A 57,671-nucleotide genomic window follows, 5' to 3' on the forward strand; every position below is an offset into this window, starting at 1 on the left:
GGCTAGTGTTACGGCTGGTGAAGGCGTGAAATGCTGGGGCTGGTGCTATTAGGGCGCCAGTCCCACTTTTGCCCTTTCATGTGGCAGAATATCTATCGGTGAACGGCTCCTTCGGCGGGCCGAAAATTTTTTGAGAACTAAAGAAAGTCCAGTCGTGAACGTGTCGTTTTCCTATTCTCGTGATCGCTCCTCGCGCGGCAGTCGCTCCGGTGCAAACGCTATCGCCAAGGCCACATCTGCGGCGTTGTTAGCTCTCGCAATGGGAGCTACTGTCCCGCAGGCCAGTGCGGATCCACAGAACGCTCCGGGGCGAGGTGACCAGGGGCAGGGAAGCGACAAGAAGGATGACCGCAACGCGGATCAAAAGCGTGCGGAAGAAATCCGTCGCCTACTGGACACACCGATCCCAGCGGATGTTGACGGTCTGCTGAACCACGTAGACAAGGTATCCGGCTACGCCTCCGAGACTTCGGATGAGGTTGAGCAGCTGAAGATCGATATCGACCAGGCCAAGGGGAACCTGGCAAAGGCCAACAAGGCTGCCGATGACTCGCGCAAGAAGGCTGAGAAGCTCAACACGGATGTCAAGGCGTCACGTGCAAATGTCACCGGCGTATCTCGCGCGATGTACCGTGGCGCCACGGTGGATCCGGTCTCTGCTTTTGTTGGCTCCCAAGGCCCGCAGGCTGCAGTCGAGCGTTCTTCTTACCTGACGTCGATTGGTGATCAGCGTGCCGATACCGTGAACACCCTGAGCCAGAAGCTGAAGGATGCTGCTAAGGAGAAGAACAAGGCGAGCCGTTCTAAGGCCACCGCAGATTTCCAGCTGCGTACCCTCAACGATCGCAAGAAGGACCTTGACGATCGCAACAAGGAGCTCGGCGAGCTGAAGGACAAAATCATGAAGGCCGTCGACGGGCTTAGCCCGGAGGATCGTCGACGCTGGATTGATCGCAATGGTCCCATCGACATGAATGTTGAGCAGTTCCTCGGCAAGATGAAGAAGGCCGGTGACTCCGGTGCACCGGTCAATGCAACTGGTGTGGTCGCAGCGGCCTTGTCGAAGTTGGGATCCCCGTACTCCTGGGGTGCCGCCGGCCCGAGCGCTTTCGACTGCTCCGGCCTGATGTTCTGGTCCTACCAGCAGCAGGGTAAGTCCATCCCGCGCACCTCGTCCGCACAGATCGCAGGTGGGCAGCCGGTCTCCATTGACGACCTACAGCCGGGCGACATCGTTGGTTTTTACCCGGGGGTGACCCACGTGGGCATGTACATTGGTGATGGCAAGATCGTCCACGCCTCCGATTACGGCATCCCCGTACAGGTAGTTCCGCTGAACTCCATGCCGATCTCGGGCGCCGCCCGCTACTAAACATCCCACAGCGTGCGGTAGCATCCGTTCGTATGTCCAGCGCAGATCAGCATAGTCATCCCCGCGTCCTCGTCGTCACCAATGACTTCCCGCCTACCCTCGGCGGGATTCAGACGTATGTGCGCGACTACCTCTCCACGCTGGATCCGGCCAAGGTTGTGGTTTTCGCCTCTACCCAACACCGCGAGGATGCAATGGCCTTCGACGGTGAACAGGACTACCACGTCGTCCGATGGCCTCGCAGCATCATGCTGCCCACCCCAGCCACTGCGCGGAAGATGCAGCAGCTGATCCGTGAACATGACATCCACACCGTCTGGTTCGGGGCGGCCGCACCGCTGGCATTGATGGCGAATAGTGCCCGGGCAGCGGGCGCTCGCCGGATTGTTGCCTCCACCCATGGCCACGAGGTCGGATGGTCCATGTTCCCCGGTTCGCGCCACGTCCTTGCCCGCATCGGCCGTACCGTGGATTGCTTGACATATGTTTCGCACTATGCCCGCAATCGAATGGCCGCTGCCTTTGGTCCCTCCGTTGCGTGGGAACCTATGCCAGGTGGCGTCAACACGGATCTCTTCCAACCGGATCTGGCGATGCGAGATGCGCTTCGGGCGCGCTATGGCGTGACGGACAAGAAGGTCATTGTCGCCGTCTCCCGACTGGTTCCACGCAAAGGCCAAGACACTTTGGTAAAGGCCATGCCCGCCATCCTTCGTGAGCACCCGGATGCACATTTGCTTGTCGTCGGACCCGGCGCTTACCGCATGAAGTTGGAGAAGCTGGCGCGTCGGCTGGGCGTCACAAAGAACATAACCTTTACCGGTGCGGTCGACGTAGAGGAACTACCAGGCCACTTCGTGGTCGGTGATGTTTTCGCACTCCCGGTGCGAACGCAACTGGGCGGACTGTCCGTAGAAGGGCTCGGGATCGTATTTCTCGAGGCACAAGCCGCGGGAGTCGCTACGGTTTCCGGCAATGGTGGCGGCGCGCCCGAGACAGTGATCGATGGGGAAACAGGGCTGGTCGTGGACTCGCGGGATCTGGACGACGTGGTGGCGCAGATCTCTTCGCTGCTTAGTGACGCCCCCACGCGCCAGCGCCTAGCGACCGCAGCTCGGAAAAACGTGATGGAGAAATGGACGTGGCACGTCCTCGGTTACCAGTGCCGAGCGGTCATGCGAGGCGGGGGAGAGATTCCACCGCGGCATAGCTTCGCCTAGACGTAAATCTTGGGGTAGAACCACAGAGTTTTTATGCAGCCCACGGCTGGCTAGAATGATGAGGTTACATACGGACTACAGAGGGAAGAGGGATCGCTTCGTGACTGGGAGCCTTACCGTGGGCGTGGACATCGGTGGCACGAACCTACGTGCTGCCGTGGTGGACGCGGACGGCCAGATCCTGGACATTGAAAAGCTTCCGACCCCCTCCAATGTTTATGCCCTGGAAACCGCGCTGGTGCATGCTATCGGCTGCCTGCAGCGCCGCAATGAAGGCATCGTCGCAGTGGGATTGGCCGTGGCTGGGTTTATTAATGCGCAGCGCGACACAGTGCGCTTTGCCCCGCACCTGCCATGGCGGAACGCGCAGGTCACCGACAGGCTCAGCGCCAAGTTAGGGCTTCCGGTGGAATTGGAGCACGACGCCAACTCCGCGGCGCTAGGGGAGTACCGATTGGGAGCTGCCCAAGGAGTCGGCACGTGGGTGCTTTTTGCTTTGGGGACCGGAATCGGTGGTGCCGTCATGGTGGATGGCGAGATCTACCGAGGAGCTTTTGGTACAGCCCCGGAGTTTGGGCATCTGACTGTCATGCCAGGTGGTCGTGCCTGCCCCTGCGGTAAACAAGGTTGCCTGGAGCGCTATTGCTCGGGTTCGGCCCTGGCACTGACCGCCCAAGACCTGATTGCTACGGGACGCTACCCGGATTCCGCCATTACACGGGAATTCGCCCAGCACCCAGAAGAAATCTCCGGACGAGCCGTAGTTCGCCTGGCGCGTGAGGGAGATCCGTTGGCACGCGCCGCAGTGGAGGACATGGGCTTGTGGCTAGGGCGCGGACTGTCGCTGGTGCAAGATGTGTTGGATCCGGAATTGATCGTGATCGGCGGGGGCGTAAGTGCCGATGCAGATCTGTTTCTGGACCAGGCGGAATCCATGCTGAATTACAGCATCGTCGGAGCCGGTCACCGGCCTGTCGCACGGGTAAAGACCGCGCAATTGGGAGGAGATGCCGGTATGATCGGCGTGGCGTTATTGGCGCGCGATCGCCTTCAGACGGGCGCCTAAAGGCTAGCGTTGTGCGCGCCGAATACTGCGCCAATTACTGCGCTGCTTTTTGTGGCGCTCACGAGGGAAGTACACAAGGGACGGTAGGTTTTTAAATATGCAAAATAAGGCGTATTGGTTTTTCAAATACATCCTCATCGGCCCATGGCTGCGCGTGTACAACCGTCCTTTTACCAAGGGGCTCGAAAAGCTACCTAAGGAGGGCTCGGGAATCCTGGCTTCCAATCACCTTGCAGTGATGGACTCCTTCTACCTTCCGCTGGTATCCAAGCGCCAGCTGACGTTCCTGGCGAAGAAGGAATACTTCACGACGCCCGGCCTGGTTGGTGGCATTCAGAAGTTCTTCTTCACCTCCGTTGGCCAGGTGCCAATCGACCGCCAGGATAAGGAATCCCAGAACGCCGCTTTGGGCACTGCGCTCAAGGTACTTGAGCGTGGGGATCTGCTGGGCATGTACCCGGAGGGCACGCGTTCTCCGGATGGCCGCCTGTACCGAGGCAAAACCGGCCTGGCGCGCATCGCTCTCGAATCTGGGGAGAAGGTCTACCCGGTGGCAATGATCAACACGAACAAGGCCAACCCCATCGGTACGTGGATCCCACGGCCGGCCCGCTGTGGCGTGTACGTCGGAGACCCAATCGACCCGAACGATTTCCGTGATGCCGGCGACGAATACGCCCAGGCTCGGGCGCTGACCGATGCGATCATGGAGGCGCTGCATAAGCTTTCTGGTCAGGAGTATGTCAAGGACTTTTATGCTGCCGATGTGAAGAAGTCCCTGGAGGCAGGTAAGGGCTACCCCGCGGGCTCGGAACCGCGGCAGTAGTGAATGTGCCCCCTCAGCGCTGCTGTGCCAACGACCATACGCACTCCGTTTCCCCGTGGTGAACGGGGCTTTTATGCCGTGCGGGCCGTCGTTGACGGTTTGACTTCAGCAGCGCAAACCTGATCTTGTAATAAGAATCATGTCGAAGGTAGATCAGGGTGCGAGTCGGCCTCAAGCGCGGCCGGTGAAGCAGAGAGTCGAGTGGGCGGACGCCGCCAAAGGGTTTTCCATTGTCGGTGTGTGCATTATGCACGTCGTTACCGGGGTTCCCGGTGGAACGGAAACCCCGCTGGGGCATTTCTCCAGCTTCCTCGATCCTCTCCGAATGCCGCTGTTCTTCCTCGTGTCAGGACTGTTCGCCCATCGCATCCTGGAGCGTTCGTTCGCCGACCTGTGGTATCGACGACTGTGGTTCCTGTTGGTGCCTTACTTGGTCTTTAACCCCTTCCACATTCTGACGCGCATGAGCATCGACGACAACTACTCGCTGATGAACCTGTTTAAGGCGATGCTTCTGGGTAACGTGGGTCTGTGGTTCCTTTATGCGTTGATTCTTTACAACATCTTCGCCTGGGTACTTCGCAAACAGCCGCCATGGCTGGCCATCTTAACCTCCGCTATCCCGCTGGTCATCGGAGCTTTCCTCGGTGGTGGGGAGAACATCTTCTTCCGGCATGTCCTCACTTTTGCCCCCATGTTCTTCATCGGTCTGCACTGCAGAGACTTCTTCTTCCGGCTGGCCAAGCGTGCCTTCAACCCCCTTGTGATACTCGGAAGCGCCGTGTTGTTTTTCAGCTCTGAGTATGTGATGCGGACTCTGGCCAAGACACTCTTTAGCGATTGGACGCCTACGGTTGCGGCTCTGACCTTGGGAACTGACCTATTGCGCTCCGTCCTCGCACTGCCATTTGCCATCGTGGTTGCCGCTTGGCTGTGCGTGATCCCTGTCGTGCGTGAGATCTTCCTTTTCGTGGGCCGGAACACCTTGCAGGTCTACGTGTTCCACCCGTTGGGTCTGTACCTGCTCGGCGAATACGCTGTTACGTTGGCCGAAGCGCATCCGGCGTCGCTCGCTTTCCTGGGCACGATGGCAGGCCAATTGTGGTGGGGTATCGGCGCCTGCGTAGTCGCTTCCATTGTGGGCTATGTAGTGGGCAAGACGCCCCTTATTGGTTGGACGCTGTTCCCACCGGCACTGCGGCGTCCCCAAGAAAAACAGCAACAACCGCGCCAGCAGGTACGGTTCGGCGGTGACCGCACCCTGTCGGCCTAGCCTCAAGCCCAGGCTCTAGACTGGACAACCGTGCGCTACTTCTACGACACAGAGTTCATTGAGGACGGCTCCACCATTGATCTGATCTCAATCGGTGTGGTGGCCGAAGATGGGCGCGAGTTTTACGCAGTCTCCACCGAATTTAACGAGCATCGGGCGGGGCAATGGGTAAAGAAAAACGTTCTGCCGCAATTGCCGCCGCGCTCCGACAAAGCCTGGATGGATCGCGCGACGATGCGTGCCAAGCTGCACGAATTCCTAGTTCCCGAGCGGGCTACGAAGTCCCGGGGACGTCCCAGCGAGCGGCCCGAACTATGGGCCTGGGTGGGGGCTTATGATCACGTGGCGCTTGCTCAGCTATGGGGCGACATGACCGGGCTTCCCGCTGACCTGCCGCGTTTCACCCACGAACTGAAGCAGCTGTGGGAGATGGCCGGTCGACCACGGTTGCCCGAAAGCCCTAGCAATGCTCACGATGCTCTTGCCGACGCCCGTTTCAATGTCGTGAAATACCGCCTGTCCATGGAAGCATTGAAGGGGTTACCCGGACGTCCATAAAAGCATCTGAAAATAGCCTGATTGCCAAAAGCCGTGGCTAGGTAACGTATGCTCTGTCTATGGCTTGGACTATTGATGCACCGTTAGACGAACTTCCGGATCTACCGCCGCTGCCAGCGGACATGGCGGAAAAATTAGAAGATGCGCTGTCTCGCGACGCGAAGCAGCAGCCTAGCTGGGATCCAGAGCACGCAGGGCGCGTGCGGAAGATCCTGGAATCCGTGCCACCGATTGTGGTGGCTCCCGAAGTTAAGAAGCTGAAGAAGCAACTGGCTGATGTCGCCCTGGGCAAGGCCTTCCTCCTGCAGGGCGGTGACTGTGCGGAGACCTTTGAAACCAATACGGAGCCGCACCTGCGTGGCAACGTGAAGACCCTGCTGCAGATGGCTGTTGTCTTGACCTACGGTGCTTCCACGCCCGTGGTGAAGATGGGACGTATCGCTGGCCAGTACGCCAAGCCACGCTCTGCGGACCGAGATTCCAATGGTCTGTTGAACTACCGTGGCGACTTGGTAAATGGCGTAGAGGCCACCGAGGAAGCTCGCGCCCACGACCCATCCCGCATGGTGCGCGCTTACGCTAACTCTTCCGCAGCAATGAACCTGGTTCGTGCATTGACGAACTCTGGTACCGCTGACCTGTACAAGCTGCATGAGTGGAACCGCGAGTTCGTGGCAACCTCCCCGGCGGGCGCCCGCTACGAGGCGTTGGCGACAGAGATCGACCGTGGCCTGGAGTTCATGTCCGCTTGTGGCGTGACGTCGGAGACGCTGCGGTCCGCAGACATCTTCGCCTCCCATGAGGCGCTAGTTCTGGACTACGAGCGTGCAATGCTGCGCCTGGCTCACGACGAAGAGGGCAATGACGCCCTGTATAACCTGTCCGCGCACCAGGTGTGGATCGGCGAGCGCACCCGTGGCATTGACGATGCGCATATTCGCTTCGCCTCTTTGATCTCCAACCCCGTGGGCGTGAAGATCGGTCCGACTACCACCCCGGAAGAGGCCGTGGGCTACGTCCGTCAGCTGGATCCGAAGAACACCCCGGGTCGATTGACGCTGATTACCCGCATGGGCTACGACAAGATCCGCACGGCGCTGCCTCCGATTGTCGAGGCCGTGGAGGCCACGGGTCACAAGGTCATTTGGCAATGCGACCCTATGCACGGCAACACCTACACCTCTAACAATGGCTACAAGACGCGCGATTTCGACCGCATCATCGACGAAGTTCAGGGATTCTTCGAGGTGCACCGGAAGCTCGGCTCGCACCCTGGCGGTATCCACGTAGAACTGACGGGCGAGGACGTCACCGAGGTTGTCGGCGGTGGTCAGTCCATCACGGATCTGGATCTGCCGGAGCGTTACGCCACTACCGTGGATCCGCGACTGAACACCCAGCAGTCGCTGGAGCTGGCGTTCCTAGTGGCGGAGATGCTGCGCAACTAGGTGGCCGCGACTAGCTGCCTTCGGGACGGCAGCTACACCGTGGTCAACGTGACCACGGCACCCCGGTGGCTGCGGGAGCCGGGGCCGGGGGATTGGCCCAGAACCAAGCCGTTGAGGTCACCCTTGATCTTCACCTCAAAGCCCGCATCCTCTAGCTTTTGGCGAGCCTTTTCCGCGCTGAGACCGATCGTCCACGGCACGCGCTGGGACGTGGACTCGCGGATTTCCACATTTGTGTTCTTCGCAGGATCTACCAGCTCGCCCGCCTGGGGTGACTGCTGCGCAACGTTGCCGGAATCCTCGGAAGAGTCCTCCACGGGTTTGCCCTCAACCGGATTGAGACCTGCCTCGCGCAAAGCCTTACGGGCGTCATCCATAGATAGCCCCGCTACATCCGGTACTTCGATCGCATTCGACAGCACCAGCGTGACCTCCGAACCGGATTCGACTTCCGATCCCTCCTTTGGATCGGTGCGAATCGCCTGACCTGCGGGTATATCCTTGTCGAACTCCTCGGTCTCTTCGGCAACTGTTAGGCCGGCGGACTCCAAGGTCTGCTTTGCGCGGTCGTGTTCTTGCCCCTTGACGCCCGGCACTTTCACTGGGCGCTTGCCCTTGCTCATGTGGACAACGACGGTCGAGTCTGTATTGACTTCGGTTCCCGCTGCAGGCTGGACCTCCGCGACATGCCCTTTTGCTATGTCATCGGAGTAGACTTCCTCGCCCTTCTTCAACTTCAAAGTGCGGTCGGTCAGCTTCTTCTCGTAATACTGCAAGCTGGAGTTCGTTCCGGGATCTGGGATAGTCGGCTTGCCTAGGGAAAGCAGTACGGCGACTTCGGAGCCTCGCAGGGCGCGGTGCCCCTTGGCAGGGTCGGTTCCCATGACCGTGTTCTTCTCCGCCTGATTGTCGTAGCGCTCGTCTAGTTTGGAGCTGAACCCGGCTTCCTCGACGGTGGCTTGTGCCGTGGCTTTATCCATGCCGACCACAGTGGGGATCTCGCCATAGCGACCCGTGGCGAACCACCATCCGCCAAGCGCCACGCCAATAACCAGCGCCAGGAGTACGAGAACCCACACAGTGGTGGCCGCCGGTGACTTGTTGCTAAGTTTGTGCACCGGGCGTGCAGGTGCGGGCCGGTGCTGGGGCGACCGATGCGGGGCCGGTCGGTGTGGCACTGGCTGATGCGATGGCCCCACATTGGTATCGGGAGACGGCGCCAATGAGTCAGGATGCTTCGCATAACCTGGTCGGTTCGCCGGATGGTACTGAGTGACGGCAGTATGGTGCGTCTCCGGGCGGGCACGATCCTCCTGGGGGAGGGTGACAGCGCGGGTAGCCATCGACTCGTCATTCCACGGGGTACGTTCGCCGAAGTCGGTACCGGCCAGAGCAGTGCGTACGGCGGACTCAATAGGGGCAGGGACTTCGAAGTCCGGAATATCTAGCTGCTCCGCAGTGTCCTCCACGGCCTGCAGGAACTCGCTGCCATCCTGGAAACGTTGGGCGGGGTCGCGGTGGCACGCACGCAGAACGAGCTCGTCGATCTCCGGTGGAATGTCGGGCATCAACGTGCTGGGAGCGGGCACCGGACGGCTGATACGCGCCATGGCGGTTTCTAGCGGAGAGGCACCCTTGAAAGGAGTGCGGCCAGTCAGCAGTTCGAACAGCAGGATGCCTGCTGAGTACACGTCACTGGCTTGGGTGAGGTTTTCGCCGCGCACTTGCTCGGGGGAAAGATAACCGACGGTGCCGATGACCTGCCCGTTGACGGAGGTCGTTGCGTTCGTGGCATCACCCATCGCGTTATCGATGGCGCGCACGAGGCCGAAGTCCGCGAGCTTTACCTGGTGCTGATCGCTGATCAGCACATTATCCGGTTTGATGTCGCGGTGAATCATCCCTTTGGCGTGTGCGATGGCTAGGGCGTTGAGCATGGGTTGCATCACGGCGATGGCGGCATGCGGGGGCATAGGGCCGCGTTCCTTCAACAATTCGCGCAGGGAGCCGCCTTCGACCAGCTCCATGACGAGGAAAACATAGTCCTCGTCCACACCTTGGTCGAAGACGTTTACGAGCGTTGGGTGGTTGAGCTTCGCTACTGCGCGAGCCTCACGTTCGAAGCGAGTACGGAAGGCGGGTTCGCGGGCGAGCGCTGGATCCATTACCTTGACCGCGACTTCTCGGTCCAGGCGGGTATCGACCGCCGCATAGACTGTGGACATGCCACCGCGGGCGATCTGGGCGCCGATGCGGTAGCGCCACTCCAGCAGGTCTCCCGGATGTAGCTCGCTCACGTCTAGTTTCAGCCTCGTTTTCTCAGCAGTCGTATCTCTTGAGAAGAGATGATTATAAGGGGGTTTTGTTCCCCCGTGCGTTCAGAGTTACGCAATAATTCTAGTGGTACTCGTGTCATTATACGTTTAGCCAGGTTCGTGCCCTACTCGTTTCTTTTTGACGCCCACGCGCTACAGTGGCGACCGTGAGTAAACAAAACAAGCACGCAGTAGATCACGGCATTTCCGCACACGTGGAGGGCGAGGCTTCAGGACGCATCCTCGACGAGTCGGTGGGTGGAGTTCCTGCAGGTGAAGAGGTTCTGACTCTTCCCGATGCCGCGGAACGAATGAACTTGGTAATCACCAAGGTCATGGACATGCTGAACAAGAAGCAACTGCTGGCTATTCAGGTTGACGGCATCCGACACATTCCCGCGCGTTTCCTCAGCGAAGACGGTCAACTCAACCGATTCGTTCCCGGTGCGATCGCTTTGCTCAGCGATGGTGGCTATTCGGATGTGGAGATCCTGGACTATCTGTTTACTGAGGATGACTCTCTGCCTGGGCGTCCGGTTGATGCCCTGCACGGTCACCTTGCCCGCGAGGTGATGCGCCGCGCTCAGGCGATGGCGATTCTGTAGCTTGCCGAAGCGCCCGATGCTGCCGTGGATCCCATAGGCACGTGGCGACGATCCAGGCGAAAACAACTGCAAAGGCGAGCACCCACCACAGCGCGTAGAGGCGGTTATTTCCTCCGCCGTCGAACATGAAGGTGACCCACATGCAGAACACACTGGTGAGATAGATCGTCATTCGCGATTGGCTAGCCAGGAATATCAGCGCCAGGGGAGCTGTGTAGTACCACGGCAGCGTCACCGTGTTGAAAACACAGGTGATGGCGTAGGCCACAGCCATGCCGGTGAACGCAGTATGCTCGTCGTGCCGGAATAACCACCACGCAATGACGAGCCCCACGAGCATGAGGGCACTGCTCACCGGGCGGATGGCATCCACCAGAACGTTAAACGTCAGATCGTCGTTGATACGCGAGAGGAAAGGTTCAAGTGTGGAAGCAATAAAGGAAGGCAGCGCCAGGGGGTTGATGACCTTAGAGTTACCCGTGACCTCCGTGACCCAGCCCCATGTCTGCTGAGTTGCGACTGTAATCAGCGCCAACACCCCAATGCATGTGGCTGCGCTGGCCAGACCCGTCCAGATCAGGGTTCCGAAACGCCGCCAAGTGTCTGCTAACCCTAGCCAACGGCGCTTGCCCTCTGTGTAGGGGAGCGGAGCAGCGATACGGGCGACCATTATCCATACAACGAAAGGCAACGCAATAAAAGCCGTTGCCTTCAACGCCGCAGCTACACCGATGAGCGCGGCAGCCGCCAGGCCACCGGGGACGGGACGGAGCCTCATTGCGCAATGGCATCCCACCAAGATCAACGCCATCATGAGGTTTTCGGTATGCATGCCACCGATCAAGTGCAGGACGCTAAGGGGGTTAAAAACCCCCAGCCACATAGCCACGTCGGGACGCACACCAAGGTGGGTAGCCAGCTGCGCCACGGCCCAGGCCATGACTAGCACTGATGCGATGGAAACCAGTTTGAAAGCAAGGATGCCGGCAGTGATGTTATCGCCGGTGATCGATGTGATCGTTCGACCGAGCCCCATATGCAGCGGGCCATAAGGGGTGGTGGTGTTTCGCCAATCGGCGCTGACCTCGAACAACAGTGGGCCTGGGTTGGCGGCAGCACCTACCTCGTACGCATTAAACCCATCGCGGGCCAGGGTGCCCTGCATCAGATAAGAGTAAATGTCGCGAGACATTAACGGCCCTGCTAGCGCTAGGGGGCCGATCCATGCGGCGATAGCTGATCGGCGCAGGGTGGCGCCGTGAATCAGAATATGTCGGCCAATAATGATCCAGCTGAGGACCATTGCCAACAGGGCGAACCACATCACCACCGTCATCATGCCAGCGGCATGGCCGAAAGTGAACGAGCTAAGCCCGATGACCTGCATAATGCCGCCTCGGGCACGCACGGCACCGACGCTGTGGGAGGTGATCGTCAAGACGATGCTGCCAATGAGTCCCATCCATATCGCGCGACTGTAGCTAGTCGATTGCAGTCGGGTGCGAGCCTTTTTTAGAAACGCCTCACCGGCCGTCACAACACACCACCGCCGGTAATACGACGGGCGGCCAACGCTCCAGAGAGGATTACGGTCGGCACGCCCACCCCCGGGGTAGTAGAGGATCCAGCAAGCACTAGATTGTCCACTCCGAATGCACGGGCATTACGGGGACGGAAGGGCCCGGTCTGGGTAAATGAGTGCGCCAATGCGAAGGGGCTACCAGCGCCGAAACCGTGATCCGCCTGCCATGTTGCCGGCGTTTCCACCCGTGCGACACTGAAGTTCTCGGTGATGCCGGAGTATCCGCGGGACTCCAAGACCCTTAAGAGCTCCTGGACATAGGGGTCGGTGATGTTGTGCCAGTCGATATCCGCGGAGCGCAGGTTCGGCGCCGGAGCGAGAATGCTCAAGGGTTCGAATGTGTCCGTGCTTGGAGACGTGGCGTCGCCACCAAAGGCGCGTTCGGGCACCGTGCGTGCCGGACGGGTGAGCAGCAGTGAAGGATCGCTCATCAGCGACCCCCGACCGTGAGTGGCCGTAATCTCGCGGAAGGTTTCGTCCCATGCCGCGCCGAAACTAATGGTGTGATGGCTTTGGGAATCCCACGCGCCGGACACGGCTGTGGGGATGGTTCCGTGGATTACGACGGCCGAAGGGGACCAGCGCAGTGGCGCTGCCTTGCGCCACAACCGGCGGACAAAGGAACGAGACACCAGCCCACTCGTGCGCCCCGACTGTGTCAGCAGATTGCCGATCACCGGAAGGTCGGGGGTTGCCACGACAGCATCGCAGGGGATGTGTTCGCCGGTGCGGGTGCGTACACCGGTAATCAGATCCTCGGAGAAGTCCACGTGCTCGACGGGGTCTGCGGTGATGATTCGGCCACCCGCAGCGCGCACAGCGGCGGCCATGACCTCGGGAACCTCGCTCATGGAGAAGCTGGGGTAGAACACGCCCATGGAGGTATCCATGTGCGAGATTACGGTGTAGACGGCGCGCGCGTTCTTCGGTGCCACACCCGCGTACAGGGCTTGGAAAGTAAAGAGCCGCTGTAGCTCGGTATCGGGGAGGTGCCGTGCCGTGGTCTTGCCGAGGCTGCCGAAGGCGCCGAGGGAGCCCAAGTGGCTGAGGTCCGACGCCGCAGCGGGTGTGGAAAACAAATCCAGCGCACCGTCGAAGTCCGCGGCCAAGAAGTTTTCGAAGCTGGCGCTGAAGACATCCTGGGACCACTGGCGGTGGTGAAGGTAGCCGGCTGCAAGCTTGTCCGCCGCCGCTCTATCCAGACCTTTGGATGCTGCGAAACGGCGTATCTCTGCCACCATCGCGTCGCGTCCAGCGAAAACCTCGGCGTGACGTCCACTGGCGAATTGCGCATGATAGGCCGGTGCGAGTCGCCGTGGCGCCCATGGATGTTCCAAACCAAGCTGCTTGGCAGCAGAGTCAGAGCGTAGGTCGATGCCGACGGAAGCTACCGCGGATTCGATCAGGCTGGGCATTGTCAAAACGGTAGCGCCCGTATCGGCGATGTAGTCTCCGTGTGCACTGGTGAGTTGCTCGCTGCGGCAGCGTCCACCGACGGTATTGGAAGCCTCAATGACTGTGACATTCCGTCCTGCGGAGAGCAGGCGCAGTGCGGCGGAGAGTCCCGCTAGACCTGCGCCAATTACAACGACGCGCTCGCCATTGCCTGGCAGTCGTCGGCGCAATGTGGGGCGCGTCATTGGCACCAAAGGGCTCGGTAGGCTCAGGTGTCGCCGCCCATCGGCGGAGCGAGTGGATAGCTTCATTTAAAACCTCCGGTGCGTTAGTTTGTCCGCCAAGGCAGTCAGTTCTGTGGTGATGTCTGTACCCAAGCCGCCGTATTTTAGAGATTCGATGGCTCTTTGAGTGCGTGCTTCGATGAGCGCCTCTACCTCTGATTGTGCGCCAGTGTCGTGGATGATGTCCCGCAGACGCTCGATGTCGGCCTCCGACGATTCCACGCCTTGTCCCGGCCCCTCTCGGAGGGCAGCGACCTGGGCTGCGCTACCTCGGCGCAACGCCTCGTTGATGAGTGTCGTACGTTTGCCCGTGCGTAGGTCGTCGCCAGATGGTTTGCCTGTGACTTCCGGGTCGCCGAAGACACCCAATTGGTCATCTCGTAATTGGAAGGCCTCGCCGATGTCCTGACCCACCCCACGGAGCATCGTTTGAGTTTGTTCATTGGCTCCCGCCAGCGCAGCTCCGATGTGTAGCGGTCGGGCCACGGTGTAGGAGGCGGTCTTGTACTTAATGACGGCGAAGGAGTCTGCAACATCCTCGCTACCGTTTGCCTCGACGGCAATGTCCAAAATCTGGCCGGCAATAACTTCAGTGCGCATCGCGCGCCACGCGGGGCGGGCTCGACGCAATGCGGTATCGCTGAGACCCGAATCGTTGTACAGATCGTCTGCCCAGGCAAAAGCGAGATCGCCGAGGAGGATAGCTTGGCTTATCCCATAGTGCTCAGAAGAGCCCAACCAACCGCGTTCGCGGTGCTTGCCTTCGAAGGTGCGATGGGCAGTGGGGAAGCCGCGTCGGGTATCAGAGCGGTCGATAATGTCATCGTGAATCAGCGCACAGGCCTGGATGAATTCGAAAGCGGACAGCGCATTGAGTACGGAGTGGGGGGTGAAGTTGGTGGTGAGGGACGAGGTGGCGTCATTTTCCTTTTCACAAAGAGCCTCCAGCGACCCGCCGCCGCCTTCGAGCGCCGCGCGGATACCTGCCCAGGCGAAAGTCGGACGCACGCGCTTACCACCGTTGACGATAAAGTCACGAAGTACCGTGATGGCACCACTGACGAGGGGATTGATATGAGAAAACTCCTCGTGCGAGTGGTTCAAATACTCAACTAGCTGGGCATCGACGGCGGCTTTGACCGCGGACAGTGGGGAATCGAGGCGCCAGGGGTGTGCTGCCTGCTCATCGGTACTCATGGTTTTCCATTCTAAGCGGTTGGGCGTCAAGTGCGAAGAACGCTTGTATGGCGGGGCGTGGGGGTGAGCGAGTATCGAATTTCGGCGAATTATTGCCAATGTCTTGAAATGGACAGCTCTGTCTATATGATCTTTGGGTATGGCTAGTATCCGCAGGCAGGTTGCCGTATCCCAGTCACTTTCCCTCCATACGCCGGGGCGTGTACCGTTCTCTGTCGAGTTCATGCCGCCGCGCGATGACGCTGCCGAGGAGCGGCTCTGGAATGCAGCGGAAGCTTTCCACGATCTGGGTGTGAGCTTCGTATCCGTGACCTATGGCGCCGGCGGAAGCACCCGCGAGCGCACTCTGCGCGTTGCCGAGCGACTGGGCGCCAAGCCGCTGACCACTCTGGTGCATATGACGCTGGTGCAGCACACACAGGAAGAGCTGCGGGAGATGCTACGCACCTATGCATCGCTGGGGCTGACCAATCTGCTAGCTCTGCGCGGCGACCCGCCGGGCGACCCTAACGCTGAATGGGTGGCTACACCGGGTGGTTTAAATTACGCCAGCGAGTTGATCGACATGATTCGTGATATGCCCGAATGTGCGGACTTTGACATCGGCATCGCCAGCTTTCCGGAAGGTCACTACCGCACCGGATCGCTAGAGCAAGATACCGAATACACCTTGGCGAAACTTCGCGCCGGGGCACAGTATTCCATTACGCAGATGTTCTTTGATGTGGATCATTACCTGCGTCTGCGTGACCGGTTGGCCAAGGCGGACCCGGAACATGGGCAGAAGCCGATCATCCCGGGGCTTATGCCGATTACGTCGCTACGTAGCGTGCGGCGCCAAATGGAGCTGGCGGGTGCTGCTCTGCCATCGGAATTGGAGAAGCGTCTACTCGATGCGGCTGCAGGGGATGAGGTGGCTAACCGTGATGCCATTCGCGAGGTGGGCATCGAGGTGACCACCGAGATGGCGGAGCGCCTGATTGCCGAAGGCGTGCCAGATCTGCACTTCATGACGATGAATAACGTGCGGGCTACGCAGGAGGTTCTGCACAATTTGGGAATGGCGCCAGCATGGGGGCAGGGGCTCGGGCACGACATGGTTCGCTAGGTACCTCGGTAGTGGAGTCGCTAGATGCCTAGCAGTGGCTCTGTATTGGTGAGCTATTGGTGAGTTAGTTGCACGTTCGCTGCAGGATGCCGAATGGTCGCGGATCTGCAGGGAACTTGAAGTTTCGCAGCACATCGGTGAACCCGGCTCGGCGATAAAGCTGCCAGGCGGCATTTGCTTCACCTTCTACCTCCGGGGTGGAGAGCATTATTGTACTCTGCGGCGTTCGCTGGAGGAGGTCGTTGAGGATTTTGGTGCCGACGCCCTCACCCTGCGCTGGGGGCAGGACATGTATCTCGGAGAGCTCTGCGTAGGAATGCAGTATGCGGGAGACCTCTGTGCGGGAGTATCCGTTAAGAACCAGGCCGCGTGCGACCTGCCGATACCACCATGTGTGCGGGGAACCGCGAAAGGTGAAGCCGATTCCGACGCACCGCTGGCGTGAATTGTCGGGATCGGGGGCCTCGTCAACTTGATGTAGAAGCGCCATAGTGCAGGTGAAGTCCGGCTGGGAGGCGTTGTAGAACCACAGGGATTTGCGCTGTGGATGGGTCTCTTTGGGGTAATTCATTGCGGCGAGGTGAATGTCGATGAGCTCGTCGAGCCGCGCAATGAATTGGCGGTTGTTGGCAGGGGTGATGGACACGCGCAGGGAGGAATCGTCGGAAGTTGGTTGGGAGTACGTGTCCTGGGGCATGGAAACAATAGTGCCACCTTCTGGCGGAATGAACTTAAAATTAGCTAATAAGACATATGTTCGATTATTGTCGGCTTGGGGCTGGGTGGTGTCCAGGGAACTTTCTAATGTGAGACCCAAACCTTGCATAGAACAGCGACTGAGCAAACTAGGGGATGAGAAAGATGACCGTACAGGAAAAGCAGATTGGAGCCCGGGCTAGGTACAGTCGCACCCTGGGCGCGAGGGGGTTCCTGGACGAGGCAGAGCGACAGTTGGCGCTGTCGCGAGCGGAACTTCGTGAGCCAGAGGCGATTGTGTATGCCTACCGCGCCGGATTGAGGGCGGCAGGGGCGTTGATTGAGTGGGAGATGGCCACGCGGAAGCGTCGTCCTTCCGGAAGTGCGTGGGCAAAACTGAGGGTACTTCGTCCGGATCTTAAAGACTGGGCTGAAACCTTTGAGGCACATGCCCGAGTGGCGAGCCGGGCTGGCCTAGGGCTTAGCCAGGGAATACCTGCGGATTCCCGGGGCGTGATTTACCGCGATGCTTGCGATCTAGTGGACCTAGCGCGAGCGGCGGTGGATTACCTACCAAAGGTGGCCTAGAGCTCCTCAAACAATGCTTATCATTGTTTGAAAACCGCAGGTTGATGTAGGGTGGGTGGGGTAAACACGGGTGTAACGCGCCAGGGCTGGAAACTTTTTCTGCGGGTTGTCTGTTGGAAGAAGTAGCCGCAAAGAATTGGGAGGTCGCGATGGCTCTATCAGAGCAAGAGCAGAGGATGCTCGCGGAGATCGAACAGGCGCTGATTGCTGAGGATCCGCGCCTGGCGAAGCAGGCTTCCACCAATGGCGAGCGGACAATGAACTTCAACATCCGTTCTATCGCGCTCATTGTTCTCGGGCTCACGGTGATGGTTGGTGGGATTGCAGCCTCTCAACTGTCGCTGTGGTTCGTGGCTCTAAGTGTCCTCGGATTTTTGATCATGTTCGGTGGTGGCTTGCTGGCTTTCCAGCCGAATGAGGATCCGGAGGCTGCAGCTATCAAGCGCTCCAAGGCGGGAAAGCCCCGCAAGGCACGTGCCCTGAAGGGAACGTCCGGTGGTGGGCTCGGCGATCGGATGGAAGATAGTTTCCGCCGTCGCTTTGAGCGTTAAAGCGTTGCGGAACAAGAAAACCACCGCCTCCCAGCCGGGAGGACGGTGGTTTTTAGTTTGCGGCTAGGGCTAGTTTCACCCTTGAGTTAGAGGGGGGCTACTACTTCTTCGGGGATTTACCGTGGCGCGATGTGGGAATTATTGGGGCATCGAGTTTGAGTCAGTACAACCTATCCAGCACGCTGGCATTTTCGATCTCTAGGGGTGGGGCGCATGCCTCGTAGTTGCCGGTTGTGTAGCGCATGTCGTATCTCCTTGGTCGGTATCGAACTTGCTACATAATTCAGGCTAGCCCTCAAAAGGTAAACCTTATTTTTCGGTGCGAGTTGGGTGCGGTCGCCCCACTTTCCCCCACTTTGAATATTCTATGCATAGTCATCCGGGGTGAAGGATGGTCGTGTGTAAGGGGGAAACGCTGTCTACCTGTGCTAAAACGGTGCTTTTGGTAGGGAGCTCGGGGTGGGGGAGAGTGTGACGTCGTAGTAAAGAAGAGGAGGGATGTAAAGATCGTGCGTTGGTTGTGAAGGTGTGCTTTGTGGCTAGAGTGCTGGTTGGGGACACTTTGAGAAAGAATTGGCGAGAAAAAGCGCACACATAAGCTCGTGTTGTAGAGATTGTGGGGAGGAGTGGGGTAAAGTGGGGATCGTTGGGGCGAAGCTGTGCCAACAATTCCAAACTTCATAGAGAAACCAATGTTCAGGGTGATTTTTACCCTTGATTCACAACGGACACGGCATAGCAAGGCGCAAGATCATTCATAGAAAGGGGCCGATGACATGTTTTTCGGCACCTTTACGCCGAAGCTCGACGACAAGGGTCGATTGACTCTGCCGGCGAAGTTTCGCGAAGAACTTGCGGACGGCTTGATGGTTGTGAAAGGGCAGGATCGCAGCCTGGCTGTATATCCCAAGGCTGAATTCCTTGTGCGGGCAAAGAAGGCTGCTGAGGCTTCGCGCACCAACCCGAAGGCTCGCGCATTCGTGCGAAACCTTGCTGCCAGCGCCGATGAGCAGGCGCTGGATTCGCAGGGGAGGATTTCGGTTTCGGCGTTGCACCGTAACTACGCGGGGCTCTCGAAGGAGTGCGTAGTAATCGGCAATGTCGACTTCATTGAGATTTGGGATGCCGCGAGCTGGGAAGAATACAGCGCTGAGCACGAAGAGGATTTCTCGGACGGCGACGACGAAGTGCTGGCTTCCTTCCTCTAGAAGCGCGTGGAACGACAACGCAAGACGACAAATTAATAGTGGACAACAGAGTGTGCGCAGGCCCTTACCTGCGTGGACGACGCGGAACCTTGACGTACTTCCCCGATGTCAAGCCCGCACCCACGCAGGTGAGGCCCTGTTCGCACTCTTTTAACTTTTGAGTCACATAAGTATCTATGTGGCTCATGAAATACAAAGAGCCCCAGTTTGGGGATAGGAATCTAGAGATAACGCAGCTAGGGAAGGAGGGAAAGCTAATGACCGACGGGCAGGCACAGCCGGCCAAGCCGCACAACGAGCACGGCCATATTCCAGTCATGCGCGACCGCATGGTTGAGCTTGTCGGGTTGGGTGTGCACAGTGCCCAGGCGCCGGAACGCCCCCTAATCGTAGACGGCACACTCGGTGCTGGTGGGCACAGCGAAGCTTTTCTCGACGCCTTTCCGCACGCCATCGTGGTGGGGCTAGACCGTGATCCCAATGCGCTCGCAGAGGCGAATGAACGTCTGGCAGGCTACGGCGATCGCTTCGTTTCCTATCAGACACGCTTTGACGGAGTGACCGACGCGCTTGAAGACCTCATGGATCAAGGGGCAATTCCTTCCAGCGTGCGTGAGAGTGGAATTTCTGGTTTCCTCTTCGACCTGGGCGTCTCCTCCATGCAGCTCGATCAACCGGAGCGCGGATTCGCCTATGCAGTCGATGCGCCGCTGGACATGCGCATGGATCCCAGCAGCCCTCTGACTGCTGCCGACATTCTGAATACCTACAGCCACGGCGAGATTGCTCGCATTCTCAAGACCTATGGCGATGAAAGGTTCGCAGGGAAGATCGCTTCCGCCGTTGTGCGTGAGCGGGAGAAGCAACCTTTCGACAGCTCCGCTCGGCTTGTTGAGTTGCTCTATGCCACGATCCCGGCGGCGTCTCGTCGAACGGGTGGACACCCGGCCAAGCGCACGTTCCAAGCACTCCGTGTTGAGGTTAACGCAGAACTCGAATCCCTGGAGAAGCTGATTCCCGAGATTTCCCGTTGGCTCCACGTCGGCGGCGTAGGCGTGTTTATGAGCTACCAATCGCTGGAAGACAAGATCGTCAAGAAGGAATTGGTGCAGCTCAGCAGCTCGAAGACGCCCCCTGGGCTGCCTATGGAACTGCCCGGGATGGAAGCCGAATTTGAGCTACGCACGCGGGGAGCCGAGAAAGCAAGCGAAGCAGAAATCGAGCAGAACTCTCGTGCAGCACCTGTGAGGGTAAGAGCCTTCAGCAGGGTCAACGACAGAGGAAAAACCACATTTCCGCTGGACACGCCCAGTTAGCTAAGCAAAACCCCCAAACATCACTGATAGAAACAAATCCGAACCTCCGAACCTTCGGAAGGAAACACATGACCGCACCAGGCACCATCCACACTCGCCGCCAGCGCACTGACCGCGACCACACCACCTCCGCCGGTCGCGTCGTTACCGACCGCTCCTACGCTGGAAACCGTCCAGAGCGCTCCGGCCAACGCGTCGCCGCCCCGGCCCATCGCCGTAGTGATTGGGGCGCTGCCCGCACGGATCGTGCTCAGCGCACGGGCACAGTAGGTCGCAGTGCGCGTCGCTTTGGTGGTAGCCGAGTTGGCTCGCGCCAGCAGGTATCCGTTCGTGGCCGCCGCATCATTGCCCTGGAACGCGGCAATCCGCAGCTGACTCGTCGTATCGCCCTAGCGGTCGCTGTGTTCATCATCGGTGTTGTCTCCGTCATGGCGCTGTCCGCTGCAACCACTAAGCAGTCTTTCCAGATCGCCGAGGCGCAAAAGCACAGCACAACTCTGGAAAACGAAATTGAGAGCCTGAACCGCGATGTAAATAACGCAAAATCCTCTGCGAGCATCGCTAAGGAGGCCAGCGAACTGGGCATGGTCACCCCGAAGCAGTCCGGCATCCTGGAAGATCGCAACGGCAAGATTAAGGAAACCCGTCCCGCTGATGCGGAGCGTGGCAAGGACGTTGTGGACGTCAACGGCAATGCCAAGCGCCGAGGTGCTACCAGTGACCCAGAGAAGACCAACCGGGTTGAAGGACTGCACCCGAACAACCCGATTGTGGCAGGCGATCGCGCTCCGGACGTGAATGCCAGTGCGCCGGGGAATGCGCAGGCAAATGGTGGTCTGCCTTATTCCGGTGGCACGGCAGGGCAAACACCAGGGCAAGCAGCTGCGCCTGCTCCGGCGGCTCCAGCTCCAGCCCCGGCTCCAGCTCCAGCCCCGGGTCCAGCTCCGGCAGCCGCCCCTGCCCCTGCGCCTGCCCAGGCGCAGCGATAAGCGTCAGGGGCCAGACCAGCTTTCCCGCGCGGTTCACAAGCGAGAAGGATCGGTGCGAAAACTTCAGACACGCCGGGAGCAACCCCGGCCTGTTTTCGTATTTGTGGGGACAATAGCCAAGAGTGATTAGAAAGGAGGACAACCACGTGTCGAAAAGTAACGACCGCCGCTCCCCGCGGACGGTTGAAGGTAACTCGTGGTTGATCTTGGATACCTCCTTCGGGCGCTTTAACAAACGCGTCCGTCTTGTGTTCCTTGTTATCTTCTTGACGGTTTTCGCACTTATCCTGCGTTTGGTCTGGGTGCAGCTGGTCGCGAGCCCGTCTTTGTCCACACAGGCACAGTTGCAGCGCACCTCAGTCGTCGCCGAGCCGGCCCTGCGCGGCGGGATCACTGACCGCAACGGCCAGATATTGGCTTACACAATGGATGCCCGCAGCTTGTCAGTGCACCCGAAGAAGCTCGAGTCGTTCATGCAGGAGCGTCATGAACTAGACCCCGAGAACGTGCCGGAGCCAAAGAAGCGCATCGAGGATATCGCCAAGCGCCTGCCGGAGATGATCAACAAAGAAGGAGATGACATCGAGGAAGATGACATCCGTGACAAGCTGAAGAGCGATAAGGACTATGAGGTACTGGTTCGAAACGTCGATCCGGATGTCGCCGAGAAAGTCGCTGAGGAATTCCCCGAGATCACTGCTGAGCGTCAAGATCTGCGTCAGTACCCCAACGGTGCGGTCGCACAAAACATGATCGGCAAGATCAGCACTGATAATCAGGGGCAGTTCGGCCTCGAGCTTTCCCAGGACGCTCGATTGCAGGGGATCAACGGCTCCCGCACTGTAGACGTCGCAGGTGACGGCTACCTGATTCCGGGATCCACCCGTGACGTGCATCCCGCTGTCGATGGTGATTCCTACGAGCTGACCATCGACCTTGACGCGCAGACCTATATGCAGCAGGCATTGCAGCAGGCACGGGAGAAGTCCGGAGCCAAGTCTGCCTCCGCCGTCGTATTGGACTCCAAGACCGGCGAGATTGTTGCCATGGGATCCAGCGATTCGATTGATCCCAACGGTGACATCGAAAAGCAACTGAAGCGTAAGAAGGTCTTTGGCGACCGCCCTACGGCAGATTCCTTTGAACCCGGCTCCGTCGCCAAGATCATGACTGCCGCCGCTGCGATCCAAGAGGGCAAAACGACTCCGGACGAGGTACTTAAGATTCCTGGCAGCATCGACATGGCTGGTGTAACGGTGAAGGACGCCTGGGAACACGGAGAGGTTCCGTACACCACCACCGGTGTTTTTGGTAAGTCGTCTAACGTCGGCACCCTCATGCTCGCGCAGCGGGTAGGCGAGGAGAAGATGTACGACTACTTCCGCAAGTTCGGCGTGGGCCAGGCAGCGGGAGTGGGGTTGCCCTATGAGGTGAGCGGCTACATGCCGGAGCTCAACCAGTGGTCTGGCGGCACCTTTGCCAATCTCCCGATCGGCCAGGGTATGTCGATGAACCTGCTGCAAATGACGAGCATCTACCAGGCACTGGCAAACGACGGCGTACGTGTGGAGCCACGATTGATCAAGAAGATCACATCCTCCAACGGAGCTGAGCTGCCCACCGACCCGGCAAAGGAAACTCGGGTAGTCTCCCCGGAGACTGCCCGGACGACCGTTGACATGTTCCGCGCAGTAACCCAAAAGGACGAGACGGGAGTCCAGCAGGGTAGCGGTGCTCCGGCAGCTATTGATGGCTACCAGGTTTCCGGCAAGACGGGTACCGCCCAGCAAATCGACCCGGATTCCGGAGCCTATTCAAACTCTTCCTATTGGATTAACTTTGCGGGTATAGCCCCTGCTGATAAGCCTCGCTTCGTCGTGGGCATCATGCTGGACAATCCGCAGCGCGGAACCGACGGCGGCGCGGGCGGAACCGCGGCACCGCTGTTCCACGACATCATGGCGTGGTTGCTGGATCACTACAACGTTTCCCCATCTGAAAAGCCCGGACCGAAGCTGATGCTGGAGGCAAATCAATGACATCTGTAAAACGTCTCGCCGAAATCTGCGGTGGTACCCTCACAGGGCCCTGGCAAGGCGTGGAGGTTACATCGGCAGCAATCGGCTCGCGAGATGTACAACCGGGCGGGCTTTTCTGCGCAGTTCCGGGGCAGAAGGTACATGGAGCGACCTTCGCCGCGGATAGCAATGCCGTAGCCGTGCTTACTGACGCCGCGGGCCAGCGGATTATTGAAGACGCCCCCACTCCACTTCCGTGCATTGTTGTCGATGATGTACGCGAATGGATGGGTCCGGTTTCCGCAGAGATTTATGGCCACCCGGCGCGTCAGCTGAAGACCATTGGCATCACCGGCACTTCCGGCAAGACAACTACCAGCTACCTCGTCGAAAAGGCGTTGCTGGATTCAGGGCTGAAGGTAGGCCTGATTGGCACGACGGGCACCCGTATTAACGGCAAGCCAATTCCAACTTCGCTGACCACCCCGGAGGCGCCGACCCTCCAGGCGCTGCTGGCGCGCATGGTTGCAGAGGGAGCCACACACCTGGTCATGGAGGTATCCAGTCACGCATTGCAGCTGGGGCGTGTACGTGGCCTGCATTTTGACGTGGCGGCGTTTACGAACCTCAGCCAAGACCACCTGGATTTCCACCCGACGATGGAGGACTACTTCCAGGCCAAGGCATTGCTTTTCGAGCGTGCGGAGGATGGCCAGCAACCTGGTACCGCAGTGATTTGCTGTGAAGATGAGTGGGGCGAGCGTATGCGCGGCATCGCCGCTCAGTTCTCGTCCACAGTGGCGCTATATCCGCAGACGAAGAACGACTCCGCTGAGCGTCCGGACGCAAACACCAACCCTGCATGGGCCATCACTTCCGCAGAGGTGTCAGCCAGTGGCCGTCAGCACATTGGGGTGGAGATCACCGGTGCAGAAAGCCCCCGCAAACTGGACTACAGCATCGGCATGGCCGGAGCCTTTAACCAAGCCAATAGCCTGGTTGCTTTGGCCTGTATCGAGGCCGTAACCGGGGAGACGCTCACATCTGAAAGCCCTGCAGTACAGGCGCTGGCGGATGTGCAGGTGCCAGGTCGCATGCAACTTGTTGAAGCCGGCCAAGACTTCTTGGCCATGGTGGATTACGCACACAAGCCGGGGGCAGTACAGGCGGTGCTAAGTAGCCTCCACGACTACCTTCCTGACCCGCAAGCTCGCATCGGGATTGTCCTTGGCGCCGGTGGCAATCGTGACCACGAGAAGCGCCCCATTATGGGACGCATTGCCGCTGAGCTGGCAGACGCGGTGTTCGTGACGGATGATAATCCTCGAGACGAGGAGCCGTCTACGATCCGGGAAGCGATCTATGCAGGGGCACGTGAGGGCGTCCTCAAAAAGAAAAAGCAGCAACAAGACAAAGAGACAGTGTGCGAGATCGTGCCCGACCGGGCTGAGGCTATTGCTGCTGCCGTGAGCTGGGCACAGTCGGGCGATGCAGTGGTTATAGCGGGCAAGGGACATGAGAAGGGCCAGCTCGTCGCGGGAGTTATGCACCCCTTCGACGATGTGGAGGAGCTGGCGAACGCCTTGGCCCAGCGGGCACAGGCACATTCAGAGCGCGAGGGTAGACAGAGCGAAAGTAGTGAGCAGCGATGATTGAACTAACAACACAACAGATCGCCGACGTGACGGGCGGGTCTCTCATCAACGGCGCGGTCCCGCAGGCCGTGGTAACCGGACCGGTGGAGTTCGACTCACGCAAGATCACCCCCGGGGCGATCTTTATGGCCCTGCCCGGTGCCAAAGCCGACGGCCACGACTTTGTGGACTCTGCGTTACGCAACGGCGCCGCCCTTCTAGTTGTAGGCCGGGGAGTGGAGCAGCCGGCGCTGTTGGCGGAACCTGTGCAGATGAATGAGCAGACCTCCAATGCGACCGCCTTCGAATTCGACGCAGAAGGCCACGGTGCCGCAGTGTTGGCAGCGGTCGACAAGCTGGCTCGATACAACACCGACGTTCTGGCCGCCGAAGAAGGAATGGTCGTTGTGGGAGTGACCGGCTCCGCAGGTAAGACGTCCACGAAGGACCTGATTGGTGCAGTACTACGGGAGGCGGGGGAGACCGTAGCCCCGCCCGGCAGTTTTAACAATGAGATCGGCCTACCGTACACCGCGTTGCGCGCGGGGCGCGAGACGCGCTTTCTGGTCAGCGAAATGTCCGCTCGCGGTGTGGGGCACATTCAGCATTTGACGACGGTCACGCCGCCGCGCGTGGGCGTGGTGCTGAATGTCGGCAGTGCCCACCTGGGCGAGTTCGGATCCCGCCAGGCTATCGCCCAAGCCAAGGGTGAGCTGGTAGAAGCTCTGCCACAGGCCGCAGACGGTGGCCTGGCCGTGCTGAACGCCGACGACGACAAGGTAGCGGCAATGGACAAGCGCACCGCAGCGCGCGTAGTGCGATTCTCCACCGAAGGAACCACAGGTGCCGCCGGAGTGCCGGCAGACTACTACGCCACCGACATCGAGCTGGATGCGGTAGCTCGAGCCAGCTTCCTTTTGCACCACCCGAAGGGTGAACCGGTGCGTGTGGAGTTGTCTGTTTTTGGCGCTCACCAGGTGTCCAATGCTCTCGCCGCCGCAGCGGTGGGCATCGAAATGGGTATTGACGCCGCACAGGTTGCGACTTCCCTGAGCTCCCATGTCGCTGCCAGCGTGAACCGCATGGACGTGCGCACGCGCACCTCTGACGGGGTGACCATTATCAACGACTCTTATAATGCCAACCCCGAGTCTATGCGCGCCGGCATCGACGCTTTGGCCTTCACAGCCAAGGGCCGCCCCGATGCGGAGAGCTGGGCTGTCTTGGGCCAGATGGGTGAGCTTGGTGATGATGCAAGTGACGAACACGCAGAGCTGGGCCGAGTGCTCGCTCAGCGGCGAATCGACCACGCCGTCATCGTGGGCAATGGTGTAAACCAGCACGCACTGGCCACTGCCGCCCGTGAAAGTGGAGTGGACACGCAGGTTGTCGAGAATATCGACGGCGCGGTGAACTACCTAGATACGAGTTTGAACTCGCAGGATGTGGTGCTGATTAAGGCATCGTATTCGGATGGACTGTGGGCCGTGGCAGAAGGACTGCTCATCGGCGAAGACCAAGGAGCTTAAAAGACCCATGTTGCAAATCTTTATCGCGGGTGCGGTTGCTTTCGTCGTGTCTGTTGCCCTGACACCCCTGTTGATCCGTTGGTTCTCCGCCGAAGGATTAGGCCAGGAGATCCGAGAAGAGGGTCCGAAATCCCACTTCAAGAAACGCGGCACCCCGACCATGGGCGGAATCGCCATCCTCGCTGGCATCCTGTTCGGCTACTTGGTGGGCGTACTGGTGGGATTGGCAACCACTGGCGCAGGGCCAGGAGTAAGTGGATGGCTCGTGCTTGGGTTGACCCTTGCACTGGGCGGATTGGGCTTCGCCGATGACTACATCAAGCTAGTCAAGGGACGCAATCTGGGACTAAATGCTAAGGCTAAGCTGGTTGGCCAGCTGGCTACCGCAATTATTTTCGGCGTGCTGATTCTGCAGTTCCCGAATTCCCGTGGCCTCACTCCGGGTTCCACCCACCTCTCGGCCATTCGTGACATCGCTACATTCGATATCGCTATTGGTCCTGCCATCGTGGGCACCATCTTGTTCCTGATTTTTATCTACCTGGTCATTTCCGCTTGGTCCAATGCCGTGAACCTGACCGACGGATTGGACGGCCTCGCCGGTGGCGTGACCGCAATGGTGATGGGAACCTATGTGCTGATTACCTTCTGGCAGTTCCGTAATTCTTGCTCTGTGAGCGCGCAGGCGGCCTGCTATGCGGTACGTGATCCGCTGGATCTGTCGATGTTGGCTTCTGCCGGGCTGGGCGCTTGCCTGGGCTTCTTATGGTGGAACGCTGCACCGGCGAAGATTTTCATGGGCGACACTGGTTCTTTGGCACTGGGTGGTCTGGTGGCAGGTCTATCCATCACCACTCAGACGGAGTTGCTGATGATCCTGGTTGGCATCATCTTCGTTATTGAGGCCGCCTCCGTTGTTATTCAGGTGGTTTCCTTTAAGGCCACCGGTAAGCGCGTTTTCCGAATGGCACCGATTCACCACCACTTTGAGAACAAAGGCTGGGCCGAAACCACCGTGGTTATCCGCTTCTGGTTGCTCGCCGGGTTGGCTGCAATGTCCGGCTTCGCATTGTTCTACGCCGAGTGGTTGAACTCCGCCACTTGGTAGGACGCCCATCAATCAGTAGCTCACTATCAACAGCACATATTTAGCAATGTAAGAACCCGAAGGACAGGCAAAGCCGTGGAACCCACACACGCACTTCAACCCGCAGACGCCCTACACACCATGCGCACCGAGACGATCCTGGTCGCGGGGGCTGGCGTGGCCGGACGAGGCGTGATCTCCATGCTCTGTGCTCTCGGAGCCCGCCACGTCGTGGTCGCCGACGATAACGCACAGGTGCTTAGCCACATTGCCGAGGACGGCGATACCGAACTCCGTTTGCTGGGAGTAGCTGAAGCTACCGAATCGCTTGACCAGCTGGCTCCTCGAATGGTTGTGACCTCTCCGGGGTGGAAGCCCGAGTCCCCATTGCTGGTACGCGCCACAGACCTGGGCATTCCCGTGATAGGGGACATCGCCGCCGCTTGGCTGGCCGACCAGGCAGGGGCTTTCGGCGAGCCACGAACGTGGCTAGCCATTACCGGCACCAATGGCAAAACGACAACCACTGCCATGCTGACGTCCATGTTGGTTGCGGATGGGCGCGCAGCCCTTTCGGTCGGCAATATCGGAATCGCACCCGCGGCCGCGTTGGCTGCGCAGCACCGGGGTGCTCCGCGATCGGATGTCTTTGTCGCGGAAGTGTCCAGTTTCCAGCTGCACTGGGCTCCCATGTTTGTGCCCACAGTGGGTTGCATCCTCAACCTTGCCGAGGACCACCTGGATTGGCATGGAAGTTATGAAAACTATTGTGCAGACAAGGCGCAGGTCTTGACTGCAACGGATTCCATCCTGGCATTGGACGACGCCGACGTACTGTCCACTGCACAAGCCCGCCAGGTAGCGGCGTGCGGTGCCTACACGATTCACGATCCGGAACAGGCGGCGTCACCAGTAACGAAGGACATCGAGCGCATCGTCGGCGTGCGGAATGGACGGCTAGTCGAGGCGAACCTCGGCGATCCCAGCCAAATCACTGACTTGGCGCCGGCTCAAGGCATCAGCCCGCCCGGCCCCGCGGGACTGGCCGATGCTGCGGCCAGTGCGGCGATGGCACGTGCTGTAGGCGTGACGCCGGAGGCCATCCAAAACGCACTAGCTGGCTTCCAGGTGCAGGCCCACCGCGGTCAGGTTGTCCTGGAACACCGCGGGGTGACGTGGATCGATAATTCGAAGGCCACGAACCCACACGCCGCCGAAGCAGCCCTCCGTGGTCAGCACAACGTGATTTGGATTGCCGGCGGCCAGTTAAAGGGCGCGGCTGTTGACGGATTAATCCGTGCGATCGGCGGTGCCCTTAAGACTGTCGTGGCTCTCGGCGTGGACCGGAAGGAACTCGCCGCCGAGGTCTCACGGCAGCTGCCGGAACTGCCGATCACCCTTATTGACGCCACCGATCCAGAGGAAGCAATGCGTGCCGTCTCCCGCGCCGCCCACGAGCTGGCAGAACCGGGTGACAGCGTGGTGCTGGCACCGGCGGCTGCGTCACTGGACATGTTTAGCGGGATGAGCCAGCGTGGCGACCTGTTTGCCCAATATGCCTTGGCTTATGCTGAGGCTGATTCATCCGGTCACACACAGCCTGACGATCCGGCAGCACACACGAAGCAGGAAAAGGGGTAGGTGTTTTTCCATGTCCACTCCGACATCCAATTCCAAGCGACGGCAAATCCCCGGCGCGGGGAAGCCCGCACAACGTAGCGCACAGGATCCACAGGCGCGCGAGAGCGTACAACAGAAGGATGATCGAGCGAATAGCAATGAGCGTGGCTTCGCGTCTTTGCAGCGCAAAGTCTCCGCACAGCTGGCCACTCCGCAGCTGAATTACAAGGTGCTAATGGTCGTTACCGCCTGTCTGACCGTTTTGGGCCTGATCATGGTGCTGTCGTCCTCGATGGTGACCTCTTATGCAAGCGGCGCGAGTGTGTTCGGCGAGTTCATCAAGCAGGCCATGGTTGTGGTTATCGGCCTGGTGGTGATGTGGTTTGCACTGCGCATGCGCCCGGAGACAGTACGAAAGTACTCGCCGTCGTTGTTGGTGATCGCGATCTTGATGCTGATTGCCGTGCTTATCCCCGGCATCGGTGTTGGTGGTGACGAGGTCGGCTCGAATTCATGGATCCGCATTGGTCCCATCGGTGTGCAGCCCTCCGAGGTGGCCAAGCTGGCTCTAGCAGTGTGGGGAGCGGCGACTGTGAGCTACCGGGCGCGCGCAACGCAGCGCTTGAACACCGGGCTGGGTGCCTTCATTGCTATTAGCGCGGTGATCATGCTGCTGGTGTTGTTCCAAAAGGACCTGGGAATGATGTTCTCCGTTGGCATCGTGGTCGCCGCCTTGATGTTCTTTGCAGGAGTTGATAAACGGGTCTTCTTCACCATGCTGGGTAGCGTTGCATTGCTCGGAGTATTCGCGATTTCCCGCAAGAGCTTCCGTGGTGCACGTATCACGACATGGAAGGATGCTCTGACCCTGAATTTCGGCGACACTACGACACAGGGTGCGGCCTACCAGTCTCACCAGGGAATCCTTTCCCTTTCTGACGGCGGGCTTTTCGGCGCCGGTTTGGGGCAGTCCCGTGCCAAGTGGTTTTATCTGCCTGAGGCGAAGAACGACTTCATTTTCGCCATCGTTGGTGAAGAGCTGGGTCTGTTCGGCACGGTGATTGTAGTCATTCTGTTCGGAATGCTTGCGTTTTTCGGCACTCGTACGGCGTTGGCTCAGGCGGATCCTTTCCTCCGGCTATTGGCGGGCACGCTGACGATTGGTATTGCTGTGCAGGCGTTTTTCAACATGGGGTACGTCGTTGGCCTGCTGCCGGTGACCGGTATTCAATTGCCACTGATCTCCGCAGGTGGTTCCTCCGCGATCATCACTTTGCTTTCCATGGGGTTGCTGTGCAATTGTGCGCGCAATGAGCCGGAGACGATTTCTTCCATGCAGCACGAGGGACGCCCGCTGATCGACCGTATCCTTATGCTCCCGGAGCCCCGGGGGTATAAAGCCGGAGAACAGCGCCGTACAGAGCGCCGTGAGACGGCCTATAGCTATGGGGAACCAGTCACCCGTCAACGGGTTAGTGCAGGCCGCGGCAGTCAAGACGTGCGTCGGGAACGCGACCGGGTGGAGCGATCGATCCGCCGGGTCGGTGGGGAGTCCCGCTTGCGTGGCTACGATGGGGTACGAAGGCAGGATCTTCCCCCAACGGCTACTCCCAAACCAATGCCACGCAGCCGCAATCGGGCTGATAGTTCAGGGCAGGAGAGAGCCCGCAAGACCCGCAGAAATCTAGATAACCGACACAGGAGGCGCTAGCCCAGTGAACCCGAAGCCAGAAGCCGACCGGAAGCTATCAGTCGTCGTTGCCGGCGGCGGAACGGCAGGGCACATTGAGCCTGCCATGGCCGTGGCAGAAGCGGTGCGCGCTCAGCGCCCTGATGCACGCATTACGGCGTTGGGAACCAGCCGCGGTTTGGAAACCACGCTGGTGCCCGCTCGCGGGTTTGATTTGAAGCTGATTCCGCCAGTGCCGGTGCCCCGCAAACTGAACAAGGATCTAGCCACCCTGCCACTACGCCTGCGTAAAGCTCTCAAGGAAACCAAGCAGATCCTGCGGGAAGTGGAAGCTGATGTGGTGATCGGGTTCGGCGGTTATGTATCCGCACCGGCATATCTGGCTGCACGCGCCCTCAAGATTCCCTTCTTCGTCCACGAGGCGAATGCCCGTGCGGGCGTAGCCAACAAATTGGGAGTAAAGCTGGGCGGTACGGGTCTGGCAGCAGTCGAAGATTCCGGTCTGGAGGCCGAGGTCGTAGGCATCCCGGTGCGTGACGCAGTTCTGAAAATGGATCGCAAGGCTTTACGGGCAGAGGCTCGGGAGTTCTTCGGCGTGGATGCAGAAGCACCGCTGCTGCTAGTCACCGGCGGATCCCAGGGCGCACGCAGCATCAACGAGGCCGTTGTGAGCGCAGCGAAGACTCTGCAGGACGCGGGCATTGGCGTGCTTCACGCGTATGGCAAGAAAAATACGGTGGAGCTGCCCAAGGAGGTCCAGGAAGGAAAGCCACCTTATGTAGCCGTTCCCTATATCGAACGAATGGACTTGGCGCTGGCCGCCGCCGATGCCATCCTGTGCCGTTCCGGTGCTATGACTGTCGCCGAAGTATCCGCAGTGGGCCTTCCAGGCATCTACGTGCCTTTGCCACATGGCAATGGCGAACAAGAACTCAACGTTCGTCCGATTACTCACGCTGGCGGTGGAGTAATCATCAAGGACGCCGAACTTACCGAACATCGCGTCGCCCAGGAAGTTATCCCATTGTTGCGCGATGAGACCCGTTGGCAGGCCGCCAGCCTTGCCACCCTCGCAGCAGGGCACCGCGACGCGGCACAGAAAATTGCACAGAAGATTATCGCTGCCGCCTACAAGCGTTAGCGTTCTGACGAAGCCACACTTCCCCCCTCCCTTCTTAGAAAGGCATCTTCTTCCACGATGAGCGAGCAGTCCCAAACCACGGATCTCACACGCGTACACATGGTGGGTATCGGCGGAGCCGGAATGTCCGGCATTGCCCGCATTCTGCTGGATCGCGGCTACCAGGTCAGCGGTTCTGACATGAAGGAGTCACGCAGCATTCTGGCGCTGCGTGCAGCCGGGGCACAGATCCAGGTGGAGCATTCAGCGGATAACCTGCGCCTCCTGGGCGACCTGCCGTCCGTTGTCGTCACTTCTTTCGCAGCAATCCCGCAGGACAATCCAGAGCTCGTTGCCGCCCGCGAGTCGGGTATCCCGGTGCTTCGTCGATCCGATGTACTGGCACTGTTGTTGCAGGATAGGCGTGCATTCCTACTAGCGGGCACGCATGGAAAGACCTCAACCACATCGATGGCCGTAGCCGCCTTGCAGTCCGCGGGACAGGATCCTTCTTTTGCCATTGGTGGGCAGCTGAACCGTGCGGGCACGAACGCCCACCACGGCACGGGCGATATCTTCGTCGCCGAGGCGGATGAATCCGATGGCTCCTTCCTGTCCTACTCGCCAGAGGTGGCGGTCGTGACGAACATCGAACCCGATCACCTGGATTACTTCAAGACCGAACAGGCCTATCGCGAAGTCTTTGAAAAGTTCGCCCACCGCATTATTGACGGTGGTTACTTGGTGGCCTGCCTTGACGATCCGGGGTCGGCTGCGCTCGCGGAGGGTTTGGTAGCTGCTGCGGCCGATGGCATGGATCTGCCCTTTACCGTTGTGGGATATGGCACGGCCGAAGCTTGTGACGCCCACTCTTCCGTTACCCCAGCGGCCATTATCGAAGCCACGGAGGTGACCGCCGAAGGGACTGTCTCCACGCTGCGACTGACTGAGGCCACCCCGGCTGCCGGAGAATACTCCCTGCGCGTGGCCATCCCCGGTATTCACATGGTGCTCAATGCCACGGCGGCGGGGCTGGGCAGCGTGCTGTTGGGAGCGGATGTGGACAAGGTGTTTGCTGGTATTGCCGGTTTTGACGGTGTACGCCGTCGTTTCGAATACCACGGCACTCGTCGTGAGGTTGAGGTCTACGATGATTACGCCCACCACCCGACTGAGGTGGCGGCCGTTTTGTCGGCTGCGCGCCAGCGAGTGGAGGCTCGCGGCGGACGCATTGTGGCGGTTTTCCAGCCACACTTGTTCTCCCGCACAATGAATTTCGCACAGGAGTTCGCCGACGCACTTTCTCTGGCTGATCAGGTGGTGCTGTTGGATATCTTCGGCGCTCGCGAGGAGCCCGTGGAGGGAGTCGATTCTCGCATCATCGGAGACAAGATCGACGCTTCCACCCAGTGGGTATTTGAACCTGATTTCTCCAGCGTGGCGGGCGTCGTTGCCGACCTAGCACAGCCTGGTGACATGGTTCTGACCATTGGTGCGGGAACCGTGACAATGCTGGCGGATGAGATTCTCCTGCAGCTGGACCGTGGTGATCGCGGGTGAGTAGGGCGTCCAGAATTACACGCGATAGCGCAGCGCGCGCCAAGGGCAAGAAGTTCCTGAAGAAGAATGGGGCGCCGAAGAAGCGCGTGCAGAAGATTATCGCGGGGCTGGTGGCGCTTATCGTGCTGCTGGGCGTGTTGATGTATGCGGTGCCGATCCTTAAAGTGGCGCAGATCGACGTGCAGGGTACGACTCATGCGGACGTGGAAGCGATTCGCGAGGCCAGCACCATTAATGCTGGCGATAACATGCTGCGCCTGGACATGGCCAGCGCCGCTAAGGGAGTTTCCAGTGTGGCGTGGGTGGAAAAGGTGACGGTGAAGCGTTCCTGGCCTACGACGGTCACGGTCGAGGTGACTGAGCACAATGCCGTGGGCTATGTGATGGACGGCGACACGCCGCATGTCGTGGACGAGAACGGGCAGGTGTTCCTAACGGGTGTGAAGCCCGAGGGTGCTTTGGAGTTTAAGAAAACCAAGCCGGACGATGCCCGAGCGATCGATTCAGCGTCCAAGGTTCTCCAGACTTTGTCCCCAGAACTGCGGGGCAAGTTGGAGGGGATCGAGGCTGGTTCAGCAGATAGCATCCGCCTGTTTTTCCCTAATCAGGTGGTGTATTGGGGTTCGTCCGACAGGGCGGATGAGAAGGCTGAAGCGACCCGTATCGTGCTGGGGCGTAAGGGAAATTGGAACGTTTCCAACCCCGCGATGCCCACCGTGAAGTAGGGCTGAAACCCCAGCTTAAGCCTTAAGTTGAACTTTAAGGATACGACACGCCACCAAAAATGTGCGCCGCTAAATGCTTGACGGCTAGGAAGATGGACGCAACAGCAAACCGGCAAACCGCAAAGCACGAAAAATTCATTAGGAAGGCGGACAAGCACACATGACGAATCCTGGAAACCACCTCGCTGAGATCAAGGTGGTCGGCGTCGGCGGAGGCGGAGTAAACGCCGTCAACCGCATGATCGACGAGCAGCTGCAGGGCGTGGAGTTCATTGCGATCAACACCGACGCACAGGCATTGATGCTCACCGATGCGGATATCAAGCTGGATATCGGCCGGGAGGAGACCCGTGGCCTGGGCGCAGGTGCCAACCCGGAGGTGGGCCGCAAGTCTGCCGAGGATCACAAGGATCAGATCGAGGAGATCCTCGCCGGTGCCGACATGGTCTTCGTCACCGCCGGCGAGGGTGGCGGCACGGGTACGGGCGCTGCACCGGTCGTGGCCAATATTGCTAAGAAGCAGAATGCCCTGACTGTCGGTGTGGTTACCCGCCCCTTCGGCTTTGAAGGCCGTCGTCGCAGCAAGCAGGCAATGGAAGGCATCGAGGCCCTGCGCGAGGTATGCGATACCCTCATCGTCATCCCCAACGACTCCCTGCTAAAGATGTCCGAAGAGCAGCTGTCCATGATGGAGGCTTTCCGCAAGGCCGACGAAGTGCTGCTGAGCGGTGTTGAGGGCATCACCAAGCTGATCACTACCCCGGGTGTGATCAACGTGGACTTCGCCGACGTGCGTTCCGTTATGACCGACGCAGGCTCCGCGCTGATGGGCATCGGTACCGCCCGCGGCGAACAGCGCGCCGTGAAGGCTACCCAGGCCGCCATCAACTCTCCGCTGCTGGAAAGCACCATGGAAGGCGCCAAGGGCGTGCTGCTGTCCTTCGCCGGTGGTTCGGATCTGGGGCTCCTGGAGGTCTCCCAGGCCGCTGATCTGGTGGAAGAGAAGGCCGACGAGGACGTCAACCTGATTTTCGGTACCATCATCGACGATCAGCTGGGCGACGAGGTGCGTGTGACCGTCATTGCTACCGGCTTCGACGATTCTCCGTCTGCACCTTCTGCCAACCAGCGTGCCGGTGCACACCGTGCGTCCGAAAATGCTGACGCGGGCGCTGCCCAGCCGACGAATCTGTTCGGCGGTCAGGAAGCACCACAGGCAGGCCAGAACTCCCAGTATGCAGTGCAGGGACAGCAGATCCCGGCACAGCAGGAACAGCAGGTTGATCCGGCTCAGCAGACAGGCGCACAGTCTAGCTTCGCGCAGCGTCGTGGCACCATGCCGCAGCCGACGCAGCAGGCACAGCCTAACCAGGGCGGCGGCTTGTTCACTACTGCTTCCCAGCAGCCTCAGAATCCGACCAACGCGAATGTTGACCTGTCGGAGGAAGAGGACGACCTGGATCTGCCGGACTTCAACTAGAAGTTCGCATCCAGCAATCAGCGTGAGGAGCAGGAGCTTCCCATGAGCCCTAAGAACCACGACCAGCAGCAACCCCAGCCTAAGGTGCGGAAAGTCTTTACGGATCGCAATGGTGGCGTGTCCACCGGCGCCTATGGGTCCTTTAACCTCGGCGATCACGTAGGTGACGACCCTGCGGCTGTCGCCCAGAATCGTCAGCGTCTCGCCGATGTCTTGGGGCTCGCTGTGGAACGACTGGTGTTCATGGAGCAAATCCATTCGCCGAACGTTACGGAGGTCACCGCCAACCACCTGACGCCCGGCACCTCCCCGATTGTCGAAGCAACCGACGCTTTGATTACCACCCTGCGCGGGACTGCCCTGATCGTCCTTACAGCGGACTGCGTTCCGGTTTTGCTATCCGATGAGGACGCAGGCGTGGTCGCGGCGGTTCACGCTGGTCGCATGGGAGCTCGCAATGGGATCTTGAAGCGCGTGATCGCTCGCATGGAGGATCTCGGTGCTGTTCCCAGCAATATTCATGCGCTGCTCGGCGCTGCTGCAAGCGGCGAGAACTACGAGGTACCGAAGGCTATGGCAGCCGATGTGGAATCTAAACTTCCCGGTTCCGCCACAACTACTGCCAAAGGCACCAGCGGGCTGGACATTCGTGCTGGTCTAACCCGCCAACTGCTTTCCCTTGGGGTGCGTAGTATCGACGCCGACCCGCGCTGCACTATCGCTTCGGAAAACGCCGATCGTTTCTTCTCCTACCGCCGAGAGGGGACGACAGGCCGCCAAGCGGGCGTAGTGTGGATGCCATGACAGAGCAGCTGAGCGAAACTCACGAGCCGAGCGACCTGCCAGGCGGGGATGCAGAGCTCGGACCGCGCGCCCGAGAGCTCGCCGAAAACCTGGCGCAGGTGCGTCGCCGCATCGCGGTCGCTGGGGGAGCGGATTTGCTGCCCATCACCAAGTTCCACCCTGCGGAGGACGTCCGACTGCTGGTACGTTTGGGCGTCACTGCTGTCGGCGAGAACCGCGAGCAGGAAGCGCGCGATAAACACGCGCAATTGGCGGAGACAGGACTTCAGTTCCACATGGTGGGGCAGGTCCAGACCAAAAAGGCGAACTCCGTGGCACGATGGGCCGCAGCGGTGCATACCGTCGATTCATTGAAGCTGCTGCAGGCGCTCGACCGTGGCGCCGCGTTAGCCTTAGAACGAGGCGACCGCGAGTCTGCTCTGCCGGTTCTGTTGCAGTACAGTGCCGACGGGGATCCGCAGCGTGGCGGGGCAGTGGAAGCGGACATCGACGAGCTCGCCGACGCCGTCTCCGCGGCGGAGAATTTGGAGCTGCGCGGACTAATGACTGTGCCCCCGCTGGAGGCAGATCCGGCGACCGTGTTCGCCCGTGGACGGCAGCTCGTTGAGCGGATTTCCGACCGGGTGGTGGGTGCCCCAGTGTACTCCGCGGGGATGAGCGGTGACCTGGAGATCGCCATCGCGGAAGGCTCCACGCTGGTGCGTGTCGGTACGGATATTATGGGCGCGCGACCAGTACTTTAAACCAAGAAGTTAATAATTAAACACCCTCGAAAAACTAGCAACGGAAGGTTCCTCAAGAGCAATGGCAGACAACTTTATGGACAAGACCAAGCGCTTCTTCGGTTTTGATCCCGTGGAATCCTACGATGCCGATTACTACAGCGACGGCTACGGTTCCCGTGATCGTTCCGACCGTGCAGACCGTGCCGATCGCGATGCACACGAGCCTTCCTACCGCTCCCGTTCGGACCGCGATCACCGTGATCACTTGGATCGTGCGGAGCGTGGTGAGCGCGGTGATCGTTATAGCCGTTCCGAGTTCTCGGATCGCGAGGATCGTTACTCTTCTCGTGGCTCAAGCTTCGCTGATTCTGACGCCGCCTTTGACTCCGGCTACTCCTCCTCTTACTCCGGCTCAGCCGCCGAGGAGAAGGATCCTTCGGCATTCGTGTCTTTCACCTTGAGCTCTTACACCCAGGCGGGCGAACTGGTGGAGAACCTGAAGGCACGTGAAGTTGTTGTCTTTTCCCTGAGCGGTATGGAAAAGGGCGAAGCTAAGCGTGTTCTGGATTTCGCCGCAGGCCTGAGCCGCGGCCTGGATGCTCAGCTGAAGAAGCTAAAGGGTGTGCGTAACTTCATCTTGCTGCCGAAGGGCGTGACCCTGGCCCAGGATCAGCTGGACGCCATCGCGGAGACCATCTAAGTTTTTAAGATCCTTTGGACAATCGTCGTTAGCCAGTAATAGCCCGCGTCGGAATGCATCGGCCGGGCTTTCATTGGTAGAAAGAGCTGTTGTAAGTGAACGAAATCCTGCTTGTGCTGCTGTGGCTGATTCGCCTGTATGTGCTGATCCTGATTCTGCGCATCATCATTGAGATGATTCAATCGTTCTCGCGTAATTGGCGACCACAGCGTTGGTTCACCATCGTGGCGGAACCCTTGTTTGTTCTTACCGACCCTCCGGTCAAGGCGTTGCGCAAGCTGATTCCTCCGATCCAACTTGGGGGAGTGGGATTGGATGTCTCCGTATTAGTTCTCTTCTTCGGACTTCAGCTGTTGAGCATGTTGCTGGGAGCGTTTATTCGCTAAGCCCTCAGTATGCCCTCAGTGCGAGTACAAACCCGCCAGATCTAACCCTGAATTGGGGGTGATGAGGGGAGTGAGCTAGCGGGTACAAAGCTCGCTAAAGTTCACTATTGAAGCTGCTTCCAGCAGTTTCTTTGGAGCCTAAAATTAGGGGGTGGTTAATGGGGGAGGGATGGCGACAAATAATCACAAGACTGTTGTGAATAATCGTTCAAGACATTAGTATTAGGGACATCTTCGCGGTACGTGAGTGAGGCTGCGGAGATGTCGTGTGTAGTGACGGAAACCGCTACTGGTTGGGAATGTGGGTCCTAGCCGGTGGCGGTTTTCCTTTTTCCGTCATCTGTTAGAACGCTGTCCACTGGCGAGTGTTACGCATTCTCCAAAAAAGGGCAGAAGATCTTCTATGGGGGTGCCTGTGGGGGTGGAGTGTAGCCTGTGATACAGATGTGGTGTTCGTAAATTAAAGTTATTCTAGGACTAGGGGTCAATCTCTATCTGAAGTTGAGACTGTCCCGGTGGAAACTGGTATGCTTTGTAGCTGTTTCATAAACCATCAATAGTTCATTACTGTTGCGAACGCCTTCTAGCACTTTGAGGCAATCCGAAAGGGAAAGGTACAACCTATGCCACTCACTCCGGCTGATGTGCACAACGTAGCTTTTAGCAAGCCGCCGATCGGCAAGCGTGGTTACAACGAGGACGAGGTCGACCAGTTCCTGGATCTCGTGGAGGACACTCTTGCGGAACTGCAGGATGAGAACTCCGACCTCAAGCTGAAGGTCGAGCAGCTGGAGTCTGGCTCTGCCAAGGGTGCCGGTGCCGCAGGTGCCGCGAGCGCCGCCGGAGCCGCAGGTGTCTCTAAGGTTGACGAGGCAGCACTGCGTCGCCAGATCGAGACCGAGCTGCGTGGCAAGTTCGAGTCCGAGTACTCCACCAAGCTGGAGCAGGCTCGTAAGGACGCCCGCGCAGAAGCTGCTGAAGCACAGGCTAAGCTGAGCAGCTCTCAGCCTCAGGGCGCGGATGCAGCACAGCCGAACGCTGCTGAGATCGAGAAGAAGATCAAGGCTGACTACGAAGCAAAGCTTAAGGCTGCCGAGGAGCGCGCTGCGCAGGCTGAGAAGCGCGCAGAAGAGGCAAAGAAACAGGCTCCGGCTCAGGCCGCCGCTGCAGTACCGGCTGGTGCAGCCTCCGGCGATGGCAAGTCCGGCGTCGCAACTGCCGAAACCCACATGCAGGCTGCTCGCGTTCTGTCCCTGGCACAGGAGATGGCAGACCGCCTGACCGGCGATGCTAAGGCCGAGTCTTCTAGCATGCTGGAAGAGGCTCGCGCTACTGCGAAGAAGACCATCGACGATGCGGACTTTAGCTCCAAGAACATCCTGGCAGATGCCCAGAAGCGCTCCGAGGCTCAGCTGTCCGACGCGAAGACCCGTTCCGAGAAGATGCTGGCCGACGCGGAGGAGAAGTCGAGCGCACAGCTGGCCGACGCCAAGCAGAAGTCCGAGGTTATGATCTCCGACGCCACCGCTCAGTCCCAGGCGCAGATCCGCTCCGCACAGGAGAAGGCAAATGCGCTGCAGGAAGACGCAGAACGCAAGCACACCGAGATCATGAACACGGTAAAGAAGCAGCAGGCTACCCTCGAGGCACGCATCGAGGAACTGCGTACCTACGAGCGCGAGTACCGTACCCGCCTGAAGACCTTCCTGGAGTCCCAGCTGGAAGAGCTCAACAGCCGCGGCACCGCTGCACCTGCCGGCTCCATCGAGGTAGAGGGTCAGAACAACTAGTAGCAACTAGTTTTCGTTGACCCCACTAGCCCTTTAAGCCCCAACGCAACCGCCAGGAGGATTTGGAACATGCTTTTCGCAGCCATCCTCCTGGCGGTTGTCGGGTTTATAGCGCTGGTGGTCAGCCTCGCGGTCGGGTCCACCGCCTGGGCCTGGATCTGCGTGGCTGTAGCTGCGCTAGGCGTGGCTCTGTTCATTTACGACCTGATTCGCCACCACAAACGCTAAAACAAGCAAACTGAGACTTGAATCAAAGATCCCCACTTGCGCCGTGTAGGCTGGGATCCGTAACTGAATAGAAAGAAAACCACACGCAATGATCCGACCATCATCGGGGAGCGTTCCTGGAAGAACGGTGTTTTCACCTCACTTCGCTTAGGCGAGGAGGTAGGGATACTCATTAGAACCAGGCGGAGTCGCGGCACGTCACAGCCGTAAGAGAAGAAGTGGGCGGATTACGCCAATCAGGGTGGTACCGCGTTTTAGGCCTTTGTTGGCTCGAAGCGTCCCTGTTTCTATGACATGCTCGTCGGCAGCACCGCTGTGGGCGTCATTAAGAAAAACAGAACAGAAATAGGAACCACCATGAGCGAAGCAACCCCAGCTGGCGGCGCCTACCCGCGCGTCGATATGTCCAACGGCGGCTCGACTGCCTTTCCTGCTCTCGAGGAGAACGTTCTCGAGTACTGGGCCAAGGACGGCACGTTTAATGAATCCGTTTCCGCCCGCGAAGGCAATGAAGAATACGTTTTCTACGATGGCCCGCCCTTTGCCAATGGTCTACCGCACTACGGGCACCTGCTGACCGGCTACGTCAAGGACATCGTGCCGCGCTACCAGACCATGCAGGGCAAGAAGGTCGCTCGCGTTTTCGGCTGGGATTGCCACGGCCTGCCCGCCGAATTGGAGGCGGAAAAGCAGCTAGGCATCAAGGATCGCGCTGGCATCGAAGAGATGGGCATGCGCTCCTTCAACGAGTACTGTGCATCGTCCGTATTGCGTTACACGGATGAGTGGAAGGAATACGTCACTCGCCAGGCTCGCTGGGTGGACTTCGACAACGGCTACAAAACGATGGATCCGGGCTTTATGGAATCCGTCATGTGGGCCTTTAAGAACCTCTACGACAAAGGCTTGATCTACCAGGGCTTCCGCGTGCTGCCGTACTCCTGGGCTGAGCACACTCCGCTGTCCAATCAGGAAACCCGCCTGGATGATTCCTACAAGATGCGTCAGGATCCGACTCTGACCGTCACCATGCCGCTGACCGGTGCGAATGCCGGAACTGCTGCTGAAGCTACGCTGGCTGAGCACCCAGAGCTCTCCGACGCATCCGCCATCGCATGGACCACCACCCCGTGGACCCTTCCGTCGAACTCCGCGCTCGCTGTGAACCCTCAGGTTACCTATGCCCTGGTCAAGGTAGGAGAGAAGGGAACCGAGGGCTTCGCCGGCCAGAAACTGGTCCTGGCGGAGGCCCTGCTGGGTGCCTACAGCAAGGAGCTAGGCGAAGACCACGAGGTTCTGGCGACCTTCCCCGGCGAAAAGCTGGTTGGGTTCACCTACAGCCCAGTGTTCGACTACTTCAAGGATCTGCACAATGGCTTCCAGATCCTGAGCGCAGACTATGTCACCACTGAGGACGGAACCGGCGTGGTTCACCAGGCTCCTGCGTTCGGTGAAGACGATATGAACACCTGCCAGAAGGCAGATATCGAGCTGGTCATCCCGGTGGACATGGACGGCAAGTTCACCGCCCAAGTCCCTGACTATGAAGGCCAGCTGGTCTTTGACGCCAACAAGGACATCATTAAGGATCTGAAGGCCGCCGGCCGAGTGCTCCGCCACCAGACGATCGAGCACTCCTACCCGCACTCGTGGCGCTCCGGCGAGCCGCTGATCTACATGGCACTTCCGTCCTGGTTCGTTGAGGTCACGAAGTTCCGCGACCGCATGGTGGAACTGAACCACGAGCAGATCGAGTGGATGCCCTCCCACATTCGCGACGGCCAGTTCGGCAAGTGGCTGGAGGGCGCACGCGATTGGAACATCTCCCGCAACCGTTACTGGGGTGCACCGATTCCGGTGTGGGTCTCCGACTCCGAGGAGTACCCACGCATGGATGTATACGGCTCTTTGGAGGAATTGGAGCGTGACTTCGGCCGTAAGCCAGCCTCCCTGCACCGCCCGGATATTGACGAGCTAACCCGCCCGAACCCGGATGATCCGACGGGCAAGTCCACCATGCGCCGTGTACCGGAGGTACTGGACTGCTGGTTCGAGTCCGGTTCGATGCCCTTCGCACAGAAGCACTACCCGTTCGAGAACAAGGAGTGGTTCGATAGCCATTCCCCGGCGGACTTTATCGTGGAGTACTCCGGACAGACCCGCGGCTGGTTCTACACCATGCACGTGCTGTCTACGGCACTGTTCGACCGGCCGGCGTTCAAGAAGGTCGTCGCACACGGCATCGTGCTGGGTGACGACGGGCTGAAGATGAGTAAGTCCAAGGGCAACTACCCGAACGTCAACGAGGTCTTTGATCGTGACGGTTCGGACGCTATGCGCTGGTTCCTGATGAGCTCGCCGATCCTGCGCGGCGGTAACCTGATCGTCACCGAGCAGGGCATCCGCGAGGGCGTGCGTCAGGCGATGCTGCCGATGTGGAACGCCTACTCCTTCCTGCGCCTCTATGCTTCCCAGCCGGCGCAGTACGATACCTCGTCCACCAACGTGTTGGATCGCTACATTCTGGCGAAGCTGCGTGACACGGTGCAGGGCGTGACCGACGCGCTGAACAACACGGACATTGCCACCGCTTGCGACGAGATTCGCTGGTTCTGTGACGCATTGACTAACTGGTATGTTCGCCGCTCCCGCGACCGCTTCTGGGCGGGCGACACCGTTCACCCCGAGGCCTTCAACACCCTCTACACCGTCTTGGAGACGCTGTGCCGCACTGCTGCACCGCTGCTGCCGATGACTACCGAGGTTATTTGGCGCGGCCTGACTGGCGAGCGTTCCGTACACCTTGCGGATTTCCCACAGGCCGATGCGTTGCCGGCTGATGCCGAGCTGGTAGCTGCAATGGATGCTGTTCGCGCCGTTAGCTCCGCTACGAGCTCCCTGCGTAAGGCACACAAGCTGCGTAACCGCCTGCCATTGCCCAAGCTGACCGTAGCGCTGCCCAATGCCAACGCGTTGGAGGACTTCACGCAGATCATCGCCGACGAGGTGAACGTCAAGCAGGTGGAGCTCACCGAGGACGTAGCGAAGGTCGGCAGCTTCGATGTTGTCGTGAACGCCCGTGTGGCTGGCCCACGCCTGGGCAAGGATGTCCAGCGTGTGATCAAGGCAGTGAAGTCCGGCAACTACACCGTCGACGATGCTGGTGTTGTCACTGCGGATGGCATTGAGCTGCAGGATGGGGAGTTCACCCGCAAGCTCGTCGCCGCTGACCCGGAGCACACTGCTGAGGTTTCCGGCCACGACGGCTTGGTGGTTCTGGACACTCAGACCACCCCGGAGCTGGAAGCCGAAGGCTGGGCCGCTGACCGCGTGCGCGGCGTGCAGGAAGCCCGCAAGGCTGCCGATCTGCAGGTAAGCGACCGGATCCACCTGACCCTTTCCGTGCCTGCGGACAAGGAAGAGTGGGCCCACACCCACACGGACACCATCGGCAAGGAGGTGCTGGCCACGGACGTGAAGATCGTCGTCGGTGAGCAGCTTAACCACGACGTCGCCGACGGTTGCTCGGCTGACATCACGGTGGCGTCATAAAGAAATAGGCCCACAGGGTACGCACATGCGCTGGGTAGCTCACATCGACATGGACGCGTTCTTCGCCTCCGTCGAGCAGCTCACCCGGCCCACTCTGCGCGGTCGTCCGGTACTCGTCGGCGGGCTGGGCGGGCGCGGGGTCGTGGCAGGCGCATCCTATGAAGCGCGAGCCTACGGCGCCCGCTCTGCAATGCCGATGGGTCAGGCCGTGCGCCTATGCAACCATCGCGCGGTGGTGGTGCTTCCGCGAAAGGAGGTATATACCACCGCCTCGCGACGCATTTTCCAAGTTATCCGTGCCCACGCCGGGGTAGTGGAGCAGCTCTCCGTGGACGAGGGCTTTGCCGAACCCCAGGGGCTTGGCAGTGTAGCCGAGGCCCGCGCGTGGGCGGAAAAACTACAGGCCAGGGTGGAGGAAGAAACCGGCCTGCCTGCGTCCGTCGGCATGGCGGCCACGAAGCTGGATGCAAAAATGGCCAGTGACCTAGCGAAACCCCATGGAGTATTTGTGGTGCCGCCAGAGCAACGCATGGAGATCTTCGCGAACCGACCTGTAGGCGACATATGGGGCATCGGCAAAGTTGCGCAGGGGAAGCTGCACACCATGGGGATCGAAACGATCGGCCAATTTGTAGTCGCCGACGTAGAGGATATTCGAGGTGCCTTAGGATCCGTCGGCGCAGAGATGCAACGCATGGCCGCCGGGGATGATCCGCGGCCCGTGGCACCCCGCGCGCCCGCCAAGCAGGTCAGCGCTGAAAGAACATTGCAGACCGATGCGCGAACTACTGCCGAAGCCATGCGCGTACTCCACGAGACCGCGCAAGCTATGCACCGCCGTTTGCTTAAAGACGGCCGTGCTGCCCGCACCGTGACGGTCAAGACCCGCACCACGGACTTCCAACTGCACACGAAGTCCGCCGGTTTGCCAGCGCCGACAGAGGATTTCGATAAAATCTTTGCCCTCGCCCAGCGTCTCATGCCGCGTCCGGAGGAAGCTGGTGCCTTTCGCCTCGTCGGAGTGAGCGTATCCGGACTTGTCGCCGATCGTCAGGAGCTACTCTTCCCCGAACTCGACGGTCCACCCCTACCTATTGTCGCTGATCAGCCTACTGATTCTGGTGTTGCTGCCTTTACTGATGACGCCATCACGGTTCATCCGGCCTGGCATGCCACACAGGATGTATCGCACGTGGAGTACGGCCACGGATGGGTGCAGGGAGCCGGCAACGGGGTGGTTAGCGTACGCTTCGAAACCGCTGCGACCGGGCCGGGGAAGACCCGCACCTTCCGCATCGACGATCCAGACCTTAGCCCTGCTGATCCGCTGGATAGTCTGGGGTGGGATCTCAGCGACCTGATGGAGGAGTAGCAGCAAGCTCGTATAGGAGCTCGATACGTGCCTGGCTGGGTCGCAATGCGCCTCCACTTCGGAGGCCATCTCGCGCCAGCTGCGCTCCGCCGCCGGTGCCGCCATAAACGAAGGAAACCCCTCCCGTGGGCACGCGACTGCATACCACCACAGGCAGGTCGGCGCGGTTCAGCGCACGTCGACTGGCGCGCCAGGTCGTCAGCTCTTCAGCCACGGCGGTGGGAATATTGCCCGACCCCATTGCAGCCAACACCAGACCATCTACAGTGCCCCCTTTTCTATCCCGTTCGTGCAAGGCGCGGAGGAGCTGGCCGTCATCACCTGCGAAGGTAGTGATGATGGGCACGAACAGACCGGCAATCCGCGGAGGATTCGGTGCGTCGGAGGACTTAAAAGGACGTGATGCTGAATCCTCCGCCACGTTGGAATCCGCCAGAGCATTGCGGAAGGCAGTATCCGCAGTGGTGTGGGCCTTATAGGCCCCACGAGCGGCAACGATGGAGTCACCAAAGACTATATGAACACCCGGATCGAGTTCCCCAGTGGTCAGCGCAGCTAACGCGCGGGAAAGGTTGGCCGGGCCGTCCGGTGTGGCGTCATCACCTGGGCGCTGAGCGCCCGTAAACACGACGGGGCACGGCAGTTGTAGTGCGCATGCAGCGGCGACGGCGGATTCCTCCATTGTGTCCGTGCCGTGCAGCACCACAATGCCGATTGGGGCAGGGGAGCAGAAGCTTGCGATGTGGCCGATGAGCTCATCGATTTGGGGGAGGGTGATCGAGCTGGAATCGATGCTCATGATGTCGTGTGCGACGGGCTCGACCCCCTGGGGAATATGAGCTTGACCAACGATATCCGAGCAGGCCAGCGACGGTACAAGATCGCCGTCAGGGGAGTGGGTGCAGCTGATGGTGCCACCGGTGCCGAGGATGGGAATCTGTGGACGATTTCGCGAGGCGCTGGAAGTCATGTGCCTAATGTACGCGACGCCTAGGCGTGCCTCATCGGGGGCGTTGATCAAGGGCTGTTAAAGCGAATTGAGTTGTGCAGGAATACTTGCATGATTAACATGCAAGTATTCCTGCACGATCCAAGGAGGTTCCATGTCCCCTCGCAAGTATCACCACCCAGAGACTGATGAAATCACCCTGGCCAGGGTGCTGGCCGCCTTGAGTGACCCCACGCGTCTCGAAATGATTCGTCGTCTGGCTGACGGGCGCGAGCACGATAGTCTCGAGCTTGCGGACGACTTGCCGCGGTCGACACTGACGTACCACACCCGAATGTTGCGGGAGGCAGGGGTTACATGGACCAGAGGTGAAGGTCGCGCATGTCTAATCCGAATGAGGAGTGAGGACCTCGATCGCTTATTCCCCGGTCTTCTTTCTGCTGTAGTGGCCAATGCTGTCCCTGAGGAGGGACAGGCATGATGGGGCGGCTCTGGCCGTTTGTAATGGGCAGTGTTGCGCTCGGGCTAGACGCCTATGTCGTCGCGGGACTCCTTCCCCCTATCGCCGCATCTTTGGATGCGCGCGAGGCCACTGTCGGCCTGGGAGTAGCGGCATTCACAGGGGCATATGCGATAGCAGGACCTTTACTGGCCGGACATGCGGGGAGGCGGTCACGCCAGAGTCTAATTGTGTGCTTGCTGATCTTCACCGTGGCAAACCTGGCCACGGCGCTCTCACCGTCTATTGCGTTTTTCCTAGCCACCCGAGTGGTGGCTGGCGCAGCTGCGGGCGTGTATTCACCGCTGTCATCCGCAGTTGCGGCGGAGATCGCAGGGGAAGCGCATCGCGGACGTGCATTGGCGCTAGTTCTTGCGGGTTTGGCGGTCGGTACCGTATTTGGCGTCCCAACCGGTCTGGCGTTAGCACAGCACTGGGGGTGGCGAGCCGCCGTACTTTTGATCGCAGCTATTGGTGGTGCCGCACTAGCGGGAACTGCTCTGCGCGGAACTGAGCTGCCAGCGATCCCCGCTTCGGGTGCCCGCGAGCGCCTGCGATCAATTGCGCGACCCAAGAACTTACTCACGGTCACCGTTACTCTGCTGACTGGTGTCGCTTCTTTGGGGCTTTACACGTACATGACCGTGATCTTGTCAGCGGGAAGCCTCGCGTCCCACCAGACTCTTGCGATCTGGGTGTGGGGCGTTGGGGGAGCGGTGGGAGCATTAGGTATTGGCCGACTTATGGATCGACGCGATCCGTTGCGCCTGAGCGTGCTCATTCTCGTGCTCCTCACATGTGCGCTGCTTGGCACGACGCAAGGTCAGACCGCCTGGATCATGATCGCGAGCTTGTTTGTCTGGGGAATGTCCGGATGGGCATCGCTCGCACCCCAGCAGCATATCTTGCTGCAGACGAACCCGACCGACGGTGCCACGGCTGTGGCTGCAAATGCTTCCGCTAACTACTTGGGATCCGCGCTGGGGGCTATCTTCGGGTCGCTACTCGTTGCTGTACACGCGACCCCGACCGTTCTCTGTGCTTCCGCGGCGGGCATAGCTTTGCTGGCGTTAGTTTGTCAGATTGCTCGGCAACGCATGAACGCCACAGAATAGTTGTGAAGGCGAAGGTACAGGGATACTCTTCCAACAAAATACACAACTGAGACTCCGATTCGTCCATGGGGTGGGCCAATCCGTTGGTGCGTGTATCAAAATCAGGCGGAGCGCCGCGGTGAAATCAATGACTGGCTACGCTAGCGCAAGTCACACGAATAACATCTGCAACAGCATGGCTTGTATAGTCGACAATTAGTTCCCCTTTTATTTGAGGGTTGTACCGCTGACTACACACTTTTATCAGCGTCACATAGTCCATCCATGTCCAATCATGTCTAACCATGTCTATCCATTGAAGGAGCATTTTCGTGCGTTCTACCCTGCGCAACTCTCGCGGTAAAAAAGTCTTTGCTCGCGCAACGGCCATCTCTGCCGTCTTGGCCACCGGGCTGACCCTGTCGGCTTGCGGCAATGACGACGATTCCTCCGACAAGGCCTCCTCGGCATCCAGCTCTCAAGCTTCCAGTGGCGCTGAGTCCTCCGGTGCAGCGCAGGATGAAACCCCGACCGTTCAGGAGCTGGCGGACGTGCTGAACCGCGCGGTTGACCCGAACGTACCGACTGACCAAAAGGTGGACACGGTCGTCAACGGCGACAAGGCACCGGAACTTTTTGACGCCCTGACGAAGTCCCGCACCGAGTCCAACGCGACCCTCGAGGTGGTAGAGCCCGTGCTGCCGAGCCTGAACCCCGGCAACGTGAACGCCACCGTAAACCTCACCGTGCCCGGCCAGGAACCGCACGTCGTGAGCGACGTTGAGTTTGTCAACGAAGACGGAAAGTGGAAGCTGGACCAGGGGTGGGCCTGCACCCTGGTGGAAAACGTCCTGCCGGATCAGGTGCCGCCGATGTGTAAAGAGGTCTAAGTTAGCTGCAACCAGCTATAGCTAGACGCTTTTACTTTTTCGCCGGCTTCCATTCTGACTTCGACGTGGTGGTTTGCACCACGCGAGCCGGAGAGTCGTCACGGCCATAGGTGATCTCGGTCGTGACGTTGATATGACCCCGAGTGGGCAGCACCTTATTTAAGTCCAATGCAATCTGACCGGTGGACTTGGTGTTTGATTTCAGAACCTTTAGATCGGTCTGCGCCAGCGTGGATACCGCCGGGCGACGCTGCACATCGACCTTCAAAGTAACCGACTGCCCTTGGCGTTCCAGCAGGGTATAGGTGATGGTCTGCGACATGGAAATGTCGCCATCCACACGGTTGGAGACCGTCCACTTTGCGCCCACGCCCACTGGCTCGGCGGGGAAGATTAGCGGGTAGTCGTTCATCTGACTCAACGCTGATTCCACGCTGGCTCGAGCCGTCTGGCTCGCACCGTCGGGAGCAGTGTAGCTGCGAGAGGTCGTGCGACCATCGACCTCCTGTGCCGCGTGCATCTTAAAGCCCTCGGCGGTGGCGATGTCCTCGTTCTTTTTGTCATTCGTGCCGCTAGGGGCGCCCACGGTAACGTCCGTTTCGCGACCCTTGCCATCCGTCGTCACCTCGGCCGACAAGGGCAGATCCATCGTTACCTCGTCGTATTCCAGTTCGGCGACATCCGGCTGCTCGTCTTGGGGCACCGTGGCGCTAGTACTCGGCTCCTTTTCGGAGCGGTTCTCAGATTCCTTTTTCGCCCCCAGCGTGTGCTGTGCGAAACCTTGGGTGGCTCGGAAAGTGACCTCTTGGTTGCCCTCTTGTGAGAACCATGCAATTGGTTCCTGCGGTGTAGAACCACGGTTTTGCAGTTCTACCTTGACACCCGGCACGGCCACGTCAGCCGGTTTAGATTGCGGCTGCTCAGAGTCGGAGCATCCAACGGCCGCGAAGGCCAGGCCTATGGCGCTGCATATAGCCAGCGCGGACTTGCTAGAAATACCCACAAGTTCACAGCGTAACAGGCGGACATTAGACTGAATAAGCGTGACTTCGAAACGCGCATCTTTCGCAGCCTTGACCCTGATGTTCGGGATCATCGCCGTCGACCAGATCACCAAATGGGCGGTCGTCGAGAATCTCGAGCCACAGCGGGCATACCCCGTCCTTGGGGAGTTCTTTCGCCTCTACTTGGTGCGCAATCCTGGCGCTGCATTTTCCATGGGAACCAGCGCCACAATCGTCTTTTCATTCTTTCAACTGGCTGCCTTTATCGCTTGCATAATTTTGGCACTGCGCACCCGCTTCATGGCAGGAGCGCTACCCATTGGCCTGATCGGCGGCGGTGCGGCCGGCAACCTCATCGACCGTATCTTCCGGGAGCCTGGGGGAATGCACGGGCACGTGGTGGACTTTCTGTCTTTCGGCAGCTTTGCCATCTTTAATATTGCCGACGCCGCCATCACCGTCGGCGTGGCGTGCTATCTGATCTATGCATTTTTTATCGAACCGGCGAATCATGTGAAATCCGAGCGCGAAGCAAAAGAAGGTAATGGCGCCGCAGGTAACCAGGATCCGGAGAGCGAGGAGGTGAGCCGATGACGCGGGAGAACCGAGTAATGCCCGTGCCCGATGGGCTGGCCGGCATGCGCGTGGATTCCGGCCTATCCAAACTCCTTGGGCTGAGCCGTACCGTGGTAGCGGAGCTCGCAGCTGACGGAGATATTCTGCAGGATCAGCAACCGGTGGGGAAGTCGGACCGGTTGGTGGCCGGGGCCTGGTTGGATGTCACCTTGCCAGCCCCTCCAAGGGATTTAGCTGCAGAGCCTGCCCGCCACGTTGAAGGCATGGAAATCCTCTATTCCGATGAGGACGTCATCGTGGTCGATAAGCCGGTGGGGGTGGCAGCGCACCCCACCGTCGGTTGGGAAGGCCCAACGGTAACTTCCGGTTTGGCCGCGGCGGGTTTTCGCATTTCCACCTCTGGACCACCGGAGCGCAAAGGAATTGTTCAACGCCTGGACGTCGGTACTTCCGGGGTAATGGTTGTCGCCGCCAGCGAGCGCGCTTACACCGTGTTGAAGAATGCCTTTCGCGATCGAGAAGTGTCCAAGACCTATCACGCTCTGGTACAGGGACACCCGGATCCAACGTCCGGCACCATTGATGCGCCGATCGGCCGTCACCCATCAGCCGGGTGGCGTTTCAGCGTGCGCGAGGATGGCAAGCATGCCATTACGCACTACGACACCCTGGAGGCGCACCGTCAGGCGAGCTTGCTGGAAGTAAAGCTGCAGACTGGGCGCACTCATCAGATCCGCGTTCACTTTTCTGCTTTGCACCACCCCCTGTGCGGCGACCCGATGTATGGCAGCGATCCGAAACTATCCGAAAGACTGGGGCTTACTCGCCAGTGGCTCCACGCCGTGGAACTCGGATTTCCGCACCCGGATGGAACGTGGAAGACTGTGCGCTCGCCATACCCACAGGATTTGCAGCAGGCCCTCGACCGGCTCCGCGATGCCAACGGCATCGCCTCGCCCACCAGCAGGGAGGGACAGCATTCGTGAGTGACCCGCAGCGGTATCGGGGGCGCAACCCCCAACAGCTGAAGGCAAATAAAAAGCGGCAGCGTCAGTTGGATTGGGAAGATACCCGCCGACCCGCCTGGGTGGCGTGGCTGTCCGGGGTATGTCTTATTGCGATGGGATGTGGCGTCATCGCCATGAGCACCTCCGACCTAACCTCCGCACCGCCGAATATCAACGGCGATCAGCTCGGCCCCTTTGAAGGAACACCGGCGCAGTATCGGGACTTTGCGCACGGTCAGCTAGACCAGATGGCTGGCGACGAACCGCGTTGGGCGCTAGTTTCCCCCGACCCGCAGCACCCGTGGGATGCTCGGGAAGTAATCGAACTAGTGAAAGGCATCGACGCGCGGGTGAGTACTCTTTACTTCGGTGCAACTGCGCAGGCTGTTCTACCGGAACCTGCGGTGGGGCGTACCCGTGCCGATGTGATCAATCAAGCGATGTCACATATTGCCCGCGGTGCACAGACTCAGCCCGAGGAACTGCGTATCGATGGGGTGCTGGTACATGCCACGCCTGACCAGCTGCGCGAGCTGGCCACGCGTGCGTATGCCGTGGAACCCGCCGCGCCGGACGCGGCGTATGGGCGCATTGGAATCCGACCTATGGGAGTGAGATAGATGATTTGGGGCCTGGCGGCCTACCTGATGTGGGGGTTGTTCCCCGCGTTCTTCCCTCTGCTACAACCGGCAAGCCCCACGGAGATTCTGGCGCACCGCTTTGTGTGGACGCTGGTGTTCATGTTTCTGCTGCTCGCCGCTGTGCGCGGACTGAAGCAAATGCGGACTATTACGGGCCGCCAGTGGGCGATCGTGACTGCGGCAGCACTGCTAATCAGCGTGAACTGGGGGCTGTACATCTATGCAGTGAACAATGACCACGTTGCCGATGCCGCCCTCGGGTACTTCATCAACCCGCTGGTCAGCGTGTTGTTGGGTGTGATCGTCCTGCGAGAGAGGCTGCGCCGCCTGCAGCTGGTGTCCGTCGGCATCGCGACTCTCGCCGTCGTGGTTCTTACCGTGGCGCTGGGTTCGCCGCCAATCATTTCTTTGGGATTGGCGTTTAGCTTCGGCTTCTATGGGCTTGTTAAAAAGCAGGTGAGGTTGACGCCCACACAGTCCCTTACCGCCGAGACTCTTGTCCTGGCGCCGGTAGGACTGATCTACTTGTGGTTCCTACAGTCCCAGGGCAGCAATACTTTCGTCCAATTCGGTGTCGGCCATGCACTGCTGCTAGTAACAGCCGGTGTAGTGACAGCCCTGCCTCTACTGTGCTTTGCCCGAGCCGCCCAGGAGCTATCGCTGACCAGCTTGGGAATGATTCAATACATCACTCCCGTGCTGCAGATGCTCTGGGCAGTGTTCGTCACCCACGAACACATCGCACCTGCCCGGTGGGTGGGCTTCATATTGATCTGGATAGCGGTGATTGTGTTCATCGTCGACCTGCTGCGCAACCGCCCGCCACGGGTACGGCGGGTAAAGAAACTCGGCGGGCAGTCGGCAGAGGCAGCGGACTAGCGCAAGGAAACTAAGCCAGTCCGAATACTCGATCCACCATGGCATTTCTGAACATGCCCTGAGGATCCACCTTGGCGCGAACCTCGCACGCGCGTGCCAGGTCTTCATGCCTTTCGAGAAGATCCTCGTGGGTTAGAGTATGCAGTTTGCCCCAGTGCGGACGCCCACCATTCACAGCCTTGAAGATCGGCTCGATATGGCGGAACAGCGCCTGGTGGCTGTCCTTGTTATAGCGGTGGATGGCGATGTAGCAGGATTCGCGGCCTTTAGCGGTGGACAGTGGCACCTCGTCGGCGGCAGTCGCCCGCACCTCGATGGGGAAGAGCACCTGCTCGCCACAGGTGTTCATGGTGTGCTGAACCTCTTTGAGTACTTCCGTGGCGTCGGTAAGCGGCACCGAATACTCCATCTCGTTGAAACGCACCCGTCGAGAACTGACGAAAACATCGTGAGCTACGTTCGAGTACTCGCGCTGCGCGAGAGTCTTCGCGCTCAGCTTTGCAAAAGGCCTGCTGAGGGAAGGGAAGTAGTGCGCCAGGTCGTTCATCACTCGGTAGGCACCGTTGTTGAGCATCTCGTCGTCCAGCACCTCCTTCCAACGCGGAACAGGCTGGGTGGGAGCGTGGCCAGGCAGGCGGGTATTCGTCTTGACGTGGGCAACATCGGTGCCGGGGAACCAATAGAACTCCAGGTGATCCTTTTCACGAACCCGATCTGCGAAATTCTCCACGATCTGTGCATTGGGCTCGGCGCGCTCTACTGCGTGGAGGACGAAGGTATCCACCACATCCAGTTCAACTTCCGTGATGATGCCATACGCGCCCAAGGAAACGCGCGCAATATCGTAGAGTTCGCCCGCAATACCTTCGGCTCCGGGGTAGCACTCGTGAGCCTGGCCATCTGGGGTGATGATGCGGAAAGCCCGCAGCATTCCGGCGAAGCCGGTGAAGCCCAGACCCGTGCCATGGGTGCTGGTGCCGATCGCACCCGCCAGGGACTGCGGATCCACGTCGCCCTGGTTAGCCAATGCCACTCCCAGCGGGGCCAGGATGCCGGGCACATCCCGTAGGCGCGTGCCGGCGCGCAGGCGTGCCGTCATTTTCTCAGGGTCGAAGCGGATCAATCCGGCCAGGTGGTCCAGGCTCACTTGGATGCCCTCCGTGGCCGCGACGGAGGTGAAAGAGTGCCCAGCGCCAATGGGCTTCACCCTCTCTCCGGAGGCTGCGGCGCGTTGAATAAGCTCGATCAACTCCGCCTCGTCATGTGGCGCTACCTGCTTGCGCGGCTGAGCCGTGGTGACCTTGGACCAGTTGATCCACCGGGTGTTGTAGACGGGCTTACGGGTTTTAACGGTGCTCATTAGACAAAACTCTTTCCTTCGCCGCGGTAAGTGGGCCACTCCGCGATGATTTCGCCAGCCGAGACGACCAGCACGCTATCGATGTATTCAGTTGCTTCGCCAGCCTTTGCATGACGCATCCACACGTGGTCGCCTAGCCGCAGGTTGCGGGCGGCGGGGCCAGTCAGCGGGGTTTGCACCTCGCCCGGCCCTTCGAGTGGAGCCATCTTCAGATCACGCGGCCAGTCGACGACGGGGAGGCGATCCTTTCCGGGAGGGCCAGAGGCGATGCGGCCACCACCGGCCACCGTCACCGTTTCCTCGGCTGGGCGGCGCACCACCGGCACCACGAACCATTCGGCCGGGGTGGGCTGGAACTGGCGGTAGTGGTCGAACAAAGCTGGGCCGATAATGCCGGACCCCGCGCCGATCTCAGTGATCGCGGCTTCCGCACTGGTGGTTTCGATCGAGCCGGTACCGCCACCGTTGACGAACTCCAGGGCTGGCAGGCCAGCAACACGCAATTCCTCTTCGACCGCGGCGACGATGTTCGCGCGGCGACGCGCCAATTCGCGAACAGATAGTGCCTTCATTGCAGCGATGGCTGGGGAAGTGTCAGTAGTTCCGGCAATCTGTCCCTCATAGGCCATCAGCCCCACCAGTCGAAAGCCTTCCCGTTGACGCAGATGCCGTACCACGGCGCGCACCTCGTCCACCGTGTGCAAGGGGGAACGCAGAGCTCCAATGTGAACGGGGCCGGCGCGCAATGCGGCGTCAATATCAATACAGATCCGAACTACCCCGCGCTCGTTGGGTGGCATCACGGCGTCAATAAGATCCAGGTGAGCGACAGAATCAACCATGAGGGTCACGTTTTCAAGAGCGCGTGCATTGTGAATCAGGCGATGCAGCGCCTCGCGGTGAGCAGAGGGGTAGGCGACCAAAATATCGTCGCTGACCTGCTCGTCACTTAGCCACAGAGCTTCGTTGAGGTTATAGGCCAGCACACCGCGGTATCCGGGAAGGGTGAGGACTTCCGAGATCAGCGAGCGGATACGTAGAGACTTGCTGGCCACCCGAATCGGGGTGCCGCGAGAACGGTGCGCCATGTCTAGCGCATTGGCCCTAGCAGCATCCAGATCCAGCACTGCAAAGGGAGCGTCCAGGTGCGCCACTGCGAGGCGAGTATCTTTGTTCATGGAAAGTAACTGTAACGGGCGAGCGAACCCGATGTGCCGAAAAATGCGATTTTTAGGACACGCTATGATGGCGAACCATGAGCGGTTCCTCCTTCGTCCACCTGCATAACCACACCGAATATTCCATGCTCGACGGCATGGCCAAGGTTGATCTTCTGGCTCAGGAGGCGGTGCGGCAGGGGATGCCTGCGGTGGGGATGACCGACCACGGAAACATGTATGGAGCAGACGCTTTTTACCGCGCCATGACCGCCGCGGGGATAAAGCCCATCATCGGCATCGAGGCGTATATCGCACCGGAATCTCGCTTTAATCAGCAGCGCGTGCGATGGGGTAAGCCAGAGCAGAAGTCGGACGATGTTTCGGCTTCCGGCGCCTATCTGCACCAGACGATGATTGCGGAGAACGCCACGGGGTTGCGCAATCTTTTCTACCTGTCGTCGATGGCTAGCTACGAGGGGCAGCTGGGTAAGTGGCCGCGCATGGACGCCGAACTGATTTCCCAACACTCCGAGGGCATCATCGCCACCACCGGCTGCCCGTCTGGTGATGTGCAAACGCGCCTGCGCCTGGGGCAGTTCGACAAGGCCCTGGAAGCTGCGGCGATGTGGCAGGACATCTACGGTAAGGAAAACTTCTTCCTGGAGCTGATGGATCACGGGCTCGAGATCGAGAAGCGGGTGCGTGACGACCTGCTGGAGATCGGCCGCAAGCTTGAGCTGCCGCCGCTGGTGACCAACGACTGCCACTATGTGTTGGAGCAGCAGGCTCCTGCCCACGAAGTGATGCTGTGTGTGCAGACCGGTTCGACCCTGGACGAGCCGACCTTGGATCAGGGCGGCAAGCGCTTTGCCTTTTCGGGCACCGGCTATTACTTGCGCACCGCCGAGGATATTCGTGCGCAGTGGGATAAAGAGGTACCCAAGGGCTGCGACAATACCCTCTGGGTTGCCGAGCGTGTGCAGGACTACTCCGAAATCTGGGAGGAACACCCGCACGATCGCATGCCTATCGCCGACGTGCCTGAGGGGCACACTCCGACGACATGGTTGACCCACGAAGTGATGAAGGGACTGGAGGAGCGTTTCCCCGGCCGCGAAGTACCCGCCGAGTACATCGACCGCGCCAAGTACGAAATTGGCGTGATCGATATGAAGGGCTACCCCTCATATTTCCTTATTGTTGCCGAGCTGATTAAGCATGCCCGGTCTGTGGGTATCCGCGTCGGTCCGGGACGTGGTTCCGCAGCCGGTGCACTGGTGGCCTACGCGCTGACGATCACGAACATCGATCCGATGGAGCACGGTCTGCTGTTCGAGCGCTTCTTGAACCCCGAGCGTCCGTCCGCACCTGATATCGATATCGACTTCGACGATCGCCGACGTGGCGAGATGATTCGCTATGCCTCCGATCGCTGGGGCGAGGACAAAATTGCCCAGGTGATCACGTTCGGCACAGTGAAGACGAAACAGGCTATTAAGGATTCCGCCCGCGCCCATTATGGTCAGGCGGGTTTCCAAATGGCAGATCGGATCACCAAGGCTCTGCCGCCGGCGATTATGGCTAAGGACATTCCTCTCCACGGCATTACCGATCCGGAGCACGAGCGTTATCCCGAGGCCGCGGAAGTCCGCCAGTTGATCGAGACCGATCCGGATGTAGCGAAGATTTACAAGGATGCGCTCGGCCTAGAAGGCGTGATTCGCCAGGCTGGTGTGCACGCCTGTGCGGTGATTATGTCCAGCGTGCCACTTCTGGACTGCATTCCCATGTGGAAACGCAAGCAGGACGGCGCATTGATCACGGGCTGGCCGTACCCTGCCTGTGAGGCCATCGGGTTGCTGAAGATGGACTTCCTGGGCTTGCGTAACCTCACCGTTATTGGTGACGCCCTCGATAACATTAAGGCCAACCGCGACTTCGAGCTGGACCTGGAAAACCTCGACACGGTGGATGACCCCACCTACGAACTGCTGG

The 57,671-nt window shown here is 59.6% G+C and carries 49 protein-coding genes (1 of these 49 cut by a window edge); 40 read left to right on the forward strand and 9 right to left on the reverse strand.

Annotated features, from left to right (window positions below; all coding sequences use genetic code 11):
• The first annotated feature begins 154 nt into the window (after positions 1-154).
• The 7 genes from AC05K6_RS06430 to AC05K6_RS06460 all read left to right on the forward strand — a co-directional run bounded on the left by AC05K6_RS06430 (position 155) and on the right by AC05K6_RS06460 (position 7,763).
• On the forward strand, positions 155-1,372 hold the full coding sequence (locus tag AC05K6_RS06430) for an NlpC/P60 family protein (RefSeq protein WP_476728096.1): 1,218 nt from the start codon (positions 155-157) through the stop codon (positions 1,370-1,372).
• Between the two features lie 32 nt (positions 1,373-1,404).
• Entirely contained in the window at positions 1,405-2,592 is a 1,188-nt protein-coding gene (locus AC05K6_RS06435; RefSeq protein WP_476728097.1) for a glycosyltransferase family 4 protein, read from the forward strand.
• Between the two features lie 58 nt (positions 2,593-2,650).
• Positions 2,651-3,658 (forward strand): ROK family protein, encoded by a 1,008-nt coding sequence (locus tag AC05K6_RS06440; RefSeq protein ID WP_476728162.1) that lies wholly within the window; start codon positions 2,651-2,653, stop codon positions 3,656-3,658.
• 97 nt (positions 3,659-3,755) lie between these two features.
• Positions 3,756-4,484 (forward strand): lysophospholipid acyltransferase family protein, encoded by a 729-nt coding sequence (locus AC05K6_RS06445; RefSeq protein ID WP_293791354.1) that lies wholly within the window; start codon positions 3,756-3,758, stop codon positions 4,482-4,484.
• A 139-nt stretch (positions 4,485-4,623) separates the two neighbouring features.
• Entirely contained in the window at positions 4,624-5,757 is a 1,134-nt protein-coding gene (locus AC05K6_RS06450; RefSeq protein WP_448308123.1) for an acyltransferase family protein, read from the forward strand.
• Positions 5,758-5,787: 30 nt separating this feature from the next.
• Entirely contained in the window at positions 5,788-6,315 is a 528-nt protein-coding gene (locus AC05K6_RS06455; RefSeq protein ID WP_293791352.1) for a polyadenylate-specific 3'-exoribonuclease AS, read from the forward strand.
• 59 nt (positions 6,316-6,374) lie between these two features.
• Positions 6,375-7,763, forward strand: coding sequence for a class II 3-deoxy-7-phosphoheptulonate synthase (locus AC05K6_RS06460; protein WP_293791351.1), 1,389 nt, complete (start codon positions 6,375-6,377; stop codon positions 7,761-7,763).
• A gap of 32 nt (positions 7,764-7,795) precedes the next feature.
• Here the strand turns inward: AC05K6_RS06460 and pknB are convergent, their stop codons facing one another.
• On the reverse strand, positions 7,796-10,060 hold the full coding sequence (pknB, locus tag AC05K6_RS06465) for a Stk1 family PASTA domain-containing Ser/Thr kinase (RefSeq protein ID WP_476728098.1): 2,265 nt from the start codon (positions 10,058-10,060) through the stop codon (positions 7,796-7,798).
• Between the two features lie 257 nt (positions 10,061-10,317).
• On the opposite strand from pknB, the gene AC05K6_RS06470 reads away from it, so the two are divergent.
• The gene (locus AC05K6_RS06470; protein WP_476728163.1) at positions 10,318-10,683 is read left to right on the forward strand and encodes an Rv2175c family DNA-binding protein; all 366 of its coding nucleotides are present in this window, start codon (positions 10,318-10,320) and stop codon (positions 10,681-10,683) included.
• On the opposite strand, the gene AC05K6_RS06475 is transcribed toward AC05K6_RS06470, so the two are convergent.
• The 3 genes from AC05K6_RS06475 to AC05K6_RS06485 all read right to left on the reverse strand — a co-directional run bounded on the left by AC05K6_RS06475 (position 10,583) and on the right by AC05K6_RS06485 (position 15,141).
• Entirely contained in the window at positions 10,583-12,145 is a 1,563-nt protein-coding gene (locus AC05K6_RS06475) for an alpha-(1->6)-mannopyranosyltransferase A (protein ID WP_476728099.1), read from the reverse strand. The genes AC05K6_RS06470 and AC05K6_RS06475 overlap by 101 nt on opposite strands.
• A 71-nt stretch (positions 12,146-12,216) precedes the next feature.
• Positions 12,217-13,971 carry a phytoene desaturase family protein gene (gene crtI / locus AC05K6_RS06480; protein ID WP_476728100.1) on the reverse strand — a complete coding sequence of 585 codons (1,755 nt, stop codon included), beginning with the start codon at positions 13,969-13,971 and terminating at the stop codon, positions 12,217-12,219.
• Positions 13,972-15,141 carry a polyprenyl synthetase family protein gene (locus tag AC05K6_RS06485; protein WP_476728101.1) on the reverse strand — a complete coding sequence of 390 codons (1,170 nt, stop codon included), beginning with the start codon at positions 15,139-15,141 and terminating at the stop codon, positions 13,972-13,974.
• Positions 15,142-15,280: 139 nt separating this feature from the next.
• Between AC05K6_RS06485 and metF the strand changes: the two genes are divergently transcribed.
• Positions 15,281-16,249, forward strand: a complete 969-nt coding sequence (metF, locus tag AC05K6_RS06490; protein WP_476728102.1) for a methylenetetrahydrofolate reductase [NAD(P)H] — start codon at positions 15,281-15,283, stop codon at positions 16,247-16,249.
• Positions 16,250-16,313: 64 nt separating this feature from the next.
• Here the strand turns inward: metF and AC05K6_RS06495 are convergent, their stop codons facing one another.
• Positions 16,314-16,946: a GNAT family N-acetyltransferase gene (locus AC05K6_RS06495; protein WP_476728103.1), complete on the reverse strand. Its 633-nt coding sequence runs from the start codon at positions 16,944-16,946 to the stop codon at positions 16,314-16,316.
• Between the two features lie 164 nt (positions 16,947-17,110).
• Here AC05K6_RS06495 and AC05K6_RS06500 point away from each other — a divergent pair, with 164 nt between their 5' ends.
• The 23 genes from AC05K6_RS06500 to AC05K6_RS06610 all read left to right on the forward strand — a co-directional run bounded on the left by AC05K6_RS06500 (position 17,111) and on the right by AC05K6_RS06610 (position 45,617).
• The gene (locus AC05K6_RS06500; protein WP_476728104.1) at positions 17,111-17,533 is read left to right on the forward strand and encodes an SAV_6107 family HEPN domain-containing protein; all 423 of its coding nucleotides are present in this window, start codon (positions 17,111-17,113) and stop codon (positions 17,531-17,533) included.
• A 149-nt stretch (positions 17,534-17,682) separates the two neighbouring features.
• The gene (locus tag AC05K6_RS06505; RefSeq protein WP_473963423.1) at positions 17,683-18,084 is read left to right on the forward strand and encodes a DUF3040 domain-containing protein; all 402 of its coding nucleotides are present in this window, start codon (positions 17,683-17,685) and stop codon (positions 18,082-18,084) included.
• Positions 18,085-18,860: 776 nt separating this feature from the next.
• Positions 18,861-19,292: a division/cell wall cluster transcriptional repressor MraZ gene (gene mraZ / locus AC05K6_RS06510; protein ID WP_293791342.1), complete on the forward strand. Its 432-nt coding sequence runs from the start codon at positions 18,861-18,863 to the stop codon at positions 19,290-19,292.
• Between the two features lie 257 nt (positions 19,293-19,549).
• Positions 19,550-20,608 (forward strand): 16S rRNA (cytosine(1402)-N(4))-methyltransferase RsmH, encoded by a 1,059-nt coding sequence (rsmH, locus tag AC05K6_RS06515; protein WP_293791341.1) that lies wholly within the window; start codon positions 19,550-19,552, stop codon positions 20,606-20,608.
• A 68-nt stretch (positions 20,609-20,676) separates the two neighbouring features.
• A complete protein-coding gene (gene ftsL, locus AC05K6_RS06520; RefSeq protein ID WP_476728105.1) occupies positions 20,677-21,597 on the forward strand; it encodes a cell division protein FtsL in 921 nt (306 codons plus the stop codon).
• A 146-nt stretch (positions 21,598-21,743) separates the two neighbouring features.
• Positions 21,744-23,636: a peptidoglycan D,D-transpeptidase FtsI family protein gene (locus tag AC05K6_RS06525; protein WP_476728106.1), complete on the forward strand. Its 1,893-nt coding sequence runs from the start codon at positions 21,744-21,746 to the stop codon at positions 23,634-23,636.
• Positions 23,633-25,267, forward strand: coding sequence for a UDP-N-acetylmuramoyl-L-alanyl-D-glutamate--2,6-diaminopimelate ligase (locus AC05K6_RS06530; protein ID WP_476728107.1), 1,635 nt, complete (start codon positions 23,633-23,635; stop codon positions 25,265-25,267). Before AC05K6_RS06525 ends, AC05K6_RS06530 begins: the two co-directional genes overlap by 4 nt.
• Positions 25,264-26,778 carry a UDP-N-acetylmuramoyl-tripeptide--D-alanyl-D-alanine ligase gene (locus tag AC05K6_RS06535; protein WP_476728108.1) on the forward strand — a complete coding sequence of 505 codons (1,515 nt, stop codon included), beginning with the start codon at positions 25,264-25,266 and terminating at the stop codon, positions 26,776-26,778. Before AC05K6_RS06530 ends, AC05K6_RS06535 begins: the two co-directional genes overlap by 4 nt.
• 7 nt (positions 26,779-26,785) lie before the next feature.
• A complete protein-coding gene (gene mraY / locus AC05K6_RS06540; protein WP_293791336.1) occupies positions 26,786-27,886 on the forward strand; it encodes a phospho-N-acetylmuramoyl-pentapeptide-transferase in 1,101 nt (366 codons plus the stop codon).
• A gap of 75 nt (positions 27,887-27,961) precedes the next feature.
• Positions 27,962-29,506 carry a UDP-N-acetylmuramoyl-L-alanine--D-glutamate ligase gene (gene murD, locus AC05K6_RS06545; RefSeq protein ID WP_476728109.1) on the forward strand — a complete coding sequence of 515 codons (1,545 nt, stop codon included), beginning with the start codon at positions 27,962-27,964 and terminating at the stop codon, positions 29,504-29,506.
• A gap of 10 nt (positions 29,507-29,516) precedes the next feature.
• The gene (gene ftsW / locus AC05K6_RS06550) at positions 29,517-31,196 is read left to right on the forward strand and encodes a putative lipid II flippase FtsW (protein WP_473963430.1); all 1,680 of its coding nucleotides are present in this window, start codon (positions 29,517-29,519) and stop codon (positions 31,194-31,196) included.
• A 4-nt stretch (positions 31,197-31,200) separates the two neighbouring features.
• Complete coding sequence (gene murG, locus AC05K6_RS06555) at positions 31,201-32,316, forward strand: undecaprenyldiphospho-muramoylpentapeptide beta-N-acetylglucosaminyltransferase (RefSeq protein ID WP_473963431.1); 1,116 nt, start codon at positions 31,201-31,203, stop codon at positions 32,314-32,316.
• Between the two features lie 57 nt (positions 32,317-32,373).
• Positions 32,374-33,855 carry a UDP-N-acetylmuramate--L-alanine ligase gene (murC, locus tag AC05K6_RS06560; protein ID WP_476728110.1) on the forward strand — a complete coding sequence of 494 codons (1,482 nt, stop codon included), beginning with the start codon at positions 32,374-32,376 and terminating at the stop codon, positions 33,853-33,855.
• Entirely contained in the window at positions 33,852-34,580 is a 729-nt protein-coding gene (locus AC05K6_RS06565; RefSeq protein ID WP_293791332.1) for a cell division protein FtsQ/DivIB, read from the forward strand. Before murC ends, AC05K6_RS06565 begins: the two co-directional genes overlap by 4 nt.
• A gap of 160 nt (positions 34,581-34,740) precedes the next feature.
• Positions 34,741-36,060 carry a cell division protein FtsZ gene (gene ftsZ, locus AC05K6_RS06570; protein WP_476728111.1) on the forward strand — a complete coding sequence of 440 codons (1,320 nt, stop codon included), beginning with the start codon at positions 34,741-34,743 and terminating at the stop codon, positions 36,058-36,060.
• A 42-nt stretch (positions 36,061-36,102) separates the two neighbouring features.
• Positions 36,103-36,864, forward strand: a complete 762-nt coding sequence (gene pgeF / locus AC05K6_RS06575) for a peptidoglycan editing factor PgeF (RefSeq protein WP_476728112.1) — start codon at positions 36,103-36,105, stop codon at positions 36,862-36,864.
• The gene (locus tag AC05K6_RS06580; RefSeq protein ID WP_293791329.1) at positions 36,861-37,607 is read left to right on the forward strand and encodes a YggS family pyridoxal phosphate-dependent enzyme; all 747 of its coding nucleotides are present in this window, start codon (positions 36,861-36,863) and stop codon (positions 37,605-37,607) included. The genes pgeF and AC05K6_RS06580 overlap by 4 nt, the downstream gene beginning before the upstream one ends.
• A gap of 61 nt (positions 37,608-37,668) precedes the next feature.
• Complete coding sequence (locus tag AC05K6_RS06585) at positions 37,669-38,289, forward strand: cell division protein SepF (protein ID WP_476728113.1); 621 nt, start codon at positions 37,669-37,671, stop codon at positions 38,287-38,289.
• A gap of 95 nt (positions 38,290-38,384) precedes the next feature.
• Positions 38,385-38,675, forward strand: coding sequence for a YggT family protein (locus tag AC05K6_RS06590; protein WP_293791327.1), 291 nt, complete (start codon positions 38,385-38,387; stop codon positions 38,673-38,675).
• Between the two features lie 623 nt (positions 38,676-39,298).
• Positions 39,299-40,465, forward strand: coding sequence for a DivIVA domain-containing protein (locus AC05K6_RS06595; RefSeq protein WP_476728114.1), 1,167 nt, complete (start codon positions 39,299-39,301; stop codon positions 40,463-40,465).
• Between the two features lie 69 nt (positions 40,466-40,534).
• Positions 40,535-40,693: a hypothetical protein gene (locus AC05K6_RS06600; protein WP_473963437.1), complete on the forward strand. Its 159-nt coding sequence runs from the start codon at positions 40,535-40,537 to the stop codon at positions 40,691-40,693.
• Between the two features lie 357 nt (positions 40,694-41,050).
• Positions 41,051-44,245, forward strand: coding sequence for an isoleucine--tRNA ligase (gene ileS, locus AC05K6_RS06605; protein WP_476728115.1), 3,195 nt, complete (start codon positions 41,051-41,053; stop codon positions 44,243-44,245).
• Between the two features lie 25 nt (positions 44,246-44,270).
• Positions 44,271-45,617: a DNA polymerase IV gene (locus AC05K6_RS06610; RefSeq protein ID WP_473963439.1), complete on the forward strand. Its 1,347-nt coding sequence runs from the start codon at positions 44,271-44,273 to the stop codon at positions 45,615-45,617.
• On the opposite strand, the gene AC05K6_RS06615 is transcribed toward AC05K6_RS06610, so the two are convergent.
• Entirely contained in the window at positions 45,595-46,587 is a 993-nt protein-coding gene (locus tag AC05K6_RS06615; protein ID WP_476728116.1) for an asparaginase, read from the reverse strand. The two genes, AC05K6_RS06610 and AC05K6_RS06615, sit on opposite strands and share 23 nt — an antisense overlap.
• Before the next feature lie 133 nt (positions 46,588-46,720).
• Between AC05K6_RS06615 and AC05K6_RS06620 the strand changes: the two genes are divergently transcribed.
• The 3 genes from AC05K6_RS06620 to AC05K6_RS06630 all read left to right on the forward strand — a co-directional run bounded on the left by AC05K6_RS06620 (position 46,721) and on the right by AC05K6_RS06630 (position 49,049).
• Positions 46,721-47,047: an ArsR/SmtB family transcription factor gene (locus AC05K6_RS06620; RefSeq protein ID WP_293791321.1), complete on the forward strand. Its 327-nt coding sequence runs from the start codon at positions 46,721-46,723 to the stop codon at positions 47,045-47,047.
• Between the two features lie 23 nt (positions 47,048-47,070).
• Positions 47,071-48,180, forward strand: coding sequence for an MFS transporter (locus tag AC05K6_RS06625; RefSeq protein ID WP_476728117.1), 1,110 nt, complete (start codon positions 47,071-47,073; stop codon positions 48,178-48,180).
• 311 nt (positions 48,181-48,491) lie between these two features.
• Positions 48,492-49,049 (forward strand): WKL family lipoprotein, encoded by a 558-nt coding sequence (locus tag AC05K6_RS06630; protein ID WP_476728118.1) that lies wholly within the window; start codon positions 48,492-48,494, stop codon positions 49,047-49,049.
• A 31-nt stretch (positions 49,050-49,080) separates the two neighbouring features.
• Here the strand turns inward: AC05K6_RS06630 and AC05K6_RS06635 are convergent, their stop codons facing one another.
• Positions 49,081-50,052, reverse strand: a complete 972-nt coding sequence (locus tag AC05K6_RS06635; protein ID WP_293791318.1) for a DUF6263 family protein — start codon at positions 50,050-50,052, stop codon at positions 49,081-49,083.
• A gap of 40 nt (positions 50,053-50,092) precedes the next feature.
• Between AC05K6_RS06635 and lspA the strand changes: the two genes are divergently transcribed.
• Genes lspA through rarD form a run of 4 tightly spaced genes read left to right on the forward strand, consistent with a single transcriptional unit; the run spans position 50,093 to position 53,156 of the window.
• A complete protein-coding gene (gene lspA, locus AC05K6_RS06640; RefSeq protein ID WP_448308100.1) occupies positions 50,093-50,647 on the forward strand; it encodes a signal peptidase II in 555 nt (184 codons plus the stop codon).
• Entirely contained in the window at positions 50,644-51,615 is a 972-nt protein-coding gene (locus AC05K6_RS06645) for an RluA family pseudouridine synthase (RefSeq protein WP_448308099.1), read from the forward strand. The genes lspA and AC05K6_RS06645 overlap by 4 nt, the downstream gene beginning before the upstream one ends.
• Positions 51,612-52,256, forward strand: a complete 645-nt coding sequence (locus AC05K6_RS06650) for a hypothetical protein (protein WP_476728119.1) — start codon at positions 51,612-51,614, stop codon at positions 52,254-52,256. Before AC05K6_RS06645 ends, AC05K6_RS06650 begins: the two co-directional genes overlap by 4 nt.
• Positions 52,257-53,156: an EamA family transporter RarD gene (gene rarD, locus AC05K6_RS06655; RefSeq protein WP_476728120.1), complete on the forward strand. Its 900-nt coding sequence runs from the start codon at positions 52,257-52,259 to the stop codon at positions 53,154-53,156.
• A 10-nt stretch (positions 53,157-53,166) separates the two neighbouring features.
• Here the strand turns inward: rarD and AC05K6_RS06660 are convergent, their stop codons facing one another.
• Positions 53,167-54,516 carry a D-arabinono-1,4-lactone oxidase gene (locus AC05K6_RS06660; protein ID WP_476728121.1) on the reverse strand — a complete coding sequence of 450 codons (1,350 nt, stop codon included), beginning with the start codon at positions 54,514-54,516 and terminating at the stop codon, positions 53,167-53,169.
• On the reverse strand, positions 54,516-55,694 hold the full coding sequence (locus tag AC05K6_RS06665) for an amino acid deaminase/aldolase (RefSeq protein WP_293791309.1): 1,179 nt from the start codon (positions 55,692-55,694) through the stop codon (positions 54,516-54,518). Before AC05K6_RS06665 ends, AC05K6_RS06660 begins: the two co-directional genes overlap by 1 nt.
• Before the next feature lie 77 nt (positions 55,695-55,771).
• On the opposite strand from AC05K6_RS06665, the gene dnaE reads away from it, so the two are divergent.
• Positions 55,772-57,671: the 5' portion of a DNA polymerase III subunit alpha gene (gene dnaE, locus AC05K6_RS06670; protein WP_473963447.1), read on the forward strand. It continues 1,670 nt past the right edge of the window; only the first 1,900 of its 3,570 coding nucleotides appear in the window; it begins with the start codon at positions 55,772-55,774; its stop codon lies beyond the right edge, outside the window.

This window comes from Corynebacterium sp. TUM25020 (assembly GCF_056388495.1).

Coding starts and splice junctions, on each gene's coding strand:
- AC05K6_RS06435 (WP_476728097.1), top strand. CDS start 1,405: ATGTCCAGCGCAGATCAGCATAGTCATCCCCGCGTCCTCGTCGTCACC.
- AC05K6_RS06440 (WP_476728162.1), top strand. CDS start 2,651: ATGAGGTTACATACGGACTACAGAGGGAAGAGGGATCGCTTCGTGACT.
- AC05K6_RS06445 (WP_293791354.1), top strand. CDS start 3,756: ATGCAAAATAAGGCGTATTGGTTTTTCAAATACATCCTCATCGGCCCA.
- AC05K6_RS06450 (WP_448308123.1), top strand. CDS start 4,624: ATGTCGAAGGTAGATCAGGGTGCGAGTCGGCCTCAAGCGCGGCCGGTG.
- AC05K6_RS06460 (WP_293791351.1), top strand. CDS start 6,375: ATGGCTTGGACTATTGATGCACCGTTAGACGAACTTCCGGATCTACCG.
- AC05K6_RS06475 (WP_476728099.1), bottom strand. CDS start 12,145: ATGGGACTCATTGGCAGCATCGTCTTGACGATCACCTCCCACAGCGTC.
- crtI (WP_476728100.1), bottom strand. CDS start 13,971: ATGAAGCTATCCACTCGCTCCGCCGATGGGCGGCGACACCTGAGCCTA.
- AC05K6_RS06485 (WP_476728101.1), bottom strand. CDS start 15,141: ATGAGTACCGATGAGCAGGCAGCACACCCCTGGCGCCTCGATTCCCCA.
- metF (WP_476728102.1), top strand. CDS start 15,281: ATGGCTAGTATCCGCAGGCAGGTTGCCGTATCCCAGTCACTTTCCCTC.
- AC05K6_RS06495 (WP_476728103.1), bottom strand. CDS start 16,946: ATGCCCCAGGACACGTACTCCCAACCAACTTCCGACGATTCCTCCCTG.
- AC05K6_RS06500 (WP_476728104.1), top strand. CDS start 17,111: ATGACCGTACAGGAAAAGCAGATTGGAGCCCGGGCTAGGTACAGTCGC.
- AC05K6_RS06505 (WP_473963423.1), top strand. CDS start 17,683: ATGGCTCTATCAGAGCAAGAGCAGAGGATGCTCGCGGAGATCGAACAG.
- mraZ (WP_293791342.1), top strand. CDS start 18,861: ATGTTTTTCGGCACCTTTACGCCGAAGCTCGACGACAAGGGTCGATTG.
- rsmH (WP_293791341.1), top strand. CDS start 19,550: ATGACCGACGGGCAGGCACAGCCGGCCAAGCCGCACAACGAGCACGGC.
- ftsL (WP_476728105.1), top strand. CDS start 20,677: ATGACCGCACCAGGCACCATCCACACTCGCCGCCAGCGCACTGACCGC.
- AC05K6_RS06530 (WP_476728107.1), top strand. CDS start 23,633: ATGACATCTGTAAAACGTCTCGCCGAAATCTGCGGTGGTACCCTCACA.
- AC05K6_RS06535 (WP_476728108.1), top strand. CDS start 25,264: ATGATTGAACTAACAACACAACAGATCGCCGACGTGACGGGCGGGTCT.
- mraY (WP_293791336.1), top strand. CDS start 26,786: ATGTTGCAAATCTTTATCGCGGGTGCGGTTGCTTTCGTCGTGTCTGTT.
- ftsW (WP_473963430.1), top strand. CDS start 29,517: ATGTCCACTCCGACATCCAATTCCAAGCGACGGCAAATCCCCGGCGCG.
- murC (WP_476728110.1), top strand. CDS start 32,374: ATGAGCGAGCAGTCCCAAACCACGGATCTCACACGCGTACACATGGTG.
- ftsZ (WP_476728111.1), top strand. CDS start 34,741: ATGACGAATCCTGGAAACCACCTCGCTGAGATCAAGGTGGTCGGCGTC.
- pgeF (WP_476728112.1), top strand. CDS start 36,103: ATGAGCCCTAAGAACCACGACCAGCAGCAACCCCAGCCTAAGGTGCGG.
- AC05K6_RS06580 (WP_293791329.1), top strand. CDS start 36,861: ATGACAGAGCAGCTGAGCGAAACTCACGAGCCGAGCGACCTGCCAGGC.
- AC05K6_RS06585 (WP_476728113.1), top strand. CDS start 37,669: ATGGCAGACAACTTTATGGACAAGACCAAGCGCTTCTTCGGTTTTGAT.
- AC05K6_RS06595 (WP_476728114.1), top strand. CDS start 39,299: ATGCCACTCACTCCGGCTGATGTGCACAACGTAGCTTTTAGCAAGCCG.
- AC05K6_RS06600 (WP_473963437.1), top strand. CDS start 40,535: ATGCTTTTCGCAGCCATCCTCCTGGCGGTTGTCGGGTTTATAGCGCTG.
- ileS (WP_476728115.1), top strand. CDS start 41,051: ATGAGCGAAGCAACCCCAGCTGGCGGCGCCTACCCGCGCGTCGATATG.
- AC05K6_RS06610 (WP_473963439.1), top strand. CDS start 44,271: ATGCGCTGGGTAGCTCACATCGACATGGACGCGTTCTTCGCCTCCGTC.
- AC05K6_RS06615 (WP_476728116.1), bottom strand. CDS start 46,587: ATGACTTCCAGCGCCTCGCGAAATCGTCCACAGATTCCCATCCTCGGC.
- AC05K6_RS06620 (WP_293791321.1), top strand. CDS start 46,721: ATGTCCCCTCGCAAGTATCACCACCCAGAGACTGATGAAATCACCCTG.
- AC05K6_RS06625 (WP_476728117.1), top strand. CDS start 47,071: ATGGGCAGTGTTGCGCTCGGGCTAGACGCCTATGTCGTCGCGGGACTC.
- AC05K6_RS06645 (WP_448308099.1), top strand. CDS start 50,644: ATGACGCGGGAGAACCGAGTAATGCCCGTGCCCGATGGGCTGGCCGGC.
- rarD (WP_476728120.1), top strand. CDS start 52,257: ATGATTTGGGGCCTGGCGGCCTACCTGATGTGGGGGTTGTTCCCCGCG.
- AC05K6_RS06660 (WP_476728121.1), bottom strand. CDS start 54,516: ATGAGCACCGTTAAAACCCGTAAGCCCGTCTACAACACCCGGTGGATC.
- AC05K6_RS06665 (WP_293791309.1), bottom strand. CDS start 55,694: ATGAACAAAGATACTCGCCTCGCAGTGGCGCACCTGGACGCTCCCTTT.